The following is a 57671-nucleotide window of genomic DNA, read 5'->3' as shown; positions in this document are numbered from 1 at the left end:
CCTCGGCGTCGCCTTCGTGCAGATCATGGATCACCAGCGAGGCCCACGGGGTGATGGAGGTGTGCGTACCGACGGCACCAAGTACCTGCGCAATCTGGGCGGTCATCAAACCGAACCGTAGGCCAGCGCCCAACGTGACCCTGTGAGAACCTTCCTTCTGCATCCAGCCGATTGGGCGCTCTGGTGGGGTGCCCAGTTCCGGCACGGGGCTTTCAGCGACCGCTGGATGGGCAGCGAGCCATGCGTGGATCGCTTTCACCACATCCGGGGCTTCGTGAGTGCGCCAGTGTTCGCCGCGGGACTGCTGCCATTGTGCGGCGGCCTCGCTGAGGAGTTCGGCGAGCAACGTGGGGTCAGCATCTGTTGCAAGCCCCGTGGGTTTGCCAGCTAGCACAAAGTGGGCACGATGTGTGGGGGAGTCTTGGATAACCACGCCAAAGTCTGGGCGGCGGGCAGCGATGGCGCCATCGCCTGCGTCAAAACCAAACAAGGTTCGCCCGGAGAGACCGGCGGTGTCAGGGCGCGCAAGCAGGGCTCGATCCAGAGCTGTTGCGTATTTGTGAAGCTCGGGGCTGAGCGGGGAGGCCAGGATGTTGCGGATCTTGTCATGTGCCGCGGAGGGCAGAAAGTCCGCTGCTGCGATGGCCTCGCTGAATGCTGGGACGTCTTGGACCCCACGGAACTGCAGGTTGCCCCTGGTGGTGAGGTGGATTACGGAATTGCCCAGTTCATTGGCAATTTGAGCAATTTTGGTCCATTGCTCAGGGGCAATGCGCCCGCCAGGAAAACGCACTCGCCCAATCGCACCGTCTTGTGCTTGGTGCAGGCTTAACGCGCCTGGGCACATGTCTGAACGGCTGCGGTCAGGAGCAGCAATGAGCACTGCAGCCTGGGCAAAGGAAAAGTTTTTGGGGGTGGGTGAGAAGTCTTGGGCGGAACTCATAGGGGCAATCCTAGTGAGACCGCGGTCAAAGGCGCGGTTTTGCCTGTGAGGCATATTCCACATGAGGCATTGGGCACAGCAAAGCCGGAAAGCGGGAATAAGTCTCCTAAGGGCGTGTCCAACCGTGGTGTTAAGGTATCCGATAGTGCCGTGTGCTCTGTGGCGGTGGAACGTCGGTGAAAATCCGGGACGGACGCGCCACTGTGAAAGTCAGACCTGCCTCACAGAAGCAATCGCACACTACCTGCGCAAAAGGTGCAGTACACCGCCTCCCCGGTACCGAGGGGGGATCCAGCCGCCCTGGGGCGCGATGAACCCACGTGAAAGGACGCCGCACACGCGATGATTACCCTACTTTCCACCTCAGATACAGACCTGCTCTCCGCCAAGGCAGCCAACGCCCACGAAGATGTGGCGTTCCAATACGCAAACCCCAACCATTTGAGTACTGCGATGTTGGAGAGCTACCTGGAAAGCACCGATGTATTCGTGGTGCGCCTGCTCGGCGGAAAGCGTGCCTGGGAGGAAGGCCTCGCCACGCTGTTGAAGTCCAACAAGCCGGTGGTAGTTGTTTCCGGTGAGCTGGCCGTGGACGCGGAGCTCACGGACATTTCCACCGTACCCGCAGGTGTGGTGACCACCGCGCACACCTACTTGGCTGAGGGCGGTATGGAGAACTTGGTGAACCTGCACCATTTCCTCTCTGACACGTTGTTGCTCACCGGCTTTGGGTTCTCACCTGTGCAGCACATGCCGCTGTGGGGTGCGCTTTCCGGATACGAGGATCGTCTGAGCCCGGCACCCGCTACCGGAGACGGGCAGGCCAAGCCGCGCGTTGGCGTGGTGTACTACAGAGCGCAGCATTTGGCGGGTAACACCGCCTACGTTGCGGCGCTCGCGAGTGCCCTGGAGGCGCGTGGGGCGGAGGCTGTGCCGATCTTTGCCGCGTCGTTACGCCAAGCTCCGCAGGAACTGCTGGATACGCTGGGCACTCTCGACGTCCTCATTACCACGGTGCTCGCCGCGGGTGGCACCAAACCTGCTGAGGTGGGGGCGGGCGGCCAGGATGAGGCTTGGGATGTGGCGCAACTCGCCGCACTGGACATCCCAATTCTCCAGGGTCTGGCCTTGACGAACTCCCGTGCGCAGTGGGAAGAGAACGACGAAGGCCTTAGCCCCCTGGACGTAGCTACCCAGATTGCGGTGCCGGAGTTCGATGGGCGTCTGATCACCGTGCCGTTTTCCTTCAAGGAATATGATGCTGACGGCCTGATTGCCTACGTTCCGGATGAGGAGCGCTGTGCTCGCCTGGCCGGGATTGCGGTGCGCCATGCGATGCTGCGCCACAAGCGCAATGCGGACAAGAAGCTAGTGCTCATGTTGTCTGCCTACCCAACCAAGCATGCCCGCATTGGTAATGCGGTGGGTCTGGATACCCCGGTTTCCACCCTGCGTGTGCTGGAGGAGCTGCACCGTGCGGGCTATGACCTGGGTGACGTTTCCAAGATCCCAGGGTTTAGGGCTGCTGCGGTTGCTGCACCTGGCGGCGGCTATGGGGACCACGACGGCGATGCGTTCATGCACGCCATCATCGATGCCGGTGGCCACGACCCCGAATGGCTCAACGACGACGTACTGGCCAACAACCCGCACAAGCTCTCCGCGGAACAGTACAAAGAGTTTTTTGCCACCCTGCCCGAAGCCATGCAAGAGGAAATGCGGGAGCACTGGGGCGAGGCCCCAGGTACGCACTATGTGAACTCCCAGACGGGGGAGATTTACATCGCTGGCCTGCGCTTTGGCAACGTGATGGTGATGGTGCAGCCGCCACGCGGTTTTGGTGAAAATCCAGTGGGGATTTACCACGACCCCGACCTACCCGCCAACCACCACTACCTGGGCACTTACTTCTGGCTGCGCGAGGTGTTTGGTGCGGATGCGATTGTGCACATGGGCAAGCACGGCAATATGGAATGGCTGCCCGGCAAAAACGCGGGCCTTTCCGAGGAGTGCTACCCGGACCAGGCGATTTCCGAACTGCCACTGATCTACCCATTCCTGGTGAACGACCCCGGTGAAGGCACCCAAGCGAAGCGCCGAGCGCACGCAACCCTCGTGGACCATATGATCCCGCCGATGGCGCGCGCGGAAAGCTACGGTGATATCACTCGCCTTGAGCAGTTGCTGGATGAGCACGCCACCATCTCCGCGATGGACCCAGCGAAGCTGCCCGCGATCCGCCAAGAGATTTGGACCTTGCTCCAGGCTGCCAAGATGGACCGTGACCTCGGCTGGGACGAGCGCCCCGACGAGGACGCCTTTGATGACAAGATGATGGAAATCGACGGCTGGCTCTGCGAAATCAAAGACGCAGCCATCCGCGGTGGCCTGCACATCCTCGGTGAGGCCGTAGACGGCGAGGTGCGGGTGGAGTTGGTGCTCGCCATGCTGCGCGCCCGCCAGCTTTGGGGTGGGGCACAGGCGGTGCCGGGTCTGCGTGAGGCGCTCGGCCTCAACGAAGCGGGTCAAGAAAGCCGTACGCGGGTGGACACCGTGGAGCACACCGCGCTCGAGCTGCTGCGGGCCCTGGAGGCAAAGGGTTGGGACGTTGCGGCGGTGGACGAGGTGCTCGCGGCGGCAAGCGAGCAGGCAGAGCTCGAATTGCCAGGTGCTGACCTGGAGGCGGTAGCATCCTTGCTCCGCTTTGCCTGCGTGGAGATTGTGCCGCGCCTGGCCGCGTCGGCACGCGAAATCCCGCAGGTGCTGCGCGCGCTCGACGGCAAGTTCATTGAAGCCGGCCCCTCCGGTTCCCCGATGCGCGGCCTGGTGAACGTGCTGCCTACGGGCAGGAATTTCTACTCGGTGGATCCGAAGTCGCTGCCTTCACGCCTGGCGTGGGAGACGGGGCAACTGCTGGCGGACTCGTTGATTGAACGCTACCTCAACGACCACGGCCAATACCCCAAGTCAGTGGGCCTCTCCATCTGGGGTACCTCCGCGATGCGCACTTCTGGAGACGACATCGCCGAGGTCTTTGCCCTGCTCGGCGTGCGCCCCGTGTGGGACGAGGCCTCCCGACGTGTGGTGGATCTGGAGGTGATCTCGCTGGAGGAACTCGGCCGCCCCCGCATTGACACCACCGTGCGTATCTCGGGCTTCTTCCGGGATGCGTTCCCGCACGTCCTGGCACTTATCGACGACGCCGTGCAGCTCGTCGCAGGGCTAGAGGAATCCCCGGAGCAAAACTATGTACGGGCCCATGCGCTTGCCGACGCACCCCAGGCCGCAGGTTCCCAAATGTCGCACGTGCGCCGCATTTTTGGCTCCAAACCGGGCACTTACGGTGCGGGGCTACTTGAGCTCATTGAGTCCGGCAACTGGCGTGATGACCAGGACCTGGCGCAGGTGTACACGAGCTGGGGTGGCTATGCCTACGGACGCGACCTTGCCGGCGTGGAGGCCGCTGAGGACATGCGTTCGGCATACCGACGGATCCAGGTTGCCGCGAAGAACGTGGACTCCAAGGAACACGACATCGCGGATTCTGATGACTACTTCCAGTTCCACGGCGGCATGGTGGCCACCGTTCGCGCGCTCACCGGCGAAGACCCCGAGGCCTACATTGGCGACTCCACCCGCCAAGAAACCGTGAAAACCCGCACCCTGCACGAGGAATCCCGGCGTGTGTTCCGTGCCCGCGTGGTGAACCCCCGTTGGATCGAAGCCATGCGCAACCACGGCTACAAAGGTGCGTTTGAAATGAGCGCCACCGTGGACTACCTCTTTGGCTACGACGCCACCACCGGCCTCATGGAGGACTGGATGTATGAAACCCTCACCGAAACCTATGTGGCGGACCCGGTAAACCGAGAGTTCTTTGCCCAATCCAACCCATGGGCACTGCGTGACATCGCCGAGCGCCTATTGGAGGCCGCCGAGCGCAAACTGTGGGAAAACCCCTCCGAGGAGGCCCGAAACGCGCTCACCCAAGCCTTCCTGGACATGGAGGGTGCCGTGGAGGAGCGCGGGCAGGCCTAGCTGTTGGGCTTGGCTGCAGCTGGGATTGGGGCGCGCGACTCTGGGCCCGGGAATCGGGACTCGCGACTCGGGAGTCGGGACTCGGGACGCGCGACGGCGGCGTGTCCCGGTGAAACGGTAGAGTGTTGGGCATGCCAATTCTTGTTGCACTGCCGTACATCTTGATCGAGGCACTCGCCTTTTGGGGCGTGGCCTCGTGGCTCGGTGTAGGCACCGCGTTGCTGCTGTTGCTGGGTTTCTTCTTCGGCGGTCTTATCTTTGCCGCCTGGGAAATGAGCCGGATCTCCAGGAGGCTCATGCAGGGCAATAATCCAGGCAAGGCCGCCGGTGATCTGGGGCTTACCGCAGCTGGCGCCATCTTGATTGCCATGCCGGGGTTTTGCACGAGCATCTTTGGCCTGCTGCTGGTGCTCACGCCCACTCGCGCGCTTTTGCGCAAGGTACTTGCGCGCAAGTTGGCGCTCAAGATTGAGCAGCTTGGCGTGCGCAGCTATGAGCAGGCTGCGGCGTTCCGGCCCACCACCAGCACCTACGGGTCCTTTGGAACCGGCACTGGCAGTGGGGTGGTGCTGGGCGAAGACGGCAAGGTATTCATCCCTGGAGATGCCGGTCTTGGCGGTACCGGTGCAAATGGTGCAACCCCGAGGTCAGACTCAGATCCGAACTTCGAGGCGGAGATTGAGGCTTGGAGCGCCACCATGAAACCAGAAGACTTCACAGTCAATCCACCCAAAGGCGTTGGGTCTGGTGAAGGGGGCAGTGGTGACGTCGGAAGTGGTGACGTCGGAGGTGCCGGTGGCAGCGGAAGCAGCGGCAGTTCCAGCGATGGAGAAGATGGCACAAACCCTGGCCAGCGCCCGAAGCCATGACGCGGAGCCAGCGGTTTCAGTTCTTTGCGCGGCTTCTCCTTGCGGCACTGGGAGGCCTGCTCACCTATGCCTCCTATGAGCCGCTCGGGTGGGCGATCGCAGGCGTGGCAGGTGCGGCGTTCCTCATCGCGGCATTGATGCCTCAGCCGCCGAGGCCGGGGTTGGTCCGTAAAGGTGGGGGAAAAGGAGGCCACGTAGCAGCTCCTACCATTCCCCAAGGCATGGCAATTGCCTTTGTGTACTCCATGGTGCAACTGCTGTTCCTGCTGCCGTGGATCGGGGCCTTTGTGGGGAACTTCCCCTACATTGCCCTCTGCGTGTTTCTTTCCCTCTACTGGCTCGTGCTCGGCGCAGCCGGTGTGAAAGTGCTTGCTTGGCCAAGGTTTGGCCTGCTGGCCTTCGCCGCACTGTACAGTGCGGTGGAATGGGCGCGCTCGAGTTTCCCCTTCGGCGGTTTTGCCTGGGTGCGCCTGGGCTGGGGTCAAATCAATGGCGTGCTCGCGGAGCTCGCGCCCCTCGGCGGGGTGGCACTGGTCAGTTTTGCCACCGTGTTGCTCGCAGGTGCGCTGCTGGGATTGTTTCAGGCTGATACACGGGTGCTTTCAGCGTGCACGATTGCGCTCGTGATGCTCGTTTCGGTGGGAAGCGCTGTAACTGGCGCTGGAGTTGCACATACGCCTGCAGTGGGGGAGGTACGGGTGGCCGCGGTCCAAGGCAACGTGCCGCGCCTGGGCCTAGACTTCAACGCCCAACGCATGGCGGTGCTGCGCAATCATGTTGCAGAAACCGCTGCGATCTCCGGATCCGAACTAGTGGACCTCATTATTTGGCCCGAAAACTCGGCGGATGTGAGTCCTTTCTACGATTACGACGCCGCCCGCGAAGTCACGCAAGCAGTGCAAGCTGCGGGGGCACCGATCCTGGTGGGCACCGTGTCACGGGGGCCCGCCAATGGATTGGTAGACGAAGAAGGCCAACCGAGGCCGTTTAACACCATGGCGGTGTTTTCTCCAGAAAGCATGAGCCAAGCCGGCCAAGCCGTGATCAGTGCGACGGAAGTCCACAACAAGAAGTACCTGCAGCCATTTGGGGAGTACATGCCGTTCCGGGATTTCTTGAAGAACTTTTCTTCAATGGTGGACTATGCGGGCAACTTCCAACCGGGATCCGGCGACGGCGTAGTGCGGATGACAGCAGCGACCACCGGTAGGGAAGTGTTAGTGGGCGTGAGCACCTGTTATGAGGTGGCCTTTGATGCCGCTGGGCGAGACGCCATCAAAGCGGGCGCACAGATTCTCACCACTCCCACCAACAACGCCACTTTTGGATTCTCTGACATGACCTACCAACAATTGGCCATGAGCCGCATGCGGGCCAAGGAATTGGACCGGGCTGTGGTGGTAGCGGCGACGTCGGGAGTCAGTGCCATCGTGCTCCCGGACGGCAGTGTTACCCAGCACACTGAGATCTTTGAGGCCGCGCACCTGGTGGAAACGTTGCCGCTGAGGGATACAATCACGGCTTCTGTGCGGGCAGGTTCTGCAATTGAAACCTCCTTGGTTATCATTGGAGGCGTTCTTGGGCTGTTGGCATTGGCAACCCGTCCGCAAAGCACAAAGCGCAAGGGCACACGAACAACCGCACCGCGGCGAAAAGCCGCAGGAAAGGCTTCACCCAAAAAGACTGGTGGAAGCACGCGGAAAGCTCGCTGAGTTCGTGGAGCAACTGCCAACACCCAGTGATTCAAGTTTTTGAGGAGTAACACGTTATGGCCAAGCCAAGCGACAAAACTTTGGTGATCATCCCCACCTACAACGAGCTGGAAAACCTCCCGCTGATCACCAGCCGCGTGCGCGTGGCAGCACCCGAGGTAGAAATCCTCATTGTGGATGACAACTCCCCAGACGGCACCGGTGAAGCCGCAGATAATCTGGCGGCAGAAGACGCAAACCTGCACGTGCTCCACCGCGAAGGCAAAGGCGGCCTGTGCGGTGCCTACGTTGCAGGTTTCCGCTGGGGCCTGGAGCGCGGCTACACCGTGCTCTGTGAGATGGACGCAGATGGCTCCCACGCTCCCGAACAACTTCACCTCCTGCTCGAGCAGGTGGACGCAGGCGCTGACTTGGTGATTGGCTCCCGCTATGTGCCTGGCGGCGAGGTAGTGAACTGGCCAAAGAACCGCTGGATTCTCTCCAAGGGCGGCAACCTTTATATCTCCATGGCGCTCGGTGCCGGACTTTCCGACATGACCGCTGGCTACCGCGCTTTCCGCCGCGAGGTCCTGGAGGCTGTTGACCTGGACCAGCTCTCCAACGCTGGCTACATCTTCCAGGTGGACATGGCATGGCGCGTTGTGCAGGCAGGTTTTGACGTCCGCGAGGTGCCCATCACCTTCACCGAACGCGAAATTGGCGAATCCAAGCTGGATGGTTCCTTTGTGAAGGACTCCCTCCTGGAGGTCACCAAGTGGGGCGTTGCGCACCGCAGCCAGCAGGCCCGTGCGCTGTTCGACGAGACCGTGCGCCTCGGGCGCCGCTCCGTGGAAAACTTCCGCAAGAAGCACCTGATCTAAGGCGCTTGGCCTATGGGGCACTTGGCCTCTGAAAATGTTTATGCCACCGGTACATCACCGGTGGCATTTTGCATGAGCCTTCACGGGGCTCAAGTTGCGTGAAATTTCTGTTTAAGGATTTTGCTTAAGATTCCTCGGAGGCTTCCTGCGCCTCGTTGGCCTCATCCTGCTGCTGCTTGAGCAGGCGGGCTGCATTGCGGCGACGTTTGCGCAGCTGCTCGATGCGTTCCTCCAGCAAGACGTCGAGTTCCTCGATGGAGCGGCGCTCACGCAGCATGTCCCAGTGGGTGCGTGGTGGCTTGGCTGGTTTAGACTCAATGCCTTCACCCTCCATAAGCTGGCCTACCTGGCCGTTCTTGCACAGCCAGGTGCCTGGGATCTCAGCATCGTCGGCAAAAGGAACATCAAAGATCTCGCCGGACTCCGTTTTGTATCGCACCATCTGACGGGGTGCGAGGTCATGGTCACGGTCTGTCTCGTAGCTCACTGCGCCCATGCGGCTGCCGCGCAGAACACGATCTGCCATGTGTGAATCCCTTTCCTTCTGTTGGCCACCCCACCTGAACAACGCGCGCCGCGTGCAAGCAAGCGCGATTGCCAGTGCCGGGCACTACGCCGCGGCAGATGGGTATGGCTTTTGAACCATACAACTATAACGCACTGCTACGCCCTCTTGTTCCCGGCGGTGTTATGCATCGTTATGCATCTTCGGCGTGACCAAAAGACGCACGCCAAAGCTTAGGCTGCACCTTTTCACTCCAAACGGGTGGGTGAGGGTGCTTCGCGTGCCAAAAGCACTGCGCAGGGACTAGAATGAAGCGGATGTCTATTTCAAGGTCCGGCGCAGAGTCCGTATCGGGATCGGAATTGGGATCGGAATTGGGTTTTCGCTCGGGCTCCGGTGCCCGCCCGAATGCTGTATGCGCGTGGTGCCATAAAGAAATTGAGGTCACGCCGCGTGGGCGGCCCCGCAAGTTCTGCTCGCAATCGTGTAGGCAGCGGGCGTATGAGCAGCGCAATGGTGTGAGTGGTAAAGCCATACCGCAAGACGTTGTGATGCTCAGCGCGGTAAAAGCCGAAACCCTGTGGGACGGCCTCTATGCATTGCGATGTGCGGCAGAAGATGTTGCCACCGCTGCGGCAGAGGGTGCGGACGCACAGGAGATTGGTGAGCTGTGTGAAGAACTCGTAGACCTTGCCCGCAAACTTGAGCAGCTTAGATAGGGAAGTACGCGGCAATTGTAGGGTGTATAGCAAAAGGGGAGTGGACCCCGATGCTTTCCCTTCCAGGTCTGGGAATCTGGGAATTCGTTAGCTTGAAGAAAGATGTGTAAATGAACCGGAAGCAAAAGCCCCTGGTCGTCGCCGTGGCGGCTGTTGTAGTTATTTTGGCGCTCGTTGCGTTGACCATCGTGCTCATTCCATTGTTCCGCGGCCCCGGAGTAAAGACAGGGGTCATTGATACCACCAATTCCCAGCCAGCAAGCACCGATCTGGACGGGGAATGGGAGGTTGTGTACGGAGACGCTCCAAACATTTCCTCAGTGGGCTTCACCTTCAACGAGGTGCTTCCGGGCGAACGGCTCACCACCTCGGGTTCCACGCGCACGGTAAGCGGTCAGGCCACAATCTCCGGGTCCGTCCTGGAATCCGGCTTGGTTGTAGTTGATATGACAACAATAAACAGTGATAGGGAAAAGCGGGACGTGAGCGTCCGCACGCGCATCTTTGAGACGGACCGCTACCCAGAGGCTACGTTCGAGGCGGCGCCTGATGCTGGCGTGGACCTCAGCGGGCTGCCTACCGACGGCACGCCTGGGACCGTCGAGCTCCCGGGAACCCTGACCATCAAGGGTGTATCCCAGGAGGTCAACGCAACCTTTGACGTGGTTCGTGATGGTGAGAAGCTCTCCATGAGCTCCACGATCCCAATCAACCGTCTGGATTACGGCGTGGAGGCGCCAGAGTTCGTTGCGGCGAGCATTGACGAAGAAGGCGAACTCAACGTACTGATCACTTTGGAAAAGGTCCAATGATTGCCGCCAGGGCCATCCCGGTGATCTGGTTCCGGATCCTGGTGATCGTGGCGTTCGGGACATACATGGCGTTCAGCGGATCGTGGATGATTGCGGCGGCGGCCTTGGTTTTGCTCATCATCTCAGCCTTCCAACTCAAGAGCGCGTACAAGGCTCGAGCGGAGCTAGAAACCGAGTAGCGCCTCAAGAAGTGACCAACCTGTAAGACATAGGCTTTTTGTCAGTGTGACGTTATTAAGCAATAAGGTCCCACGGTAATAAAAGGCCGATAATGTACATTATGTCATTTAGGATCTGTGGGAGCTCCGAGTCCGAGTCCGAGCCATCACCCACCATCTAGCGCCGCCGCGCCGCTCTCCTCACCCGCGTGGTTCCGCTGAATTGCACCGCGTCCAGAATCCCCGCACGGAACAACGCCTCATGCATGGCGAGTTGGAAAATCCATAGCCGGCGGTACACGGCATCGAATCCCTCTGCGGCCGCCTCGCGCAGCTTGCCCTCAAAGGTTTCGCGCTGTAGCCGCAAGCCCACCGCGTAATGATTGCCAAAATGCGTTTGCGCCGTGAGCCGGATGTTACTGTGAGCGTCGAAGAGCTGATGCACCTGTTCCGCCGTGACGATTTCAAACGCCGGCCACAGATACGCATTGCACACCGCCAGCGCGTCACGGGCTTTCGCCGACCCCGCGGGATCACTCGCAATCACGGTTTGCAGCCCGACGGTTCCACCTAGGCTCAACTGCGCATTGATTGACTTGACATAATGTTTCCGCCCCCGGGCCCCGAGCTTGTCAAGCTTTTCCACGCTCACCACGGCGTCATACATACTCCGCGCATGTGTGTGCTTCGGCAGCGGCTCCTCAAACACTTCCACATGCACACCGCCGTCTACCTGCGCCAATGCGAGCATCTGCCGCATGGCCTGGGCCTGTTCAACGCTGGAGGTTATGGCGTCGATCGTTGCCCTCCTCCTGCTTGCGGCAATCGGCAACGTGGCACCTGCGCTTGGAAAGTCCAAGACGTGAGTGCCGGAGGTGATTTTCGCCTGGTCAAGGAGGTTGGACACCGCCCTCATCTGGGCATCTTTGAGGTCAGCACGCTCTACAAATGCGGGGCTGGAATAGGTGGTCACGTCCACAAAGTGGCTGGCAGGTTCCCCGTTGCGTCCTGCGGAAGCGGTAAAGGATTTTACTGAGACTCGTTCCCTGGTGGGAACGCCGGAGGCAAAAATGGTTCCGTGGGCGCTCATGCCGTCGCCACTAAAATGTCGGACCAGCTCGGGTGGGATTTCGGTGCCGTCGTAAGGGCCGTAGATGTGCCTAGGGCCTGACTTTGGCGAGTAGCCTGCTTCCACAAGGCGCGTGAGGACGTCGGAAATGCTCTCCGCGCTCCAGTCCCCTGCCATGAAGCCTTCAGCCAGGCCAAGCCAACCGTCTTGGGCGATGCGCAGGAAGAGGTCGGCTTCCATGACTTTGAGGTCGGCCCCAGGGCCTTCGAGCATAAGCTGTGCTTTCTCGCAGGCTTGGGCGAACTCCGCTTCGGCTTTGCGGGCGCGCATGCGGGCACGAACGGAGTCTGGAACCGCTGCAACGTGTGGCCAGAATTCGGGGTCTATGAATCCCCTGGCTGCTGCCATATCCGCTCCTTAGTTGGTTAAATCACTCCAAAACCGTACGCCCCGCAGGCCTTACTGAAGTTTCATGCTAACTGCGGCAGAGGTGCTGTTGGCTTAGCCACGCGGGACCTCTCGTCGCCGCCATTCCTGCCGATGCTGGCCTAGCGCGATGTGCGGCAAAGTGCAAGTGCTATCCGTGGTGACATTTGACTCAGAGGTAGCTAAAATTGGCGGAGTTGCCGCAAAGAAGCGGCGAGTTCTCACTTAAACAAACAGAGACAAACATCCTCCAAAAGGTGCTGTAGAAAGAAGACCCTTTATTTATGTCTGACACTCCATTTCGTCCTGATGGCGGCCGCCACCACGTAGTAATCATCGGATCCGGCTTCGGTGGTCTTTTCGCCGCGAAAGAACTCAAGGGCGCCAACGTGGACGTCACTTTGATTGACCGCACCAATCACCACCTCTTCCAGCCGCTGTTGTACCAGGTGGCAACCGGTATCCTCTCCTCCGGTGAAATCGCACCATCCACTCGCCAGGTGTTGGCAGGCCAGGAAAACCTCAACATCATTAAGGGTGAAGTTACGGACATTAATGTTGAGTCCAAGGTAGTAACCGCTGCCTTGGGCGGCATTGAGAAGCGTGTGGCCTACGATTCCTTGATCATCGCCGCAGGCGCAGGCCAGTCCTACTTTGGCAACGATCACTTTGCCCAATTCGCCCCAGGCATGAAGACCATCGATGACGCCTTGGAGCTGCGTGCCCGCATCATCGGCGCCTTCGAGCGCGCTGAGATTACCGAGGATCCAGCTGAGCGCGAGCGCCTGCTCACCTTCGTGGTGGTTGGTGCCGGCCCAACCGGTGTGGAACTCGCAGGCCAGTTGGCCGAAATGGCACACCGCACCCTCGCTGGTTCCTACACCCGCGCGAACCCCGCCAACGCAAAGATCGTGCTGTTGGACGGCGCCCCACAGGTGCTGCCACCCTTTGGCAAGCGTCTGGGCCGCAACGCGCAGCGTTCCCTGGAGAAGATCGGTGTGACCGTACACCTCAACGCCATGGTGACCAACGTGGACGAGGAAGCGGTGACCTACAAGGACGCCAACACCGGCGAAGAGCACGTGATCCCCTCCTACTGCAAGATCTGGTCTGCAGGTGTGTCTGCTTCCCCACTGGGCAAGCTGGTTGCAGAACAACTTGGCGCAGAACTCGACCGTGCGGGCCGTGTGTTGGTGAACCCAGACCTCTCCGTTGGCGATGACCGCAACGTCTTCGTGATCGGTGACATGATGAACCTGGACAACCTGCCAGGCGTGGCTCAGGTGGCCATCCAGGGTGGCGAATTTGTTGCCGAGCAGATCGCAGCAGAAGCCGAGGGCCGCCCGGTGGAAGAGCGTGAGGCCTTTGAATACTTTGACAAGGGTTCCATGGCCACCGTGTCTCGCTTCAACGCCGTGGTGAAGATGGGCAAGGTGGAGATCACCGGCTTCATCGGCTGGCTCATCTGGCTCGCCGTCCACTTGCTGTTCCTGGTGGGCTTCCGCAACCGCGCCACCGCCGCGTTCTCCTGGGGCATCAACGCCCTGTCGCGTAAGCGTTGGAACTTGGCAACCACCCGCCAGCAGCTCCACGCCCGTAACGGCCTGCATAAGCTCGCTGAACGCATCGAGGAAGAAGGCACCGACTTGCCAATCGAGCTCAGCGACACAGCGAAGTACGGAAAGTAACCCCGAAACGCGCGATCCCCTCCCCCTTCACGTGCAGCGAAGGTGGGAGGGGCTTTCGTTTCCGACGTCACCCTCAAGGCAATGCGCCTCGCGGAAGCTAATCAAGGCGGCGTGCGATTGCCACCAGGAAGTCTGCATCGGGAGTCCATGGATCCAACGTCCAGGTGGCGTACTTCCCTTCCAGCTTTAGGCCAGCTTGGCTGAGGTGTTCAAAGAACTGCCCAAATGGGTACCCGCGGCCAGCACCAAAACCAATCACCGCGCGCCCTTGGGGTTTCAGTGTGGCCGCGATGTTCGCTACCGCCTGCCCACGGTGCTGAGGTTCGATAAAGGTCAGTACGTTGCCTGCGCTGAAGGTGATATCGAACTGCCCGCTCAGCTCGAGTTCTTTTGGCATCGGTTGACTCAAATCTGCTACTGCCCACGTTGCCTCCGGGTATTTCTGTGAGGCCAGCTCGATGAGGTAAGGATCCAAGTCAATGCCGGTGACCCTGTGGCCCTGCTGGGATAAGTAGCCACCCAAGCGCCCTTGGCCGCAACCCGCATCCAAAATTGAGCTGCTGCGGGCGCTGAGCGCGTCGATAAGCCTGGCCTCGCCCACGATGTCTTCACCGCGGGAAAGGAAGTCCTCCCAGCGCTGCGCGTACCGCTGGGAATGGCCGGGGTTGGCTTTGATGAGGTCGTTCCAAGTGGGCATGTTTTAGCCCTCGAAGTCTTCGAACTTGTCCTTCTTGGGTGCTGGCGCTGGGCGGTTGAGCACCATGGTGCGCAGGGTGGACCGAGCCACGAGCTTGCCGCGGTGGTACATCTTGATTTTGATCAATTGGGTGCTGGATCCGGCGTGGATAATTTTTGTTTCTAGATCAATCACACCGGCAGACACTGGTGCCAGGAAGTCCGTGTTGCAGTTCATTCCAACAACAACCTGGCCTTTTGCCGCGATCAGGCCGGCAACGGAACCTGCGGTTTCCGCCAGGGAGGAGTACACGCCGCCATTGACAATGCCGGTGATTTGCAGGTGGCCGTCAGAAACATGCAGCTCAGCGCGGACCGTCTCAGGGGTGAGCTGGGTAAAGCGCATTCCCAGGGTCTTGGAGAAACCGGTGGTTGATTCGTTGACGGTGGCCAGATCTTCAATGCTCAAGCCTTCGGCCGGAAGGTTGGCCAGTACGTTTAGGAATTCGGATTGGTTTTGCATACGCCTTAATCTAGCGGTTTCGGGCCTGCAGTGCTGTGCCCGGTGTGCTGGTGGTGCGGTGGGAGTGCCTGGGCAACGCCGTGCTGCATGTGCGAGGTCTGAGCACTGCCTTGCCCTACCTGTGGATTGGAGGTGCTGCTCACGCGGATTTTGGTGCTGAATGAGTTCACTGGGTTGCGCATCGCAGGCTTTCATTCATTGGGTTTTGGGCCTTCGTACCGCCGCAACCTGCGAGAGATTTCCCACACTAAACCCACATGTATACAACCAAACCCACGTTTTTCGAGTGTGCGCGCGGGTACGTTGTGCCGCCGGGTGAGATTCCTTCGGCTTCTCTAGGTTCCTGGGGCGGGCATCACAAGCGGGAGCGGGTAAGCTGTGTGCTTATGACTGACCAAGCAACTTCCGCACAGATCGGCGTAGTTGGACTCGCAGTGATGGGTTCCAACCTTGCCCGCAACTTTGCCCGGAACGGCAACACCGTGGCTGTGTACAACCGCAGCGCCGCAAAGACCCATGACCTTATTGAACAGCACGGGCACGAGGGTAACTTCGTCCCCTCTGAGACCATCGAAGACTTTGTGGCCTCCCTGGAGAAGCCACGCCGCGCGATCATCATGGTGCAGGCCGGTGCCGCGACGGACGCTGTGATCAACCAGCTCGCTGATGCGATGGAAGAAGGCGATATCATCATCGACGGCGGCAACGCCCTTTACACGGACACGATTCGCCGCGAAAAGGAAATTGCAGCACGCGGTCTCAACTTTGTTGGCGCCGGCATTTCCGGTGGTGAGGAAGGTGCTTTGAATGGCCCTTCCATCATGCCTGGCGGCCCGGAGGCGAGCTGGGAGGCGCTTGGTCCGCTGCTGGAGTCCATCGCAGCCGTGGTGGATGGCACCCCTTGCGTGACCCACATCGGCCCCGACGGTGCCGGCCACTTTGTGAAGATGGTGCACAACGGCATCGAATACGCAGACATGCAGGTAATTGGTGAGGCCTACCAACTGCTGCGCTACGGCGCGGGCCTGAGCCCACAGGAGATCTCTGAGATCTTCTCCACCTGGAACCAGGGTGACCTTGATTCCTACCTCATCGAGATCACCGCAGAGGTGCTCAAGCAGGTGGATGCTGAGACCGGCACGCCGTTGGTGGACCTCATCGTGGACGCCGCTGGCCAGAAGGGCACCGGCCGCTGGACCGTAAAGGCCGCGTTGGATCTGGGCATCCCAGTCACCGGCATTGGCGAGGCCGTGTTCGCCCGCGCACTTTCCTCCGCCACCGCACAGCGCGAAGCAGCCCAGGGCGAGCTCCCTGCTGGTGAGCTGCACACCCTTGAGGCTCTCGGCGTGGACCGCGAGACCTTCATTGAGGACGTGCGCCGCGCACTCTACGCATCCAAGCTGGTTGCCTACGCTCAGGGCTTTGATGAGATCAAGGCAGGATCCACCGAACACAATTGGAACGTGGACCCACGCGACCTGGCCACCATTTGGCGCGGCGGGTGCATCATCCGCGCGAAGTTCCTGAACCGCATCGTTGAGGCTTACGACGCCAACCCAGAGCTGCCAACCTTGTTGCTGGATCCATACTTCAAGGGCGAGCTTTCCAACCTGGTGGATTCTTGGCGCCGCGTGGTGGTTGCCGCCACCCAGATCGGCCAGCCGATTCCCGTGTTCGCCTCCAGCCTTTCCTACTACGACTCCCTGCGTGCACAGCGCCTCCCAGCGGCCCTCATCCAGGGTCAGCGTGACTTCTTTGGTGCGCACACCTACAAGCGCGTGGACAAGGAAGGCACCTTCCATACCCTGTGGTCCGGTGATCGCACGGAGATCAGCACTGACTAGTTGCTGCCTAATTTCCGCCTGACTTCCATCCAGACACCGCGCTTCCGCGCTTTTCAAGCAGGAGCGAGGCCGTACGAACTGCTAGGATAGTCCGAATGACTACCTTCGCCGATCTCGGCCTCGCCCCTGCTGTTGTCCATGTACTCCAGCGCCAGGGCATCACTGAACCCTTCCCCATCCAAGCCGCCGCAATCCCTGATGCATTGGCTGGCAAGGATGTGCTTGGGCGTGGCCCCACCGGCTCCGGCAAAACCTTCACCTTTGGCCTACCCATCATCAGCCGCCTGTTTCGCACCGGCGCCAGCACCCCAGGCAAGCCCCGAGCCTTGATTCTCGTGCCCACCCGTGAGTTGGCGGCGCAGGTCCGCGAGCGCCTTGACGAGCCAGCAGCGGTCTGTGGGTTGCGCATCATCGATGTTGTGGGTGGCGTGAACATCCGCAACCACATCCGTCAGCTCGCCGCCCCGGTGGATATTCTGGTGGCCACCCCAGGGCGCGCCCAGGACCTCATCAACCAGAAGTACCTGGACCTTTCCAAGGTGGAAATCACCGCTTTAGATGAAGCGGACCAAATGGCGGACATGGGTTTTCTCCCCCAGGTCACCAAGCTTCTTGAACGAACCCCGGCCGGCGGTCAGCGGTTGCTCTTTTCCGCCACCTTGGACGGCGATGTGCAAAAGCTCGTGGACCGCTTCATGCAAGAACCCGCTGTCCATTCCACCGCCCCGGTTGAGGCAGCCGTGGAAACCATGACGCACTACGTGTTCCACGTAGGTCAAAAGGCTGACCGTCCGGACATTGTGGCTCGCATCGCCGGGCGCGAGGGCAAAACCATTATGTTCATGCGCACCAAACACGCGGTGGACCGGCAGGTCAAGAAATTGCGCCGGATCGGCATCAACGCCGTGGGGCTCCACGGGGACAAAGGCCAGGGCTCGCGCACCGCGTCTATCGCGGGATTTACCGACGGTTCCGTTCCGGTGCTCGTGGCCACGGACATCGCCGCACGCGGCATCGACATCGCCGACGTAGACCTGGTTGTCCACATCGACCCACCCGCCGAGCACAAGGCTTACCTGCACCGGGCGGGTCGCACCGCCCGTGCTGGAGCCGTCGGTGCCGTTGTCACGCTCGTCACCGATGAGCAGCGTCAAGAGGTGGCAAAACTCCTGGAAAAGGCTGGCGTAGACGCCCAGGAGGCGCACGTCACCGCGGACTCGGAGGAACTCGCCCGCATCACTGGCGCCCGCAAGGTGAATGGCAGTCCCCTGCCGCCCTTCGGCCAAATGCTCCAGCAGCGCCCCAGCAAGGATTCCGACGCACCCAAGACTCCAGGCACCCGGAGTCGCGGGAGTCGACGTCGGACGGGTGGGAACAAGGCTCGAAATGGGAACAAGGCTCGAGGCGAGTCCCAAAACACGTCTGCTCAGCCTTTCCGTGAGCGTAGCGGCAAAGGAAATGCAGGCCGCAACGCACAGCCACGTTCCAGCAGGCAGCGAGGAAACCGCTAGTATAGGGCAACGATGGACATCCTCATAAGCATTCTTTCTCTTATTGGCTTTGTGCTGCTCACCGCAAGCACGGGCCTTTTCGTGGCTATTGAGTTTGCGCTCACCGGCCTCGAGCGCTCCACGATTGATAACCACGTCCAATCCAAAGGCGACGGCCGTGCAAAGGCCGTGCGCAGGGACTACCAAAACCTCTCCTTCGTCCTGTCCGGCGCGCAGCTCGGCATCACCATCACCACGCTGGCCACGGGCTTTTTGGCTGAACCGATCTTGGCGCAATTCTTTACCCCCGTGCTGGAAGCAGTGGGTCTGAGCGCTTCCTCCTCCACCACGGTGGCCCTGATACTCGCGCTGCTCGTGGCAACATTTTTGTCCATGGTGTTTGGCGAGCTTGTGCCCAAGAACATCGCCATCACGCACCCGCTGGAGACCGCCCGCTTTGTAGTGGGCCCGGTGGGCATTTTCAATACCGTGTTCAAGGGTTTCATTAACGTGCTCAACCGGGCGGCAAACTTCACGGTGCGCCGCATGGGCATCGAACCCGCGGATGAGCTGGCCTCCGCCCGTTCTACGCAGGAACTCACCGCGCTGGTGCGCAACTCCGCTGAGTCGGGTGGCCTTGATGAAAACACCGCCCTGGTGCTTGACCGATCCCTGAAGTTCGGCGAGACCACCGCGGCAGAACTGATGACGCCTCGCTCCACCATCGAGACATTGCATGCCGACGACACCGTCCCAGACCTCATCGCCTTGGCAATCGAATCGGGTCACTCCCGCTTCCCCGTGATCCAGTCCGACCTCGACGACACCCTCGGTGTAGTCCACTTCAAGGACGCCTTCTCTATCCCCCAGGAGCAGCGCGCAACCACCACAATGCGATCCTTGGCCCGCCCAATTCCGGTGGTCCCGGAGAGCCTGGATGGCGACTCGGTGCTCAACGCGGTGCGCTCGGCGGGTTCCCAGGTGATCCTGGTGGCTGATGAATACGGCGGCACCGCGGGCATCATCACCATTGAAGACGTGGTGGAAGAAATCCTGGGCGAGGTCTACGACGAGCACGATGACCAAGAAGCAGAGCGCGACTTCCAGCGCTTCGGCACCTCCTGGGAAGTAGCCGGTTTGGTTCGCCTGGATGAACTCACGGAAAAGGTGGGCTACCACAGCCCCGAGGGCCCCTATGAAACCCTCGGCGGGTTGGTGATGGCGCAGCTCGGCCGGATTCCGCAGGTGGATGACCAATTGCTGCTGCCGGAATCGGACAACCCGTTTTTGGCAGAGTTTGAGTCTGGCTACACCGGGCGCTGGCTCGCCAAGGTCACGGTGATGGAGGACCGCCGCGTGGAGAAAGTAATCCTCTCCCCTGTCAGCGATGAGGAGGCGGAGGCTTTCCAAAACGCCGACGCTGCTTCAACGGCACAAAGGGCGCCCCACCGTATCACCCAGAGTAAGGAGGCCTAAGCGATGAGCCTTCTCACTACGATTTTCCTCATCATTGGCCTGCTGCTGGCCAACGCCTACTTTGTGGCCGCGGAGTTCGCGCTCATTTCCTCGCGTAAAGACCGCCTGGAAAACATGATTGCGCAGGGCCGCCGCGGCGCCCGCACGGTCCTCTACGCAACAGAGCACCTGTCCATCATGCTTGCGGTTTGCCAATTCGGTATCACGGTGTGCTCGCTGCTGCTTGGTAAGGTTGCTGAACCGGCGATCGCTCACTTCATTGAGGAGCCCTTCCAAAACTGGGGTGTGCCGGACCATCTCCTACACCCAATCAGCTTTGTGATCGCGCTCGGCCTGATCACCTTCCTCCATATCCTCTTCGGCGAGATGGTGCCAAAGAACATCGCATTGGCGGGCCCCGAAACCTTGGCGATGTGGCTGAGCCCCGCCCTGTTGTGGATCATGCGCATTACGAGGCCATTGATCATCTTCATGAACTGGATCGCGCGAATCACGTTGCGTGCCGTGGGCATCGAACAAAAAGACGAGCTAGATTCCACAGTTGACCAGGAACAATTGGCCACGATGATCTCCGAGTCCCGCTCCGAAGGTCTGCTCGACGCCGAGGAGCACGCCCGCCTCAACAAGGCGCTGCGTGTAGAAGATCGCTCCATCAAGGAGGTGCTGATTCCGCTTTCCGACGTCCGCACGCTCGCATTCGGTCAGCGCGGCCCGCTGCTCACGGAGCTGGAGCAAGCTGTTGCTGAAACCGGGTTTAGCCGCTTCCCAGTCACAGGCAAAGACGGTTCCTTTATTGGATATGTGCACGTGAAGGACATCCTGGACCGCCTCGGCGAGAACAACCCGGACATGATTATTCACCGCTCGGAAATCAGGCCGCTGACCATCGTGGATGGCACTGGCACCATGGATGAGGCGCTGCAGGCGATGCACAAGAAGTCTGCCCATATGGCGCAGGTCCGCGACCGCGGCGAACTCCTTGGCGTGGTCACTTTGGAGGACCTGATCGAAGAATACGTGGGCACCTTCTCTGACTGGACCCACGAGCAGTAGCAATGGGCACGTCCACCACAACCGTGCTCGCCCCCGAAAAGTGGCGGGCACTGGCCGCAGAACACGACGCACGCGCGGAGACGTTTACCGCTGCGCACGTTGCGCGTCGGAAAGCTGGGCAGCGCCACCCAGTGTTCGACTTCCTGTTTGAGTACTACCCGATTCGGGCCTCCCACCTCCACCGATGGCACCCTGGCGTCGGAAACGCACTGGCACATGATCCTGATTCGGATGACCCGCCGGTGCAGGCAGGCTGGAAGTGGTACAGCACCGCCGATGGGATCACGCAGGTAGATCTGAGCGCGTTTTGCACCGCAAAGCAACAGACGCTGGGCTATATCCGTGAGCTGCTGGCGAACACCGAGGTGAACCCAGCGCACTTTGACTGCTTTGGCCTGCATGAATGGGCAATGGTGTTTGAAACGCCGCAGCCTCGCCACGATCTCCCCTTGCGCCTCGGCCCAGAAGGCACCGACGCCGTGGTGCGCCGCGAGCAACTGCGCTGCACACATTTTGATGCCTTTCGGTTTTTCACGGAGCCAGCGAGGCCGCTCAATCTCACCGTGCTGGACAGGGAAAGCCAGCCACAAAAAGAACAACGGGGCTGCCTGCACGCGAACATGGACCTGTATAAGTGGGCCACCAAGCTGGGGCCCCTGGTGCCCGGTGAGCTCTTGCTGGACGCCTTTACCCTGGCGTGGGACGCGCGGATCTTGGACATGGAGGCCTCACCTTATGACTGCCGCGAGCTCGGGTTCGGGGTGGTGGCTATTGAAACGCCGGAGGGTAAGGCGGAATACGTACACCGCCAGCGAGAACTTGCCGCGCGAGGCAGTTCGGTGCGCGCACGGCTTGTCGCTGTGATCGACGCAGCCCGCGCGCTTACACTGTAAACGCTCGAGCACAACAGAACCCACCTGCACGTGTGCACCGTGGTTGGAGAAAGGCGTGACAATTGGGTAGGCATTCCGATGGTAAAAGCAACTACGCGGTATCAAAGGGTTTCATCCTGAGCGTGGTCGCGCTCATCCTCGCGGTGGTCGCGGTGAGCGTGTGGTACACCCAAACCCGCCAAGACACCTCCGCTAGCGGCGAATGCATCAACGGCGAGCTGATTCTTCCGGTGGCATCATCGCAGCCCGACGCCGCCCGGGATGTCATTGACGCCTACAACAGCGCAGACCGGGTAGTTCGTGACTACTGCGTCACAGCGTCTTTGGCGGATAACGTTGCCGATGCCGGCGTGTACCTTGCCGCCGAATCCGACCAAGAAATCCAGGCTGTGCTCGCCCAGGCTGGGCGCTCCGCTGCAACGCTGGAGTGGCCGGTGGTGGCAACCGAAAAAGTGGGCTTTGCCACCCAGGATGCAGGAGCGGAATGGGCCGAGGAGGCGCAAGTGCGCTACCCCACCGCCAGCGATCCCCTAGCCGCGGCACTGGTGGCCACCGCCCAGCTCGGCGAGGACGCAAACGCAGTGGCGCAGGCTCTCAGTCAGGACACCAATCTGAGCGTGGAGCAAGCAGTGACGGAGGGCGCAGCATTTGCGGTGTCTGCTTCCAAGGTTCCCGATGGCTGGACGTTCGTGGAAGCCCCGGATACTTTCAAGCCGCTGCGTGCGGTGGCGTTGAACGCCACCGATGCTGTTGATGAGGAGAAGATCCGGGCTGGCGCTGACTTTGGACAGGCCATCGCACTCAATGGCGGTACCGAGCTGCCCCAAGGATTCGCAACCGCCGCAGAGGCCCTGGCTGCCTTGAGCAGTGAGGGGACGCTGGGCGAGTCGGTAGCAACCGAACAAACCCAGCCGCAGGACGTCCTCTTCCTCATGGACACCTCGCAGGGGGTTGCCGGTGAGTGGTTCAATGCTGAGGTCGCCGCAATTTCCCGAGTTGCCGCCGAGGTTGGCGAGGGGCGGGCGCTGGGCTTGTGGAACTACTCTTCCCCGCTGTCTGAAGGTGTGACGGCCGGCTGGCGCAACAACGTGGCGTTGGGCGTGGGCAACAGCGCGGACTCGCTGAGCGGCATTGCCCAGGCCTTTGGTACTGGTGGGCAGCCGCAGACGCGCTCCGCAGTGGCCGCGGCGTTGCTGCACGCTGCCGATTACGCGGTGCAGACCGGAAACGGGCAGCCGGTGACAGTGCTGGCCTTTACCTCCGGCACCGCCGATGAGATGAACGTGATGGACGTTGTGCCGGTGGCCCAGCAAGCGCAGGTGCGCCTGGTAGTGCTTTCCCTCGGTGCGATCGAGCCGGATGAAAACCTCGCGGAGGCCGCGGCGGCCACCGGTGGCAAGCTCACCCAGGTGACTGATGTGGAGCGGCTGCCAGAGATCGCCGCAGAAGCACTAGCTACTCAGTAAGCCGCTAGATCCGCTCGATGAGGCTGAGCACCTCTTTGGGGGTGCTTGCCTGCAGGGCCACCTTAGGCAACGGAGGGCGCTGCACCATGATCACGGGAATACCGAGCTGGTTCGCGGCCTGGAGTTTGGCCTCCGTGAGTGTGCCGCCTGAGTTTTTGGTGACCAAGACGTCAATTTGGTTGCCGATCATCAGCGCCTTCTCATCCTCCAGGGCAAATGGCCCGCGGGAGGTGATCACGCGGTGGCGTGGTGGCAGCGGGGCGCTTGGGGGTTCCACAGTGCGGATCACGTAGAGGTTGTGGGGATCATTGGCAAAAGCAGCGAGCTGCTGGCGGCCAATGGTGAGCAGCACGTGAGCAAAACGCGAAGCCTGCTCGGCTGCTTCCTGCATGGAGCCCACCTCAATCCACTTGTCCCCTTTTTGCTTCACCCAAGCTGGGCGGTGCAGGGCGATCAGCGGAATGCCGGTGGCCCTGGCAGCTTCCGCAGCAGATTGGCTGATCCGTTCCGCAAAGGGATGAGTGGCATCAATGACCACTTCCACGCCTTGGTTAAGCAGCCAGGAGGTAAGCCCCGCCGGGCCGCCAAAGCCGCCGATGCGAACCTCGCCCACAGGCAACTTGGGAGCGGAAACTCGGCCTGCAAGTGAGCTGGTCACGTGCCAGCCTCGCTCTACCAACAGCCGGGCAACTTCGCGGCCTTCCCCGGTGCCACCCAGGATTAATGCCCGCATGCAATGGTCCTTCCGTGTTCGTCGCGCGGACGGTCGTCGGAATAGAGGAAGGAATCAGGGAAGCCCTCCGCGCCGAGCACCCTTCCCACCACGATCACCGCGGTGCGCTGGATGTTGGCCTCACGTACTTTCTGAGCGATGTCGCCGAGGGTACCGCGCACGATCTGCTCGTTTTCCCTGGAGGCGTATGCCACCACCGCGGCCGGGCAGTCTTCGCCGTAGTTCGGGGTGAGCTCCGCAACCACGCGCTCGATGTCATGGGCAGCAAGGTGGATGCACAGGGTGGCTTTGCTCGCGCCGAGGGTTGCCAGGTCTTCGCCTTCAGGCATCGCAGACGCCCTGCCCTGGACGCGGGTGAGGATCACCGTTTGGCCCACCGTGGGCACCGTGAGCTCGTGGCCAAGGCTTGCCGCAACCGCAGCGAAGGCGGGCACACCTGGGACGATTTGGTAGGCGATCCCCAGCTCCGTCAACCTGCGCGCCTGCTCCGCCACCGCGCTGTAGATGGAGGGGTCCCCGGAATGCAGCCGGGCTACGTCCTTGCCCTCTCGGTCCGCCTGGGCGATGGTGTTGATGATCTCCTCAAGCGGCATGCGCGCCGTGTTCACTACGGTGGCGTCCTGTGCAAGGGACTCCAACACCTCCTCGGGCACAATACTGCCCGCGTACAGCACCACCGGTGCTTCGGAGAGAATGCGGTGTGCACGCAAGGTGAGCAGGTCCGCGGCCCCTGGGCCTGCGCCGATGAAATAGACGGTCATTCGTTGCTCCTTAACTGGTTCCGGTGATGGTCCGGGTTGTTGCTCCGGGCGAGGCTAGTTCTTTTCCACATACCACTGGTGCACCCCGAGTGCTGGGCGCAGAGCGGTGAAGCTGCCAATTGCATGTTCGTGGCTGATTGCAAAGTGGTGCAGCTCCCCACCGAAATGTTTGCGCAGCTCAAACAGCCGTGCTTGGGTCTCAATGGTCACCGCATTGGCCACCAGGCGCCCGCCGGGGCGCAGCCGCTCCCAAGCCTGCTCAAACACACCGGGGATGGTGAGCCCACCACCGATGAACACCGCTGTTGGGGATTCCAGGGCTTTGGCAAAGGCCTCTGGTGCCGCACTCTGCACGCTCAACAGAGTGGATACACCCAGCGTTGCTGCGTTGGCCTGAATACGCTCGGCGCGCTCAGGGTTGCGTTCGAACACCACCGCGCGGCACTGATGTGGCGACTGCGCAGCCATGCTCACCGCCTGCGCACCCACGCGCAGAAACTCAATCGCCACCGAACCCGAGCCACCGCCGATGTCCCAGAGCACATCCCCGGTCATGGGTCGCAGCGCAGCGATTGCCAGCGCCCGAACGTGGGACTTGGTGAGCTGGCCGTCGTGCTCATAGCAATCATCTGGCAAACCGGGCGCCAACGACGCCGCCGGTGGGCGTTCAGCAAAGGTTCGGTTGGCTTGCGGCGTGACGGCCAAAATGTTCAAGCCGGGCATCGGCTCCACCGGCGCACCTGGGGCAAGCACCACTCGGCGTTCATCCTCCGCACCGAGGTTGTGCAGGACCTCCACCGCTGTCTCCTCCGGCACGAAGCGGCGCACCTCGCTGGGAGTGTGCTCGTCGCGCCCCAGCACCAAAAACGGCATGCCCTTGGCCACGGGGATCGCCAAAGAGTCAACGGGGGCAGTGACCAAGCTATAGATTTCCGTGTGCTGCAACGCCCATCCGAGGCGGGCACAGGCAAGGCTTGCCGACGACGGCACAGGCAGCACCAAAGGGGCGTAGCCCAGCCGCCTCACCGTGGCTCCAATCCCATAAAACATTGGGTCGCCGGAGGCCAGCACTACAACACTCGCCATGGGTTGCGCAGTGTGGGTGGCCAGAAGCATGTCCAGGCCCGGGAGCAGCGGCCGCGGGAGTTCTACGAGGTCTGCGGGAGTCCACTCAGCAACCAGGTCTAGTTGGCGCTTCGCGCCGATTACTATGGTTGCGCTCGCGAGCACCTTTTGGGCTTGCGTGGTGAAGGTATCCTGCGCGGAGGCACCTGAGGAGGCATTGATGCCCACCACGGTGATGTTTGATGAAGTCATTGCTTTCTTTTCAATTCATCCTTAGCGCGGCAATTTGCGCCAAATCGGGCGTGGAACTAGCCGCATCACCCACGCGAGTATTTGCAGTTTGGCGGGAATCCACAGGGTGCGCGACTTCCCGCGAGCTATCTGGGCAACCACCGCCTGAGCAACGTCCGTGGCGTACACAGACATCGGGGCTGGCTTCATCCCCTCGGTCATGGACCCGATCACAAAACCGGGACGCGCCGTGATCACCTGCACCCCGCTACCGTGGAGCGCGTCGCTAAGCCCCTGGCAGAAGGCGTCCAGCCCAGCTTTGGTTGAGCCGTACACATAGTTCGCGCGCCTCGCCCGGAACCCTGCGATGGAGGAAAAGGCCACGATCGTGCCGCTGCCCTGTTGCCGCATGTGCGCTGCGAGCGCGGTCAGCGCCACGATTTGGGCGGTGTAGTCGGTGTTCGCGATTAGCGCTGCGTGCTCGGGGTCGGCCTCAGCCTGGGCTTGATCGCCGAGGATGCCGAAGGAAACCACAGCCACATCCAGATGCCCGATCTGGGCAAGCAGCGGCTCAATGCGCGTGACATCCAGGGCGTCAAACTCGTGGAGCTGGACCTGGCGCGCGCCTAGGCGCTCAAGCTGGCTTTGGAGAGGGGCGAGAGCTTCCAGGCGGCGTGCGGCCAGGTGAAACGTATTTCCTGCAGCCAGCAGCTTTGCTATTTCACCACCAATTTCACTGGTTGCGCCCAGGATGAGGACCGTGCTCATGGCTTGGATCCTTGCAGCTCACGCGGTTGTGTGTTGAGCACTTCCACGCCTTGGGCGGTGACCACCACGATGTCCTCGATCCGCGCCCCGGCCACACCGGGCAGGTAGATTCCTGGCTCCACGGAAAAGGCCATGCCTTCTTCCAACACCAGGGTGTTGCCGGCCATGATGTTCGGCTCCTCATGGGTGGAAAGTCCAATGCCGTGGCCGGTGCGGTGGATGAAGTACTCGCCAAAGCCGGCTTGGGTGATGATCTCCCTACCGAAGGCGTCAATGTGCTCCGCGGTGACGCCTGGGCGAATCGCCTCAAGCTGAGCGGCTTGGGCACGGTAGAGGACCTCATACATTTCTCTGATTTCTGGCTCCGCCTGCTGCGGATCCCCCACCACGTAGGTGCGGGTGCAGTCCGAGTGATAGCCGTATGCGGTAGTGCCGCCGATGTCCACCACAACCACGTCCCCGGTTTCGAGCTCACGAGAGGAAAACTCGTGGTGCGGATTGGCACCGTTTGGGCCGGAGCCCACGATGGTGAAATCCACCGCCACATGTTCCTGCAGGATTAACTCACGGATCTGGGCAGCCACGCTGGCCTCAGTCACGCCCGCTTGTAGGAGCGCTGGGACGGCGGCATGAACGCGGTCAATCGCTTGCGCTGCCTGGCGCAACTGGGCAATCTCCGCTTGATCCTTGGCCACAAAGAGCGCAGCGAGTACCTCAGTGCCCAACACGGTCCGCGAACCTGGGCCCAGGAGTTCTTGGATCTTCAAAAGGTGCGCAGCGCTGAGATCGGGGCTGATGCCGACGTTCACCGGTTGCGCGAGCGCCCGGTTTGTTACCCCACCGCTAGACCCTAGCAGCGCCGCCACCGCGTATTCGTGGGCTGGTTCGCCGTCCGTCCAGGAATGCACAGTGACTTCCAGTTCAGGTACGGCGGAAAGAGCTAGGTCACCTGCGTCTACTGCGGGCACGATCATCGTCGGTGTGCCGTTGGCAGGGATGATCAACGCAGTCAGGCGCTCAAAGGTGGAAAGCCAACTACCCGTGAAATAGGCCAGGTGCGGTCCGGTCCCAATCACCACCCCATGAAGGCCTGCACGCTGCAGGTGCTCCTGGGCTGCCGTGAGGCGGCCCGCGTACACCTGGGCAGGAAACAACGAGGGATTGTGTGCTGCACTCATGCAGGCCATCTTAACCCCTGTGCCCCCAACACCGACATTGCGCCAGCAGCCAACATGCTTAACACCTGATCTACACTCAAAAAGGTGACAGCTCACCTTGATCAACAGGCCACACCCGAAGACGCCGTGGTGACCCTACGCAGCGGCACTACCTATTGTTTTGGCGTGCTGATCAGCCCCACCAAAGTGCTCACAGTCCGGCACTTCCTCAGGGAGCTGCCCCCTGCGCTACCTATCCTGGTGGGGAAACAACGGATCCGTGCCACGCCGATCCCCGGCACAGAGGTATCGGACCTCGTAGTGCTCCGGCTGAGCCGGCCCATCCAATTGCGCCGCTACCCATATGTGTCCACGCGCTGGCTTTTGCCCGGCATGCGGATCTCCATGGTGTCCCCAAAAGGCCTGTTACGCGGTATCGCTGTGCTCATGTGGCCACTGCAACTCAGCCGAAACTGGCGCACCAGGACCTATCCCTCCGTGAGCGTGGTGCATAACCGGAAAGCCATCAAAGGTGATTCCGGAAGCCCCATGCTCCAAGGCTGGGAGATCCTCGGACTCCAGTCAATGATCCTGGACCCGGCAGGCATCAACATCGGGCTAGCCACCTGCGCGCTCGTTGCACCGCACCGAGGCAAACTCCTCGGCCACTAGCCCTGACCCAACCACGAGCGCTCGATAGCTGCTTAGGCGCCGATGGCCACTACGCCACGTCGGATTGCGTCAATGGCACGGCGGGCCACTTTCTGGGTGTCCGCGCTGTAGCCGGTGTTGCGGACCTGCTCGAGGAGGTCGATTACCTGGCGGCATTGGCGCACAAAGTCACCCGGGGTGAGTTCCGCACCGGACTGTGCGGCCGCGGCTAAGCAGTAGCCCAACGGAGCGCCCGCGGTCCACTGGTGCATCGCCAGGGCAAAGCCGGGCTCGGGAGTCTTGGTGATCGGAAGGTTGTGGCGGCGTTCGTCTACGCTGAGCTCATCCCACAGGCGCATGGTGGCGTTCATTGCCTTGGCCATCGGTTCAGTGGCGGCATCCGCTGAGCCACGGGTTTCTTTGCGGTTTTCAAAACTCAGCATGCTCACCACGCCCGCGAGCTCGGCCGGGTCCAGGCCATCCCAAATGCCCCGCTTGAGGCACTGGGCCACCAGGAGGTCGGACTCGTTGTGGATGAGCGCCAGGCGCTCGCCCTCCTCGGTGATGTAGGGTACGCCCTCGCGGAACTCCACGTAGTCCAGCTCGGCGAGCAGTCCCAGGATGCGGTCAAAGGTATGACCCAAGGTGTCCGTGGCCTTACTGACCGTGGATTCCAAGCGGGCAACCTCGCGGCGGGTGCGCTGGAGTGCTTCCGCAATGCGGGCCAGCTCCTCGCGGCCTTCCACGCGGTGAGCCTGATGGTCGCGGATGGCCAGGCGTAGGGCATTGACCTTGGCGTTGTTCTTAGTGCGTGCCTCATGGCGCAGCTTCCGGGGGCGCCTGAATGAGTGCTTCCGGAACAGTCGCTGCACCACATGGACCTGGGAGCCCGGCTTGGCAATGACGCCACGAGGCAGTCGCATCACGCCAATGTGCACCGGGGGCACGCCAAATTGGGATACGTCAATGCGCCCAGACCACCCGGATTCCATGATGATCCACGGTTTTGGATCATGCGGGTTGTTGGCCGGCTGCACCACCACCGCCAGCTCAGGTGACTTCCGCGAAGGCAGCGCGATCACCTCCCCAAGCTGGAGCCGTGCGAGCACCTTAGTGATCTCAGCTTGGCGCTGCTGGATCGCGTACTTCTTTTGCTCACGTTCCGCTTGGCTGAGTTCCGTGCGCAACTCCATGTAGTCAAGGAAAGAGTCCATGAGGGCGCTGGCGGCATCCGGCTCAAGCCCGCGCGCCTCAATGGCCTCATGAAACTCCCTCAGAGCCTTTTTTTCCCGGCGTTTGGCCACCTGGATCGCGCGGACCTCGTCCACCACGGAGCCGTCGGCCTGATATTGCGCAAAGCTCATCTCCAGAAGTTGGTGAGCTTGGCTAAAGCCGATGGTCTTGAGCAGATTCACGCTCATGTTGTAGCCGGGGGCAAAGGTGGAGTTCAGTGGGTAGGTGCGGGTGGAGGCCAGCCCGGCCACCTGGGCGGGATCCATCGCTGGCTGCCACTGGACCACCGCGTGGCCGATGTGGTCAATGCCGCGGCGCCCAGCACGCCCGGTGAGCTGGGTGTATTGGCCTGGGGTGAGGTCCACGTGGGCTTCACCGTTGTACTTCACTAGCTTCTCCAGCACCACGGTGCGCGCCGGCATGTTAATCCCCAATGCCAGGGTCTCTGTGGCAAAGACCGCGCGCACGAGCCCCTTGGTAAACAAGTCTTCCACGATGTGGCGAAACGCCGGCAGCATCCCGGCGTGGTGTGCTGCGAAGCCGCGCATCAGTGCGGAACGCCACTGGCGGAAGCCCAACACTTTGAGATCTTCCTCGGGGATCTCCGCCACGCCCTGATCCACGATCTCCGCGATCTCCTGGGCCTCCTGCTGGGTAGTAAGCACCAAGGAGGAGCGCTGGCATTGGTACAGGGCGGCGTCGCAACCCGCGCGGGAAAAAATGAACGTGATAGCCGGCATCATGTCATGGCCTTGCAGGATCTCCAGGACGTCCGGCCGGGAAAGCGGGCGGAAACGGTCCTGCGCCCTGGTGCGCCCGCTCCGGCCCGAGCCGCCAGAACGGCCCCCGCTGCTGTCCCATTGAGCCCCATCTCCCTGCGACCGTGAGCGGAAGCCCGCCTGTGACGAGACCTGGTGGCGTCGGCCTGCGTAGCGATCTGCCTCGGTGCCTTCGAGGCGGGCGATGTGCGCCGCGAGCTGCTCGTTGAGTTCACCGGTGGTGCCGGGAGCGAACAAGGGGTGGACCCGCCTGCCCACGAGCATCCACTGGTGCAGCGGCACAGGGCGGTGTTCGGACACAATGACCTCGGTGTGGCCGCGCACGGTGTTGAGCCAGGCACCGAACTCCTCAGAGTTGCTCACCGTGGCGGAAAGTCCCACGAGGCAGACGTGTTCGTCAAGGCCCAGGATGGCCTCCTCCCACACCGCGCCGCGCGCCTTATCCGAAAGAAAGTGGATCTCATCCATCACCACATGGCTCAGCGCCAGCAGCGTTTCTGATTGCGCGTAGATCATGTTGCGGAGCACTTCGGTGGTCATCACGATCACATCGGCGTCATGATTGATGGACACATCCCCCGTGAGCAGGCCGACGTTTTCCTCACCATGCTTGGCCACGAGCTCGTGGTACTTCTGGTTGGAGAGCGCTTTGATCGGAGTGGTGTAAAAGCATTTTGTGCCCTGGTGCAGCGCGAACGCTACAGCGAACTCCCCCACGATGGTCTTGCCGGCACCCGTGGGTGCACACACCAACACCCCGCTTCCCTGCTCAATCGCGCGGCACCCTTGAATCTGGAAATCATCCAACGGGAATCCGAGGGTGCGTGCAAAGGTGTCAAAGAAGGGGGTGTTCATTGCTCCATTAGACCATGAAGGCCGGACTACAACACGTCGTCAAAGTTCCGAGACTGGTCAAGCGGGGCTGGGTCAGACAGGGAATCCGGGGTATGGAGCGGGCTTGGGGCTTCGCTTGCCGACGCAGCCACCGCCGCCTCGCCCGCAAGCGGTGCCGCGGGGGCAATGTCATCCGGGGTCTGGTCGAGCTGGCTGGCCGTTTCGTCGTCTCCATCGAGCCAGTCAGGGCGCTCGGTGACACGGCGCTTGTCATTGATCCGCGCGAATTGGATGGCCAGTTCCGCCAGCAAGCTCAACGCAAAGGCGAGCATCACCATGGAGAACGGGTCCTGGCCTGGGGTCATCACTGCGGCGAACACGAACAGCCCCACGATGATGAGGCGGCGCTTGTCTTTCAACGACTCGTAGGACACCAAACCCACGATGTTGAGCATCACCAACAACAACGGCAGCTCGAAGCTCACGCCGAAAATGATGAGTAGGGCAAGCAGGAAGTTGAAGTATTGGATACCGGAGAGGGCTGCCACCTGGAACTCATCACCCATGGACATGAGGAACTCCAGGCCGTAAGAGACCACGAAGTACGCCAAGATGGCGCCGAGCACAAACAATGTGACGGCGGAGCTGACAAAGCTAAACGTCCACCGGCGTTCATTCTTGTGCAATCCAGGGGTGATGAAGCCCCAGATTTGCGCGAGCCAGACAGGTGAGGCCAGCACCAAACCGGCAAGCGCACCCACCTTAAGGCGCAAAATGAACATCTCAAAGGGGCTGGTTGCAATCAGACGGCACTCACCATCATTGGTGAAGTCCGCGCGCTTTTCCGGCGGCAGGTTGCAGTAAGGGCCACGCAGAATATCACCCAAAGAATCAATCGGCCCAACGCGGTACTGATACCAAATGAACCCCAGGATGGTGCCGATCACCACGGCGATCAGCGCGATGATCACACGCCGACGCAACTCCTGGATGTGGTCCACCAGGGACATCTCACCGGTGGCGTTTTCCCGCCGCCGGCCTACCGATACCTTGTTCTTCACCACACGCAGTTTGGCGGCGAAGCTACTCCCACTCTTCCCATCCTTGCGCGGCACGCGGCCACCGGTACCCCGCCGTGAGCGAGGAACCTTGGTGGCCCCATTATTGGCAGATGAAGCGGAAGCCGGGGTGGATTGATTCTGGGTCATGTCCGCTTAGTTTTACTGCTGGTTGTATGGCTGCTGGAGCGGCTGCTGAATTGGTTGTTCTACAGGCTGCTGAATTGGCTGCTGCAACGGCGCAACGTTTGGCTGAGCGGTGCCTGCTGGGTTCTGCTGGTTTGCTGCGTTGATTTGACGCTGCTGCTCAAAGCGCTCGTCGTCATTCTTCATTTCCTTGACTTCGGACTTGAAGATACGCATGGAACGGCCCAGGGAACGAGCTGCGTCCGGCAGCTTCTTGGCGCCGAAGAGCAGTACCACGAGCAGTACAACGATGCCGATTTCGAGTGGTCCAATGCTCATGAGAGTCCTTTCAGAACAGGGAAACTTGCAGTATGGAGCAAGGTTCTGCGGTGGCGCGAGCACCACCTTTTCCGGTTGATGTGCAAGAAGACTTGCTATACACCCTGCCAAGTGTAGTGCCCAACGCTCAAATGCTCACCCAAACACTCGGTTTTTGCAGACTTGGCAGGTCAGCAGCGGATCCGGCTACACCTGCGCTGGGGTGCCATAGGCCTGCGCGGCTCGCTGGGCACGTTCTCGGACCTCCTCAGCGGCCTCCGCGGGTGCGATCACCCGTACCCGGTCAGCATTGCGCAACGCGAACTCCACCAGCCAGGCCTGGGCAACCAGAGGCGCGCTGCACTCCACCCAACCGTGTTGGTCCGAGGCGCCCAGAACTTCAATGGCTGTACCCTCAGCCAGCCACAACGCATCCTGGCGAATGAGGAAGTGTGCCTTCGCCGTAACGTGCGCGAATCCAAAAGGGTCTTCTGGGTCTTGGGTAAGCCGGTGCAGGTGGGGCCTGGAGTCCTGGTTGTGGAGCTCCACTGCACTCATGCGGTCCAGCCGGAACGTCCGGTGGTCCCCCTTGGCTTCCTCCCAAGCAGTGAGGTAGGAATGCCCTTGGGCTGTGAACAACCTCGCTGCGCTCACTGTCCTTGTGCTGGGCTCCTGCTCCCCCTGGCCAAGATAGCTAAAGCGAAGCTGCTGCCTTTGTGCCATTGCCTGGCGAATCGTTTCCAGCACCTCGGCGGGTGCTAACGCAACCGCGGTGCTATCCACAACAGCGGCAGCTTCCTGGGCCATGATCCCGCGGATCTTCGCTGCCGCAGACTCCACCGCTGCTGTGGACACCAAGCCCGGTACCTGTTCCAGGGATTCCAGGGCCAACAACAAGGCGCCGGCCTCGGTCCGGGTGAGCCGCAAGGCGGTATCCATTCCTTGGGCATCGATCACATGCACAGCCTTGAGGTTGGGGTCCAGGTCCACTAGCTCATCAGGCAAGCTACCGGGGCCACAGCAAAACAACCGGTTGAGGTCATCCCGAATTTGCTCAGGTGTGGTGCCCAAGTCAGCCGCTGCCTCCAGCATGGAGCGCCCCGGGTGCGCCTTGAAGTAAGGCAAGAGGTTCAACATGCGGACAAGGTCATGCAAGCGCTGCAGTTTGTGGCTCATTCGCGCTCCTTTGCTTGTGCTGCGCCTTCAGCTGGTGCTGTGCCTTCGTTACGACCCGTCTGAACCCCGGCCAACTGGGCAATCCGCGCGCGTAGCGGCGCTGGGCCCAGCACCTCCACGGCGGGATACGCCACTAGGGCGTTTCGGGCGAGATCGTCTTCCACAGCACCACGAACTTCAATCACCTGCAGGTCTTGGGCAGCGCCATTCAGGGGGTGCTCGTCCACGACGTGCGGATTCAGTTCGCGGAGCCAGGCTGGAAGTGCGCCGGCAACGCTCAGGGTGGCGTCGGTAAGCGTGGTTCCTTGGGCGAGCTGCTCCAGCACCATTTCTTTGAGATCCCTGGTGCCAGGGCCGTGAAAGTCGGGCGCGGTGGAGGTGGGTTGGATGGTGACGTGGGCGATGCGGGTCATGCGGAAGGTGCGTGGGGCGTTGCGGGTGCGGTCAAATCCCGTGAGGTAGAGGCGATCTTTGTGGGTAACCAGGCCCCATGGGTCGATTTCGCGGCGCACGGGTTCGCTGGTTTTGGTGCGGCGGTAGTCGAAGGTGACGGTGCGGGTGGTGGCAACGGCTCGAAGGATGGCGTCGAGGTCCTGAGCACCAATTTCGGTGAGGTCGTTGTACGCGCGCAGTTGCGGGGCTGTCTGGAGGTCACGCTGCAGCCCCGTTGCGGCGAGCTTGGTCCACCCGGACCGCTGGAATCCGGAAAGCTCTGAGCCTTGCCCAAGCTGGCTGGCCACTGCCAGGGCGGTTGCCTCCTCCGGGGTGAAGTGCAGCTCGGGGAGGGTGTAGTCATCGGATTGGAGCCGGTAGCCGGTGCCATCACTGGTGGCGATCGCCTCAATGGGCACACCAGCGGCGAGGAGCACTTGGCGGTCACGGTGGAACAGCCGCTTTGCCGCATCTGCGGCGCGTTTCTCCCCCTCCGGCGTGCGCGCGTAGCCTTCCACGTTTGCGATCACCCACTCGGCAGTGAGCATGGAGCGGCCTAAACGCTCAGCATTCAGGAACGCAAAAGTAAGGTTGGTCTGCCGTTCAATCGCATAGTTGCGCGGTGCCGGTGCGCTCATGGCTTAGGTCCCCTGCTCGGAAGTATCGGCGTTGTGGTGCGCGAGCATGTACTCGATGAGGGCATCCACCTGCGGTTCTTCGGTGAGGAAAGGGTCGCCGAGTTCAACAATTTGCGGTTCCGGGCGGGCAACCATCATTCGGAGCCAATCGACGCTCACCGGCGCCTGCGTCTGCCGGGCTGCCTGGAGGAAACGGCCGCGGAGTGTGGCTCGGGTGGTGCTTGGGGCGTGATCGACAGCGTGCAGGATGTCCGCATCACTGAGGATGCGGCGCACCAGGCCCTTGGCTTCAAGGGCGCTGAACAGGCCACGGCCTGGGCGGATGTCGTGGTAAGCCAGATCCACTTGCCGTAGCTTCGGGTGGCTGAAATCCTCAGGTGATAAGCCGAGGCGCTGCTGGTAGGAACGCAGCAGGTTCAGCTTGATTGCCCAATCCACATCCTGGGCGAGCGCAGCAAGATCACCCCGCTCCAAGGCGCTGACCACCTTCTCCCAGAGGTCGACCACGCGCTCCAGCTCGGCATGGAGCTCAGTTTCATGCTGGGCCAGCGTTTGCTTGCGCAACCCCAGCCACTGCTGAGCAGCATCCAGGTATGCGCGCTGAATCTCCACAGCGCTACACTGCTGCCCGGAGACAAGCTGCACTGGAGTAGCACCCGGTGCAAATTCAGGTGCGGATTCCGGTGCTGGCGGCAGTCCGCGAGAAACATCCCTAATGGCCTGCATTTCATTGGCCAGCTCCAAGCCTTTGGGCTCGTACCCGGACTCGATCATTTCCAACACCAGGAAGGTGCTTCCCACCTTGAGCCAGGTGGAGGGCTCCGCCATGTTGGAGTCTCCCACAATCACGTGCAGCCTGCGGAAACGGTGAGAGTCTGCGTGTGGTTCGTCCCTGGTGTTGATGATCGGGCGCGACCTCGTGGTGGCGCTCGATACCCCCTCCCAGACGTGGTCGGCGCGCTGCGAAAGCTGGAACACACCGTCCTGGATGGAGCCGGCGCCGCAGAGCAGTTGGCGGGTAATCAGAAACGGCAGCAAGCTCTTGCCCAGGGTTTTCAGGACCGCGGAGCGGCTTACCAGGTAGTTCTCGTGGCAGCCGTAGGAATTGCCAAAACTATCCAGGTTGTTCTTGAACAAGTACACCTGGCCCCCAATGCCCTCCTTGGCAAGGGCGCGCTCGGCTTCCTCAGCCAGTCGGTTCACAATCACATCGCCGGCCTTTTCATAGGCCAGCAGTTGGGTGGGGCTATCGCATTCCGCCGTAGCGTATTCCGGGTGGGAGCCGACGTCCAGGTACAACCGTGAGGCATTGGAAACAAAGATGTTTGAGCTTTGAAACTCCTCCACGATGGGGCGGAACATGTAGCGAGCGATAGCATCTGCACCCAATTTGCGCTCCCCTGCTTCCGCAACGCAAGTGATGCCGTACTCCGTTTCCACGCCCACGATGCGCCGTGTGAGCGCCCGAGCGGCGTCTGGCTCCAACGCTTCTGCCTCGCCCCACAATTGCCCGACCACGTGACTACTGGCCTCCCTTTTGCACGTAGGAGCGAACAAACTCTTCCGCGTTGTGCTCAAGCAGTCCATCAATCTCATCGAGCAGGTCATCCACACCCGCGGTGTTCACCTGCACCTGTGCGGCCTGTTGGGCCAACTCGGTGGCGTCGTTATCCTTGCCACCTGAATGCACTTGTTGCGTTCCCATGGTTGCCTCCTTGAAAATGTCTGCCTAATTCTAGTACTGCGTCGCAGGCAGCAGTATTGTCTCCACGCCGGGCGCCTGCTCAAGACCTGAAAGGAGCGTACCGACGTCACCACGGAGCAGCGGCTCGGCGTCGGCCTTGCCCATCGCAAGCGGGTCGCTCAGCACCACCCGCCACAGCTTTTCCTCCTGCTCGCCTGCGGCGAGGGTGAAGGACTCCCAACTGGAGGCCACCACCGCCGAATCGAAGCGGCGAATCACCTCACCGCGCAAGTAGGCGCGAGTATCTGTTGGTGGGACGAGAGCCGCCTGTGCGATTTCCTCAGCGCTAAACAACGTGCGCATTTTCCCCTGGCGTACCAAAGCGTGATAGAGGCTTTTTGCGGGATCGATGTCCGCGTACTGGAGGTCGATCAACTGCATCTTGGCGTCAGCAATGTCCACGCCGCGGGCCTGGAAGGAGGTGATGAGGGAGTATTTGGCACACCAATCCAGGTGCTGTGCAGCAGCCAGCGGCCCCTGAGCCAGCAGGGTGTCTACCTCGCGGTAGGTGGCCAACACGTGTTCGTCGGTAGGCGTGCGCGGCTGCACCCGTGCAAGATACTCCGCGATCAGTTCGCGTGCGGTGAGCTCCTGGCCATCTTTGAGGGTGAGGCGGTGGGTGAGGCTGAGGTCGCGGCTCACTCGCTGCACTTCTGTGACTGGGTGTTGCAGCGCGAGGTCACTGAAGGTTTCCCCGGCGATGACTGCCTCCAGTACCAGTGAGGTGAGGCCGAATTTCAGCAGGTTGGAGGTGTGCGAGAGATTGGCATCACCGATGATGACGTGCAGGCGGCCGAAGCTGTCTGCCTGGGCGTGGGGCTCATCGCGGGTGTTGATGATGCCCCTGTTGAGCGTGGTTTCCAGGGAGATCTCGGTTTCAATGAAGTCTGCGCGCTGGGAAATTTGGAAGCCGGGCTGTTCCCCATGTTGGCCCAGGCCCACGCGGCCGGCACCGATAAACACCTGGCGAGCCACAAAGAACGGGATCAAAGCCTGTGCGAGCACCTGAAAGTCAAGGTCCCGGGGGTAAAGGTAGTTTTCGTGCGCGCCGTAGCTCGCACCTTTGCCGTCAGTGTTGTTTTTGTAGATTCTCAACGCCGGTGCCGGCTCGTGGTGCTCCAGCACAGAATGCCCCTGCGCGGTGTGCTCCGCCACGAGTGCTGCGGCTTTGAGCAGGATGTGGTCCCCGGCAGCGTCATAGAGCACCGCATCCAGGGCGTTCGTGACCTCCGGCGAGGAATACTCAGGGTGGGCGTGGTCCACGTAGAAGCGCCCACCATTGCCAAGCACCGTGTTCGCCACGCCAATTGCGTGGGGGTCTACCACCGGGACCGTGTCATAGCGGCGCAGGTCAAACCCCCGGCGGTCACGCAGAGGGTGCTCGGAGCCGAAGTCCCAACGGACGTTAGTGGCGCAGCGCTGATCCAGGGAGTACGCGACCACCGCGTGGGTGGAGGTGGAAATTGGGCTCAGCGTTGGATTGTCCGGCGTGGAAATGCCGTACTCAGTTTCGCTACCAATCACAATCATGCAGAGTCCTCCTGTTGTGGTGCCGTACTGGTTGCGGCGGCAAAAATTCGAGCTTGCACCACCTTGGCTCCCTGGCGCCCAATGATCCTGGACCACTCGTCTGGGTTGGCGGTGTTAGGCAGATCCTCGTTTTCTCTGTTTTCGGCGTCAATCGCAGCGCGCAGGTGCGCTGCGGCAATGCCCACCTTCCGTTGCGCACTCTCCGGCTCGAGGTGGTTGTGCGTTGCAATTTGCTCTTTGATCGCCAGCTTCTTGGCGCGGTCCACCACGTTGGCGATCATCGCGCCGGAGGCGAAGTCGCGGTAGTGCCACAGCTCAGTGGTGCCGTCGAACAGGGTGAGTTCCACAAAGGGGTTCTCGCGGTACATGTACTCCACCGCCTGCTCAATGAGCCTGGCAACCGGCTCCTGGGTGGGCACTGAAGGGGTGAGATAGCGGGCAAAGATCTCCAGTGCGTCTTGTGCGTTGGGCCGCTCCACCTTGATTTTTACGTCCAAGCGGCCTGGGCGAAGGATGGCGGGATCGATGAGTTCTTCGCGGTTGGTTGCACCAATGACGATGACGTTGCTCAAGCCCTCTACGCCGTCGAGTTCCGTGAGCAACTGCGGCACCACGGTGGTTTCCATATCCGAACTCACGCCAGAACCGCGGGTGCGGAAAATAGACTCCATCTCATCAAAAAATACGATCACCGGGCGGCCCTCTTCAGCGAGCTCGCGGGCACGCTCAAAGATCAACCTGATCCTGCGTTCGGTTTCACCCACAAACTTGTTGAGCAGCTCAGGGCCCTTCACGTTAATAAAGTAGCTTTGGGAGCCGTTGCCGATGCGCTGGGCCAAGGAGTTGGCCACGGCCTTTGCAATCAGCGTCTTGCCGCAACCCGGTGGGCCGTACAGCAGTACACCCTTGGGCGGCTTGAGGTCGTATTCGCGGTAGAGATCAGGGTGGGCGAACGGCAGTTCCACCGCATCTTGGATTTGTTCGATTTGCCGGTCCAAACCACCAATGTCCTGGTAGGTCACGTCTGGCACTTCCTCCAGTGCCAACTTTGCTACCTCAGTCTTGGGGATGACCTCAAAGATGTACCCCGCTTTGGCATCCACCAGCACGGTGTCTCCCGCCCGGGGCCGGCGGCAGAACTGCTCGGTGAGCGGCTGGGCCAGGCGCAGCACCTGCTCCTCCCCGTTGGGCTCAGCAACCAGCGCGCGCTCGGTGCCCACCATCTCAACCAGGGTGGCAAGTGAACCGGTGGTATCAAACCCGCAGGTCTCAACAATCTGGCTTGCCTCCCCGAGGCGAACCATGACACCCGGTACCAGCTCCGAGGTGTCCACCCGCGGGCTGATGGCCAGCCGCATCCTGCGTCCAGCCGTAAACACTTCCGCGTATTTCAGGGAGGCCGCATCTATAGCGTTGCTGTTGCTGGAGCTGAACTCCAAGAAGGTGCCGTAGGTGGATGGCGGCACCGCCAGCTCCTCGAGTTGGGCGGTGAGGCGCGCCATTTTGTCCCGAGTAGCTTTGAGGAGCTCGGCAAGTTTTTGGTTGCGAGCCCCAAGGGCCGCGTTTGCGCGGCGCAGTTCGTGCGGGTCCGTTACAGCGTGGGATGCTTCTTGCATAGGTACACCTTACCTACCAAACCTACGAAACCTACAGATCCGCCGCGGCTTCACCCACTGCTTTGGAAACTAGTTCCAGCGACCCCGCGCGGCGCTATTTGCGCGCTTTGCGTTGGGGACGTGGCGGCGTGACGCCGTCGGCAAGGCGCCTGGTCCAGACCAAGAATGCGGTGTGCGCATTCATGCGGTGTTCGGGGCGGGTGGCCAGGCCCTCCACGCGCCAATCGCGGACCAGGGATTCCCAGGCGCGGGGTTCGGTAAAGCATTGCTGCTCGCGGATGCCCTCCATCACCTTCATGAGTTGTGGGACGGTGGCAACGTAGGTCATGAACACACCACCGGGCAAGAGCAGCTCACGAACTGCATCGAGGCATTCCCAGGGAGCGAGCATGTCCAAAATGATGCGGTCTACCGGGCCGCCGATGTCTTCAGGGGTGACCTCTTTGAGGTCGCCAAGGCGTGGGGTCCAGTTCTGTGGGCGCCCGCCGAAGAACTCATCCACATTGTGCTCGGCGAACTCCAGGTGGTCCTCGCGGATCTCATAGGAGATCACCTCGCCCTGCTCACCGACGGCGCGCAGCAGCGTCATGGACAGTGCCCCGGAGCCTGCGCCGGCCTCCAGCACACGTGCGCCTGGGAAGATGTCCCCCTCCACGAGGATTTGGGCGGAGTCCTTGGGGTAGATCACCGCCGCGCCGCGGGGCATGGACAGGACATGATCTACCAGCAGGTGGCGGAAGCAGAGGTATTCGTAGCCCTGCTCGGACTTCACTACAGTGCCCTCATCTTTTCCGATGATGTCATCGTGGGCGATCCTGCCCTTGTGGGTGTGGTAGTGCTCCCCTGGGACGAGCACGATGGTTGCGTGCCGGCGCTTGGGGTCGGTGAGCTGGACGCGGTCACCGGCTTGGAAAGGTCCTGAGTATGCCATGTGGGAAAAACTTACCAGAGCCTCAAGGTGAAGCCGCGCCGCCTCCCGTGCCGAAAACTTTCAGCCTCACAGCCTCTCAGCCCCTCGCGGCCCCTGCGGGCTCAGCGGTCTACGCCGCCGCCAGGAATGCCGCAAGTGCTCGGTAGAAGGCGTGGAGGTCTTCGATGTGCGCTAGTTCCCGAACCGAGTGCATGGCCAGCAACGGAATGCCTACGTCCACGGTGTCAATCCCTAGGCGGGTGGCACTCAGCGGACCGATGGTGGTGCCACCTGGCACAGCGTTGTTGTTCGCAAAGGACTGTGATGCAACGCCCGCACGCTCTACAGCCTGCACCCACGCCGCAGTAGCCCTGGTGGAGCTCGCATAACGCTGGTTCGCACTGAGCTTGAGCACGGGGCCTGCCCCCATCACCGGGGCGTTCGTGAGATCGTACCTCGAGGCATAATTCGGGTGCACGGAGTGCGCAGCATCCGCGGAAAGCATGGTAGACCTGGCGAACATCCGCGCCTTTTGCTCCACGTCTCCTCCCAGGGCATGAACGACGCGCCCCAGGGTCTCCTCCAAAAGCGGTCCCTCCGCGCCCGTCACGCTGCCGGAACCCACTTCCTCATGGTCAAAGCAAGCAACTACCGCGATGTCTTTCCCGGTTTCCAAATCATCGGCGGCATCAGCAAGCGCCCTGAGCGCGGGGAACACGCTGGAGAGGTTGTCCAAGCGTGGTGACGCCAATAGCCCAGAAGTCAGCACGCGCGATGGCTCCGCAGGGGAGGTAATGAGGTCATGGGCAACGATATCTGCCTCTGTGACCCCCAATACCTCCGCAACCTGAGCCAATACGCCGGTGTTTCCGGCATCGCCACCGAGGAGCCCCACCACAGGTTGCGTGTGTGCCTGGCGGTCAATTTCCACCGAAGTGCGTGGCTGGGGGCTCAAGTGGATAGCCAGGGAGGCGATGGTGAGCATCGGGGGCGTGTGCACCAGCCGGGTGGTGCCATCACGCAACGTCACCTGCCCGGCCAGCGTGAGATCTCGGTCAAACCATGAGTGCACGATGGGTCCACCGTAGACCTCAACGTTTGCCTGCAGCCAGCCGTGACTCTCGGTTGCAGACTGGTGCTTCAACTTGAACCCTGGTGAATCCGTGTGCGCGCCGATAATACGAAACGCCGATTCCTCCACATTTGCGCCCTTGGGGATCACCCAAGCAATCAGGGCTCCATCAACCACGAGCGCGAAGCGCCTTGGCCCTGCGTGCTCCAAGGCATCCTTAGTAGGGAATGCATCTGCCCTCTGCAACACCTCAAACCCCGCCTCTTGCAACAACTGCGCGCCCAAGGCCGCGGCGTGGAATGAGGAAGGCGACCCCGAAACATATTCGGTGAATCCATCTGCAAACGTTCGTGCTGTATCAACCATGCACACGAGTGTAATAGCCCCTCAGGACATGCGCCCTGAACAGGGAAAACAGCACCCTATTGGTGGGTGGCTCACGGGCGTGTCCGGCTGATTGATTAAGGTTGAACCCATGGAATCACCCGCCAAACCGCTTGCCCTCTCCCCTTCACGCGCCGGGGACTACGAGCAATGCCCCTTGCTCTACCGCTTTCGGGCAATTGACAAGCTGCCCGAACCAAAAACCACGGCGCAAGTGAAAGGCACCTTGGTCCATGCAGTGTTGGAAGAGATGTACGGCTGGCCGCGCGAGCAGCGCAGCTATCCAGCGGCAGTGAAGCGGCTCAAACCAAACTGGGCAACCATGTGTGAAAAGGACGCCGAGCTGCTGGAATTGGTTCCAGAAGAACACACTTTGGATTTCCTCGTGGAATGCCGCAGCCTCCTACGCGGCTACTTTGAAATGGAAGACCCCACGGGTTTTGACGCACATGCGGTGGAAATGTACGTGGACACCACCTTGCCCAACGGCGTACCGGTGCGTGGATTTATTGACCGTGTAGACATTGCCCCAACCGGGGAGGTCCGAGTTGTGGACTACAAAACGGGCAAAAAGCCCCTTCCCCAATACTCCGCACAGGCAAAGTTCCAGATGCGCTTCTACGCACTGGTGTACTGGCGCCTCTTCGGCACCATTCCGCAGCAACTTCGCTTGATGTACCTCAAGGTCATTGACTCCATGTTCCTCGCCCCCTCGAAAGAGGAGCTGGAGTACTTTGAGCATGACCTCAAGCGCCTCTGGGACCAGATAGAGCAGGATGGTCAAAGCGGCCAATTTGCGCCAAAGACCAGCAAGCTGTGCGGCTGGTGCGCACACCAATCGCTCTGTCCAGCTTTCGGCGGCACTCCACCTGCATACCCAGGTTGGCCGGGAAGCGCCGCCACCAGCTAAGTAAAGGCCGCCTTAGAACAGGCCCTTGATCTGGCCATCTACAACATTGATTCCATTTGCAGCAGGAGTCTTGGGGAGCCCAGGCATGGCGATAACATTGCCGGTCATGGCCACCACGAACCCGGCGCCAATGCGCGGCAGGAGCTCCCGAACATGGAGCACATGTCCGGTTGCCGCGCCGAGGGCGGTGGGGTCATCGCTGAAGGAATACTGCGTTTTGGAGATGCATACCGGCAGCGTGTCCCACCCATTTGCCTCCAAGTAAGCCAGGTCTTTGCGTGCCTTGGCGGAAAACTCCACTTCTGCTGCACCGTAGATTTCTTTGGCAATCGTTTCGATGGAAGCCTCCACGCCGCGCGCCGGATCATACAAAGGGTGATATTGCTCGCCGAAGCTCTGTTGAACAAGCTCAGCGAGTTCCTCGGCGCCGGCTCCGCCGCGTGCCCACACATCCGCGCTGGCTAGCGCCACGCCAAAACCTTCAGCCCATTCGCGCATGAACTGTTCCTCAGCAGGGGTGTCCGCGCTGAACCGGTTGAGGGCCACCACGGGGCTGATTCCGAACTTGCGGATGTTGCTCACGTGGCGCTCCAAGTTCACCACGCCCGCCGCGAGGGCCTCCAGGTTTTCCTGATTGAGCTCAGCGCGCGCAACGCCGCCGTTGTACTTCAAGGAGCGAATGGTGGCCACGATCACCACGGCATTCGGCTGCAAATGGCCGGCTCGAGCCTTGATGTCCAGAAACTTCTCCGCGCCCAAGTCTGAACCGAAGCCTGCTTCCGTAACCACCACGTCTGCCAACTGCAAAGCGGTGCGGGTAGCAATGAGGGAGTTGCAGCCATGGGCAATGTTGGCAAACGGCCCGCCGTGAACAAATGCTGGAGTACCACCCAGGGTTTGCACCAGGTTGGGGTGCAGCGCATCCTTCAACAGCGCCACCAGCGCGCCAGTTACCCCGAGCTGCCCCACCGTGACTGGCTCTCCTTGGAAGGTCTGGGCCACCACTACCTTTCCGATGCGCGTAGCAAGATCATCCAGATCCAAGGCAAGGCACAGGATTGCCATGAACTCGCTGGCAGCGGTGATGGTGAAGCCGGTTTCCTGCGGGTTGCCGTCGGCAAAGGCACCAAGGCCGGTAACGACGTGGCGCAGTGAGCGGTCATTCACATCCATACACCGCTGCCAGGTGATGCGACGAGGATCGATACCAAGCTCGTTGCCCTGGTGGATGTGGTTATCAATGAGTGCGGCGAGCGTGTTGGTGGCTGAGGTGATGGCATGGAAATCACCAGTGAAGTGCAGATTGATGTCCTCCATCGGCACCACCTGGGAGTAACCCCCGCCTGCAGCGCCGCCTTTAATGCCCATCACCGGCCCGAGTGAAGGCTCCCGCAACGCCACCATGGTCTTGAGCCCTGCCGCCTTGAGGGCGTCGGCAAGCCCAATCAACACGGTGGACTTGCCCTCCCCCGCTGGCGTTGGAGAAATTCCGGTGACCAAGATGAGTTTGCCGGGTTCAGACTGCGGGACGTGCGTGATATCTACTTTCGCCTTGGTGAAGCCGAATGGCACGAGAGCCTCCGGGGCGATGCCTGCGCGCTCGGCGATTGTGGTGATGGGTTCCAACGTGTGGGCTTGGGCGATTTCAACATCACTGAGCATGGTGTTTCCTTTCACGGTGTGCGCAAAAACGATGCGCGCCCACCCTCACAGAATCTGTGGAGACTGGACGCGCACGGGTGTTTCATTCTTGGGTCAAGGCACGATCATGGCCTTGGATTTCCCATTTTTAGTCGTCGAGGTACAGCGTACCCCGAAACACTGGGTGCATGAGGTTTTCCTTGCTCAGCACCTGGTTGAGGGTTTCCTCATCCATAAGGCCTTTTTCCAGCACGAGTTCGCGCACGGAACGGCCCGTGGCGGCGGCCTCCTTACCGATCATGTCACCATTGTGGTGCCCAATGAAGGGGTTGAGGTAGGTCACGATACCAATGGAGTTTTCCACGTACGCGCGGCAGACCTCTGGGTTTGCGGTAATACCCACCACGCACTTTTCGCGCAGGGCATCCGCTGCGTTGCCGAGGATGCGGATGGACTGGAACAAGGCCTCGCCGATCACGGGCTCCATCACGTTGAGTTGGAGCTGGCCTGCCTCCGCGGCCATGGTGACGGTGAGGTCGTTGCCAAAGACTTTGAAGCACACCTGGTTGACCACTTCTGGGATCACGGGATTCACCTTTGCCGGCATGATGGAGGAACCTGCCTGGCGTGGTGGCAGATTGATCTCGTGCAGGCCAGCGGTTGGACCGGAGGACAGCAAGCGGAGGTCATTGGAGATCTTGGAGAGCTTCATCGCTGCACGCTTCACAGCGGAGTGAGCGAGGACGTAGGCGCCAGTATCGCTGGTGGCCTCAATCAGGTCCCGTGCAGACTTCATCTCCAAACCGGTGACCTCCGAGAGCGAGGCCGTGACCTGATGGCGGTAGCCGGATGGGGTGTTCAAACCGGTGCCGATTGCGGTGGCGCCCAGGTTGATCTCCAGGAGGCGGTCCGCGGCGGTGCGCAGAATCGCCTGCTCTTCGGCCAGGTTGTGGGCGAAGGCCTGGAACTCCTCACCCAAGGTCATTGGCACAGCATCCTGGAGTTGAGTGCGGCCCATCTTCAAAATGTCGGCAAACTCCGCACCCTTTGCAGCGAAGGCCTTTTGAAGCTGGTCCACCTGGTCAATCAGGCGGGTCATGCACATGTACACACCCAAGCGGAAGCCGGTTGGGTAGGCGTCATTAGTGGACTGAGACATGTTCACGTCATCGTTGGGGTTGATGATGTGGTAGGAACCCTTGGGCTCCCCGAGGTACTCCAGCGCGAGGTTTGCCACTACCTCGTTAGTGTTCATGTTCAAAGAAGTGCCGGCGCCGCCCTGGAATACGTCAATTGGGAACTGGTCCATGCAGCGGCCGTGGTCCAGGATCTGATCACAGGCCCACACAATTGCCTCCGCCTTCTTGCGTGGCAAAGTGTGCAGGCGGCGGTTAGCAAGGGCAGCGGCCTTCTTCACGTACACCATGCCCTGAATGAACTCGGGCACATGGTTGATGGTGGTGCGGCTGATCTGGAAGTTATCAATAGCGCGCATCGTATGGATGCCGTAGTAGAACTCGTTGGACACCTCCATGGTGCCCAAAAGGTCTTCCTCCACGCGGGTGCCCTTGGAGAAGTCCTGCTCCTCAGACTTGCCTTCAGCCTTCGTGGTCTTCTTTGCCTTTGCAGCCTTTGCGCTCACTGCGCTCTCCTTTTCTACCTGTTCAGTTCGGTGTTCGGTTGGGATGTTTTCGAGGTTTTGGTCGGGGTCGCCCTTGGTGGCTTGGGCTTTCGCCTCCAGGACCTTGGCGGTTTGTTGTTTCTGCACGTCCGGTGCCGGTTGCACCTGAGGCGTTGAATCTTGCTCGGACTTACTCATATGGGGTGAATACTCCTTCTGGGATTCTTGTGGATTTGGCAGCGTCGGTACTGGCGGCAGTACCAGCGCCTGCATTCGCCTGGGTCAAACTCCGGGCTCTGCTGCTTGCCCAAAGCGCACCCCCGACGCCACGTGTTTGTGGAATGAGTGGGGAAACTCTGTGAAGTTGTGGGGGTGCCGTGCGCAGTTGCGTTTTCCAACCAAGGCCCGAGCCTTGCCGCCCTCTCCGCCCACTCCACGCTACTGGAGCATGGCCGCCTTGTGGCCGGAGTAAACTCGCGAGTTTTCAAACCCCAAAAATGTACTTTTACCTGCCTTTTGACAGTTAAAATTGTTGCTGCAGGATAGCAAAGGCTCGCTTTGGAACCCGCGGCCCAGAAGGCAAGATTTCAGCTTGCAAAGTTTTTTCTCTTGCCCTCCGATCCTCCTACCCCCGTTAGGGGTAAAAAGGCGAAATGATGGGAGCGCTGGGGGTGAGAGACGTGCCGTAACCATGCTCCTCAAAACGCATCAGAATCGGCTCGATCAGTTAGATCAACACGCCGCCGATCAAGTAACCGAGCAGCACCGAAAGCACAATCTGCAGCGTTCCGGGAATGAAGAATGGGTGATTGAACACGGCCTTGCCAATCCGGGTGGAGCCCGTATCATCCATTTCCACTGCAGCGAGCAGCGTTGGGTAGGTAGGAAGGATAAACAGTGCCGATACCGCGGGGAAAGCAGCCACCGCGGTTAATGGGCTTACACCCATCGCGAGTGCCGCCGGCATGAGCGCTTTCGCGGTTGCTGCCTGTGAGTACAGCAATGCCGCCGCGAAGAAGAGCACCACCGCGAGCAACCATGGGTATGCGTTGAGCAGATCCCCGGAAAAGTCTTGAATTTCTTCAATGTAGTGGTTCACCAGCGTGGTGCCTAGCCAGGCAACGCCAAGCACACACACGGAGGCAGACATGCCGGAACGGAACACTTGGGTGTTGAGGATGTCACCCGCGGGGAACTTGCACACCAGCACGATGATGGTTGCGGCGGTGAGCATCATCGCCATGATCGCCTCATTGCGCGGCAGCGTCGGTTCGCTGATCAGTCCCACTTGGTCAGAGATCGCGGTGGCGTACACCATCACAGCAAGGATGGCCACCAGGAAGATCACCACGGATGCCTTGGCTCCACGCACCGGCTCGTAGTGGGCCGCGCCCTTTGGAGGGCTTACCAACCCACGGTTAAGGCGATCTTGGTACTCAGCATCCGCCTCCAACTCCTTGCCCAAGCGGTTAGCCAACCAAGCGGTGGGGAAAATGGCCAGGAAGGTAGCTGGAATCAGGATGGCCAGCAGCGTGAGGTAGCCAACCCCAAGCGGCTCCATGATGCTCGCCATGAACACAACCGCTGCGGAAATGGGCGAGGCAGTGATGGCCATCTGAGACGCTGGCACGGCAACGGACAGCGGGCGGGAAGGCCGCACACCGGATTCCTTGGAAACTTCCACGATCACCGGCAGCGTACTAAACGCGGTATGGCCGGTGCCCGCGAACAACGTCATGAAGTAGGTGACCACCGGCGCAACATAGGTGATGTATTTCGGGTTCTTCCGCAATGCACGTTCTGCCAGGTGAACCAGATAATCCAGGCCACCTGCACGTTGCATCGCGGCGATAGCGGCGATCACGGCCATGATGATGCCAATGACGTCAAAAGGAATGTCATCGCGCGTCACGGCCACGCCGCTAAAGCCCAGCAGCATCACACCGGCGCCGCCGGCAAGACCAATAGCAATTGAGCCAAGGCGCGCGCCTAAAACGATTGCACAGAGCACTATCAGGATATGGACTACAGCCATACTTCTACACCTTTTCTGTGAAATAAGGAGGTGGTTGGGTGGAGAAAAATGCCTTCAAGGGCAAATACGCATGCCGCGCACAATACCGACGCAACCAGCATGCCGGGCACGGAGAATCCAATAACGGGAATCTGCTTCCCAAACACCAACGTGAGCTCAACGCGCCTATGGAATTTTCAAAAGCGTTGAGCTGAAGTGCTGCGTGTCTTTTGTTTCCTGGTGACGTTTCCCTGTTTCCCTGTCTCCCAGGCTGTTATCAGAACCTCACGCTCTGCTTCCCCCAGTGTGCGTGACAAACGGCAAAACCACAACCAAAAACCACAGAAACCAACAAAACGGGCGTTGTATAGGTATTAAATCGAGCTATATGCAGTGACGATTACCCTACCCAACGCCCATTGTGATTGTGCACTCACTATCGCCCTATAGGTAGGGGTACTGCGGCGCACATGAGGCTACTTTGGTGCCTTAGATTCGGGCGATGCGAATTTCCGAGGCCAAAATCGCCTCTGCTCCAAGTGCTGCGAGATCATCCATCACCTTGTTGGCATCGCGTCGCGGCACCATTGCGCGCACGGCAACCCATTCCTCGCGTGCAAGCGGGGAAACCGTCGGACCGGACAGACCAGGAGTGACCTCCGTTGCCGCAGGCAAAGCGGCACGAGAGACGTTGTAATCCAGCATTAAGTAGTTCTGGGCGTGCAAGATACCCTCAATACGGCGGAGGAACACGCGCTCCTGCTCGGAGACCTCACGGCCCTGCTGCCCCACCACCACCGCTTCAGAGGTGCAGATTACGGGGCCAAACGGCTCTAGGCCCTGCTTGCGCAGCGTGCGGCCAGTGGACACAACATCGGCGATGACGTCCGCGACCCCCAGCTTGATAGAGATCTCCACAGCGCCGTCGAGGCGGATCACTGATGCCTCCACGGATTGGGATGCCAGGTAGTCGCGCACCAGGTTCGGATAGGACGTGGCAATTCGCTTGCCCGCAAGATCGGAAACCTCCAGGTTCAACCCCTGAGGAGCTGCAAAGCGGAAGGTGGAGCTACCAAAGCCCAAGGCCATGACCTCGGAAACCTCCGCGCGAGAATCCGCAGCCAAATCACGGCCGGTGATGCCTAGATCAAGTTGCCCGCCAGCCACGTAGATCGCGATGTCCTTTGGGCGCAGGAAGAAGAACTCTACATCGTTCCTCTTGTCAATCACGTTGAGCTGCTTGGATTCCCCGCGGCCGGTGTACCCTGCCTCCTTGAGGATTTCCACAGCGGCCTCAGACAAAGACCCCTTATTCGGGATCGCAACTTTCAACATCGAGCTTCCTTCACATTCCAGCGCAAGTAGGGACACAAAAGGGGTACACACCCAGTGCGCCTCGGCCGCAAGCCGGGGAGCGCACAACAGGTGCGTGCAAGGGGTATTTACTAGGGGTGTTTAGAGGTATTTGTAAAGGTCCTCCGGGGTCAGGCCCCGGGCAATCATGATGGTTTGCAACCAGTACAGAAGCTGCGACATCTCCTCAGCCAGCTCTTCGTCGGACTGGTACTCAGCGGCAATCCACACCTCGCCGGCTTCCTCAATTACCTTTTTGCCCAGATGATGCACGCCTTTCTCAATGGCAGCTACTGTGCCAGACCCTTCCGGGCGGTCCTGCATCTTCTGGGTGAGCTCTGCAAAAAGGGAATCAAAATTCTTCACGCTGGCAATTGTTCCACACATCCTCCAGATCCCCCACCTCAACACCACAGTAGGAACCCTGTGGAAAATCTTGCACCCCATCCGGGCGTATTTGGGTAGCAAGCGGGGAAGCAAGCACAAGGCAACCCGCACCAACCGCGGCTGTCATCCCAGTGGTGGAATCCTCCACAGCCAAGCACTCCCCTGGTGCCATCCCGAGGGCGGCCGCTGCGCGCTCATAAATCATGGGGTCAGGCTTGCCTTGGGGCACATCATCACCGCACATGAACACGGAAAAGTACTGTGTACCCAAATGCTCCAGCACCGGCATTGCCAGTTCACGCGGGGTGTTGGTGACCACCGCATTCGGGACCCCCGCCTCCTGCAATTTGCGCAGCAATTGCTCCACGCCGGGCACAAACTCTCCCCGAGTGATTAAAAGATCCTGGACGCGGGCGAACATGGTGCGTCGGTAGTGCTCAAGCAACTCATCGTTGAGCGTAATCCCCGCGTGCTCTGCGCAGATGGTGGCGGTATTCAGAAAGGAACCGCCTACCGTGCGCTCGCGGAGTTCCGGGGTGATGCGCCGGCCCATCGCCTCGCTCATCTCATAGGTAGCGATCTCCCAGAGTGGCTCTGAGTCAATCAGCGTCCCGTCCATGTCCCACAGCACGGCGCGAAAACCGTTGCTTGTAGGATCCTTGGGAAGGTGTGAGTCAGTGTCCATGCAGCCAACAATGCCAGCACACCCAGCGCGAGGCAATTCAGGGATCTTGACGCTCTACGCGCCCTAGACGTTGAAGTACTTGGCCTCCGGGTGGTAGAGCACAAAGGCATCCGTGGATTGCTCAGGGTGCAATTGCAGTTCCTCAGACAAGCTCACGCCCAGGCGCTCCGGCTTCAGAAGCTCGACCAGGGTGCGGCGATCTTCCAAATCCGGGCAGGAACCGTAGCCAAAGGAGTAGCGGGCTCCGCGGTATTCCAAATCAAAGAAGCGCTCAAGGTCTTGAGAATCTTGATCGGCCGCGGTGGTGCCGTCGTTCAGCTTCAGCTCCGAGCGAACTCGCGCGTGCCAGTATTCAGCAAGCGCCTCGGTGAGTTGCACGCCGATGCCGTGCACTTCCAGGTAGTCGCGGTAGTTGTCTGCCTGGAAGAGTTCATTGGCAAAATCGGCGATTGGCGCGCCCATGGTGACCAACTGCATTGGGAACACGTCCACCTGTCCGGTTTCCTGCGCGAGCTCCTTGGATCGGATGAAGTCCGCGATGCACAAGAACTTCCCGCGCTGCTGGCGGGGGAAGTGGAACTGCGCGATCACCTCAGCGTTCGGGTCTGGCTCAGCGAGCAGCATCACAGTGTCCCCGCTGGATACCGCCGGGAAGTAGCCGTAAACCACTGCCGCGTGGTCCAGGATTCCCTCCGACTTCAGACGATCAATCCATGCGCGCAGGCGTGGGCGGCCCTCGGTTTCCACCAGCTCCTCGTAGCTTGGGCCTTCACCGCCGCGGGTGGCTTTGAGTCCCCAACGGCCCATGAACAGGGCGCGCTCATCCACCATAGGGAGGTACTCGGCCAGTGGGATGCCCTTGACAACCTTCGTTCCCCAGAACGGCGGGGTGGCCACCGGGACGTTGGTGGCAACATCGGAGCGGGCTGGCACCTCCACGGGCTGCGCTTCGGCCTTGCGCCGCGCTGCGATGGCTTTGGAGCGTTCCTTGCGCGCGCGTCGTTCCTCCCGCTTACGAGCGGCGGCCACGGCCTCCGGTGAGTTGGGGTCAAGCCCCTCCCCACGCACTCGTGCCATGAACTCCTGCATGAGGCGCAAGGACTCAAAGGCGTCCTTGGCGTAGTAGACATCGCCTTCATATACCTCAGTGAGGTCATCTTCCACATATGCGCGGGTGAGCGCGGCACCGCCGAGGATCACCGGGTAGTTGGCATCGCCAGAAGCATTCATCTCCTGGAGATTTTCCTTCATGATCACCGTGGACTTCACCAGCAACCCGGACATGCCAATGGCGTCTGCATTGTGCTCCTTTGCAGCATCCAGGATGTTCGAAATTGGCTGTTTAATGCCGATATTCACCACGTTGAAGCCATTGTTGGACAAGATGATATCCACCAGGTTTTTGCCAATATCGTGCACGTCACCCTTCACGGTAGCGATCACGATTGTGCCGTTGCTTCCGGAATCATCGCTTGCCTCCATGAACTGCTCCAGGTAGGCAACGGCGTGCTTCATGGTTTCGGCGGACTGCAGCACGAAGGGCAACTGCATCTGCCCGGAGCCGAAGAGCTCACCCACGGTCTTCATACCCGCGAGCAGGTCATCGTTCACGATGTCCAGCGGGGACTTCTCTTGCATTGCGGCATCGAGGTCCGCCTCCATGCCGGCCTTCTCACCGTCGATCACACGCTGGGCAATGCGCTCCAGCAGCGGCATCGCTGCTAGGGCTTCGGCGCGTGCATCCTTTGCCGACGCAGCCGAAACGCCTTCGAAGAGTGCCATGAAGGTTTGCAGTGGGTCGTAGTCTTCTGTGCGGCGGTCGTAGATCATGTCCAGCGCAACCTTGCGCTGCTGCTCATCGATCCGATTCATCGGCAGCAGCTTGGAGCTGTGCGCGATCGCGGAATCCAGGCCGGCCTCAATGCACTCGTTGAGGAACACGGAGTTCAGCACCTGGCGCGCCGCAGGGTTCAGGCCAAAGGAGATATTGGAAAGGCCCAGCGTGAGGTGGATGTCCGGGTAAAGCTGGCGCAGGGTGCGGATGGCCTCGATGGTTTCAATGCCATCGCGGCGGGTTTCTTCCTGTCCCGTGGAGATTGGGAAGGTGAGCGTATCCACAATGATGTCGCGCACATGCAGACCCCACGTTTGGGTAATGTCCTGGATGAGGCGCTGCGCGATCTCCACCTTCTTTTCCGCAGTGCGGGCCTGGCCCTCCTCATCAATGGTGAGCGCCACCACCGCTGCACCGTGCTTGACCACCTCTCGCATGATGCGCTGGTAGCGGGAGTCCGGACCGTCGCCATCTTCAAAGTTCACGGAGTTCACCGCGCAACGTCCGCCGAGGTGCTCAAGGCCCACCTTGATCACTTCCGGCTCGGTGGAGTCGATCATGATCGGCAGCGTAGAGCTGGTGGCCAGAAGGCTTGCCAGCGCGGCCATGTCCTCGCGGCCGTCACGGCCCACGTAGTCCACGCAGAGGTCGAGCATGTGGGCGCCGTCGCGGGTCTGCTGCTTGGCGATGTCTACGCAGGTTTCCAAGTCTCCGGCGAGCATAGCCTCGCGGAATGCCTTGGAGCCATTGGCGTTGGTGCGCTCACCGATCAGCGTGATGCCAGTGTCTTGGGTGAGATTCACCGAGGTATAGAGTGAGGCCACCGCATCTTGGGTAACGGGGTGGCGCTCCGCCTGCTCTGCGTTGCCCACCACCGCGTCACGCACTGCGGAAATGTGCTCAGGGGTAGTGCCACAGCAGCCGCCGACCATGGCCAGGCCGTACTCCTCCACGAATCCCTTCAATGCCACGCCCAGCTCTGCGGCAGTGAGCGGATACTCCGCACCGTTTTTACCCAGCACTGGTAGACCCGCGTTCGGCATTACGGAAACCGGGATGCTGGCGTTGTGGGAGAGGTAGCGCAGGTGCTCACTCATTTCCTCAGGGCCGGTGGCGCAGTTGAGGCCGATCATGTCAATCCCCAAAGGCTCTAGCGCGGTGAGTGCTGCGCCGATCTCAGAGCCAAGCAGCATGGTGCCGGTGGTCTCTACCGTCACGTGCACCACCAGCGGCAGGCGGTACCCCACCTGAGCGAAGGCTTCCTGGCAACCCAAGACCGCGGCCTTGACCTGTAGGAGGTCCTGTGCAGTCTCGATGAGGATGGCGTCAGCGCCGGCCTTTGCCATACCCAGCGCGGCCTCGGTGTAGTACTCCTTCAAGTCATTGAAGGGCGCGTGCCCCAGGGAAGGCAACTTGGTTCCGGGGCCCATGGAGCCCAGGACGAAGCGCGGCATTCCATCACGCCCAGGCCCCATTTCATCGGCAACCTCGCGGGCAATCGCCACACCCTTGTAGGCCAGTTCTTGGCAGCGATCCGCGATGTCATAGTCGGCCAAGTTCGGTAGGTTGCAGCCAAAGGTGTTGGTCTCAACCAGGTCGGCGCCCGCCGCAAAGTAGTTGCGGTGGATTTGCGCCACCACGTCCGGCCGGGTGTGGTTGAGGATCTCATTGCAGCCCTCAAGCCCAAGGAAGTCTGCATCTACGTCAAGGTCAAAGCCTTGCAATTGGGTGCCCATGGCGCCGTCGCCAATCAGCACGGTGGAGTTGAGGGCATCCAGAAAGGCTGTGGACTTCAAGGGGAGGTGCGCTGCGGTTTCCATAGAGTAGACAGCTTAGTACGCAATAACTCCGCCTGCAATGAACCTCCACCCGCACGCCCCGCCTCCGCACCGCCAAGCACCGGGGCCGCGAGCGCGCTCCGCAAACACCCCTCCCCGATCTGCTCCTAGTTGGTTTTACCTGCGCGGACGGTACGCAGCACCACTTGGGTGGCTTGGGAGATGAACTCAGCTTCCTGCGCTCGGTGCTTCGGGAACAGCATGAGGTTTTCCGCCATAGACCCGGCGGTGATGTTCCCGGCCTCGCGCTGAGGATCAAAGTAATGCGCGTGAATATTAATCCGCCCTAGGTCCACCGGTATCAGCCCACTGAGCCCCATTTGGCATACATAATCCCCGGCGAAGCATAGACGCAGGTGCGAAATCCGCTGGTCCGGCAGGTAGAGCGGAATCGGAAGGTATCCGTGCAGGTTGGGCAACGTAGCCGTCTCGGCCAGAATGCCGGAAACCGGCTGGAAAGGATCGCCCAACGTCATGGCAGTCACTGTGTTCCCTCGCGCCGTCACCCGCTCATAGAGCCAAGGTTCCACGGCATTGTTCACCAATACGCCCTGGCTGTAGCCAGCCAGCAGATAGTTTGGCTTACACCCAGTGTCCCGCTCATAGGCCTCGATCGCCGCCTTGGTGTGGGCGATCCCCATGTCCATGCTCGTGTTGAAGCCCTGCGCAACTTCACGAGCCACCCCGCGTGGCCCCTTTTCCCGCAGGTCAACGCGCGCCTCCGAGGACCCCGAAAGGCTTAAGTGTTCCAGGTACTCCGGAAAAGGAATCTCCGCCGGGTACTGGCTCGGCGGTAGCGCGATCACTGGCAGCGGCGCCAACGCGCGGGCCTCCGCATCTGGATGCGCGGCCAGCGCCGCATTGAGTGAATTGAGGAAGCCGCGGAGGTTGGGAGAAAGGTTGTCCGTTCCCAACTGCTCCGGCTTGTTCTGGTTGCTTCCGCGGCTCGCCACCACCACCAGCGGCGCGCATTCCTGAGGCTGGGTTGCTTGGACATGGGCAGCTGTGTCAGCTTGGGCGGCTTGGGCGCCGCTTCCCGACGCCAGCACGGCGCCTGCGCAGCTCACCGCGGCTAGGCCGATTGCGGCGAGACGGCGGACAAGAGGGCGAAGTTGAGGCTTGTGTGTTCCCATTGTGAGCTCCTTTGAGGGAAAGGTGCAGACTTAGGAACTATTGAACACTATTTGAAACTGAATATCTCACTCAGTGAGCTTCAGTGAGCTTTAGTGAGCTACAGCACCCCCACAAATGGTGCTGAAACTTGGAGACACGGCCACTAGTCCTCTGTGGCTTCATCCCCGCCGAAGGCCGGCAGCTCACCGATGTCTCCGTAGCCCGCATCCTGCCAAGCAACCTCGATGAATTGGTGAAGCTCCACCTCCTCTTCGTTATCGATGACCATCCAGAAGTAGCGTTCATTGAACGCATCCAGGGTTTCGATGAGCGCTGCGGTGGTTTGCGAAGGATCCACCCCCACCTCATAGGTTTGTTTGAGAAAACCGCGCAGGATGGCCTCAAGTTCACCCACGGCATTAGCCGGAAATGGCTGTTCCCAGTATTCGCGCTCCTCTGGGCGCAGGTAGGAGCCGGTTGCAACGGCTTCGAGCGTGGCAAGCAGGTCATCCAACAGCTCAGGGGCAAGCGGGCGGTTCTGCGTCATAGCTTCACTCCAAGCAATGCATCCAGGGCTTGGGCAACCACAATGCCCGCTTCCGAATCCCCCTCAGCCTCCGTCCCTGAAACGGTGGCTTGCTCAAGCTGCTCGTGTGCCCACGCGTCTACCGCGGCCAATGCAGCTGGGGTGTTGAGGTCATTGGCCAAAAGGTCGGAGACTTCAAAAATGAGATTGTGGGCCAAGGTGACGTCAGTAGCCGCACTGCATGCCTGTGCCCAGAGTTGCCTGCGTTGCTGCGCGTGCTGGAGGAGTTCCTCGCTCCAACTGCGGTCCGTCCGGTAGTGCCCGGCGAACAGCCCCAGGCGGATTTCGCTAGGGTGTACTCCCCTCGCGCGCAGCCGAGAGACGAACTCAAGGTTGCCCAGGGATTTGCTCATTTTTTCGCCGTCGAGCTCAATCATTCCGGTGTGCACATAGTGGTTGGCCATCCTCGGCACCCCGTGCGCCGCCTCTGCGTGGGCCGCAGAGAACTCGTGGTGCGGGAACAGCAGGTCGCTGCCGCCGCCCTGAATGGCAAAGTGCGCACCCAGGCGGTTGGTGGCGATCGCGGAACACTCCACATGCCAGCCAGGGCGACCCGCACCAAACGGCGCCTGCCACGCTGGTTCACCAGGGCGTTCGGCGCGCCACAAGAGGGCGTCGAGCGGATCACGCTTGCCAGGGCGCTCGGGGTCCCCACCGCGTTGGGAGAACAACTCCAGCATCTGTGCGCGGTCCAGGCGAGATTCATAACCGAACTGGCTCGTGGCAGAAATACTCGCGTAGATGTCTGGGTATTCATCACCTACAAGCTGGTACGCCGCCCCAACCTCGAGCAGACGCTGCACCATTGCCACGACCTCGTCCACGCTCTCCATGGCGCCGACGTAATCGCGCGGCGGGAGCACGCTGAGTGCCTCCATGTCACTGCGGAACAGGTCAATCTGGGAGCTGCCAAGTTCACGCCAATCCACTCCGTCGCGCTCAGCGCGCTCAAAGAGTGGATCGTCAACGTCGGTGATGTTTTGCACGTAATGCACCTTGTGTCCGCGGGCCAACAACTGGCGGTACACGAGGTCAAAGGCCAAGTACGTGGCCGCATGGCCCAGGTGCGTGGAGTCATAAGGGGTGATACCGCACACGTACATCCCCACCTCTGGCCCACTCACGTCCACGGGGGTCACAGCCCGGTGCGAGCTGTCATACAACTCCAGCACCGAGGTTGGCACCAACTCCTTCGGGAGAACTGGAACGGTAGGTTCAGGCCATGAATGCATGATTCACACCTTAGCGTGCCAC

The 57671-nt window shown here is 60.9% G+C and carries 46 protein-coding genes and 1 pseudogene (1 of these 47 only partly in view); 16 read left to right on the top strand and 31 right to left on the bottom strand.

Translation table 11 applies throughout. The annotated features are described in order from the left end of the window. A protein-coding gene (locus tag NQ050_RS04790) for a precorrin-3B synthase (RefSeq protein WP_257038145.1) crosses the window boundary here: on the bottom strand, positions 1-943 show its 5' portion. Its footprint begins 266 nt before the window's first position; only the first 943 of its 1209 coding nucleotides appear in the window; the start codon lies at positions 941-943; its stop codon lies beyond the left edge, outside the window. A 342-nt stretch (positions 944-1285) separates the two neighbouring features. Here NQ050_RS04790 and cobN point away from each other — a divergent pair, with 342 nt between their 5' ends. From cobN to NQ050_RS04770, 4 genes and pseudogenes are all read left to right on the top strand, one after another. Further along, positions 1286-4981 (top strand): cobaltochelatase subunit CobN, encoded by a 3696-nt coding sequence (gene cobN, locus NQ050_RS04785; protein WP_257038144.1) that lies wholly within the window; start codon positions 1286-1288, stop codon positions 4979-4981. A 131-nt stretch (positions 4982-5112) separates the two neighbouring features. Then, a pseudogene (locus NQ050_RS04780) lies at positions 5113-5736 on the top strand (FxsA family protein); the annotation flags it as partial. 110 nt (positions 5737-5846) lie between these two features. Then, entirely contained in the window at positions 5847-7562 is a 1716-nt protein-coding gene (gene lnt / locus NQ050_RS04775; RefSeq protein ID WP_257038143.1) for an apolipoprotein N-acyltransferase, read from the top strand. 56 nt (positions 7563-7618) lie between these two features. Then, complete coding sequence (locus tag NQ050_RS04770) at positions 7619-8422, top strand: polyprenol monophosphomannose synthase (protein ID WP_257038142.1); 804 nt, start codon at positions 7619-7621, stop codon at positions 8420-8422. A gap of 124 nt (positions 8423-8546) precedes the next feature. Here the strand turns inward: NQ050_RS04770 and NQ050_RS04765 are convergent, their stop codons facing one another. Then, on the bottom strand, positions 8547-8948 hold the full coding sequence (locus NQ050_RS04765) for an RNA polymerase-binding protein RbpA (protein ID WP_257038141.1): 402 nt from the start codon (positions 8946-8948) through the stop codon (positions 8547-8549). Between the two features lie 296 nt (positions 8949-9244). On the opposite strand from NQ050_RS04765, the gene NQ050_RS04760 reads away from it, so the two are divergent. The 3 genes from NQ050_RS04760 (at position 9245) to NQ050_RS04750 (ending at position 10637) form a co-directional block, all read left to right on the top strand. Beyond that, entirely contained in the window at positions 9245-9646 is a 402-nt protein-coding gene (locus NQ050_RS04760; RefSeq protein ID WP_257038140.1) for a hypothetical protein, read from the top strand. A gap of 110 nt (positions 9647-9756) precedes the next feature. Continuing rightward, the gene (locus NQ050_RS04755) at positions 9757-10458 is read left to right on the top strand and encodes a YceI family protein (protein ID WP_257038139.1); all 702 of its coding nucleotides are present in this window, start codon (positions 9757-9759) and stop codon (positions 10456-10458) included. Further along, the gene (locus NQ050_RS04750) at positions 10455-10637 is read left to right on the top strand and encodes a hypothetical protein (RefSeq protein WP_257038138.1); all 183 of its coding nucleotides are present in this window, start codon (positions 10455-10457) and stop codon (positions 10635-10637) included. The genes NQ050_RS04755 and NQ050_RS04750 overlap by 4 nt, the downstream gene beginning before the upstream one ends. Before the next feature lie 157 nt (positions 10638-10794). Here the strand turns inward: NQ050_RS04750 and NQ050_RS04745 are convergent, their stop codons facing one another. Continuing rightward, a complete protein-coding gene (locus NQ050_RS04745) occupies positions 10795-12093 on the bottom strand; it encodes a class I SAM-dependent methyltransferase (RefSeq protein ID WP_257038136.1) in 1299 nt (432 codons plus the stop codon). Between the two features lie 302 nt (positions 12094-12395). Between NQ050_RS04745 and NQ050_RS04740 the strand changes: the two genes are divergently transcribed. Further along, positions 12396-13799, top strand: a complete 1404-nt coding sequence (locus NQ050_RS04740) for an NAD(P)/FAD-dependent oxidoreductase (RefSeq protein WP_257038135.1) — start codon at positions 12396-12398, stop codon at positions 13797-13799. A gap of 97 nt (positions 13800-13896) precedes the next feature. Here NQ050_RS04740 and NQ050_RS04735 read toward each other — a convergent pair whose 3' ends face one another. Beyond that, positions 13897-14496 carry a bifunctional 2-polyprenyl-6-hydroxyphenol methylase/3-demethylubiquinol 3-O-methyltransferase UbiG gene (locus tag NQ050_RS04735; protein WP_257038134.1) on the bottom strand — a complete coding sequence of 200 codons (600 nt, stop codon included), beginning with the start codon at positions 14494-14496 and terminating at the stop codon, positions 13897-13899. Between the two features lie 3 nt (positions 14497-14499). Next, positions 14500-14997 carry a PaaI family thioesterase gene (locus NQ050_RS04730; protein ID WP_257038133.1) on the bottom strand — a complete coding sequence of 166 codons (498 nt, stop codon included), beginning with the start codon at positions 14995-14997 and terminating at the stop codon, positions 14500-14502. A gap of 386 nt (positions 14998-15383) precedes the next feature. On the opposite strand from NQ050_RS04730, the gene gndA reads away from it, so the two are divergent. The 6 genes from gndA to NQ050_RS04700 all read left to right on the top strand — a co-directional run bounded on the left by gndA (position 15384) and on the right by NQ050_RS04700 (position 23219). After that, positions 15384-16841, top strand: coding sequence for an NADP-dependent phosphogluconate dehydrogenase (gene gndA / locus NQ050_RS04725; protein ID WP_257038132.1), 1458 nt, complete (start codon positions 15384-15386; stop codon positions 16839-16841). A gap of 95 nt (positions 16842-16936) precedes the next feature. After that, positions 16937-18352, top strand: coding sequence for a DEAD/DEAH box helicase (locus NQ050_RS04720; RefSeq protein WP_257038131.1), 1416 nt, complete (start codon positions 16937-16939; stop codon positions 18350-18352). Positions 18353-18364: 12 nt separating this feature from the next. After that, positions 18365-19807, top strand: coding sequence for a hemolysin family protein (locus NQ050_RS04715; RefSeq protein WP_257038130.1), 1443 nt, complete (start codon positions 18365-18367; stop codon positions 19805-19807). Positions 19808-19810: 3 nt separating this feature from the next. Beyond that, on the top strand, positions 19811-20860 hold the full coding sequence (locus tag NQ050_RS04710; RefSeq protein ID WP_257038129.1) for a hemolysin family protein: 1050 nt from the start codon (positions 19811-19813) through the stop codon (positions 20858-20860). A gap of 2 nt (positions 20861-20862) precedes the next feature. Further along, positions 20863-21753 (top strand): hypothetical protein, encoded by an 891-nt coding sequence (locus tag NQ050_RS04705; protein ID WP_257038128.1) that lies wholly within the window; start codon positions 20863-20865, stop codon positions 21751-21753. 122 nt (positions 21754-21875) lie between these two features. Then, positions 21876-23219: a VWA domain-containing protein gene (locus tag NQ050_RS04700; protein ID WP_257038127.1), complete on the top strand. Its 1344-nt coding sequence runs from the start codon at positions 21876-21878 to the stop codon at positions 23217-23219. 4 nt (positions 23220-23223) lie between these two features. Here NQ050_RS04700 and NQ050_RS04695 read toward each other — a convergent pair whose 3' ends face one another. From NQ050_RS04695 to NQ050_RS04675, 5 genes are read right to left on the bottom strand one after another with little or no spacing between them, the layout of a single operon-like run. Then, complete coding sequence (locus tag NQ050_RS04695; protein ID WP_257038126.1) at positions 23224-23952, bottom strand: cobalt-precorrin-6A reductase; 729 nt, start codon at positions 23950-23952, stop codon at positions 23224-23226. Beyond that, the gene (cobM, locus tag NQ050_RS04690) at positions 23940-24713 is read right to left on the bottom strand and encodes a precorrin-4 C(11)-methyltransferase (RefSeq protein WP_257038125.1); all 774 of its coding nucleotides are present in this window, start codon (positions 24711-24713) and stop codon (positions 23940-23942) included. The genes NQ050_RS04695 and cobM overlap by 13 nt, the downstream gene beginning before the upstream one ends. Positions 24714-24767: 54 nt before the next feature. Next, positions 24768-26030 carry a precorrin-6y C5,15-methyltransferase (decarboxylating) subunit CbiE gene (cbiE, locus tag NQ050_RS04685; protein ID WP_257038124.1) on the bottom strand — a complete coding sequence of 421 codons (1263 nt, stop codon included), beginning with the start codon at positions 26028-26030 and terminating at the stop codon, positions 24768-24770. A gap of 21 nt (positions 26031-26051) precedes the next feature. After that, complete coding sequence (locus NQ050_RS04680; protein WP_257038123.1) at positions 26052-26777, bottom strand: SDR family NAD(P)-dependent oxidoreductase; 726 nt, start codon at positions 26775-26777, stop codon at positions 26052-26054. After that, on the bottom strand, positions 26774-27955 hold the full coding sequence (locus NQ050_RS04675; protein ID WP_257038122.1) for a Xaa-Pro peptidase family protein: 1182 nt from the start codon (positions 27953-27955) through the stop codon (positions 26774-26776). The genes NQ050_RS04680 and NQ050_RS04675 overlap by 4 nt, the downstream gene beginning before the upstream one ends. A gap of 84 nt (positions 27956-28039) precedes the next feature. On the opposite strand from NQ050_RS04675, the gene NQ050_RS04670 reads away from it, so the two are divergent. Continuing rightward, the gene (locus NQ050_RS04670) at positions 28040-28606 is read left to right on the top strand and encodes a hypothetical protein (RefSeq protein ID WP_257038121.1); all 567 of its coding nucleotides are present in this window, start codon (positions 28040-28042) and stop codon (positions 28604-28606) included. 32 nt (positions 28607-28638) lie between these two features. On the opposite strand, the gene NQ050_RS04665 is transcribed toward NQ050_RS04670, so the two are convergent. From NQ050_RS04665 to NQ050_RS04615, 11 genes are all read right to left on the bottom strand, one after another. After that, entirely contained in the window at positions 28639-31452 is a 2814-nt protein-coding gene (locus NQ050_RS04665; RefSeq protein WP_257038120.1) for an RNA helicase, read from the bottom strand. A 26-nt stretch (positions 31453-31478) separates the two neighbouring features. Beyond that, the gene (gene tatC, locus NQ050_RS04660) at positions 31479-32441 is read right to left on the bottom strand and encodes a twin-arginine translocase subunit TatC (RefSeq protein ID WP_257038171.1); all 963 of its coding nucleotides are present in this window, start codon (positions 32439-32441) and stop codon (positions 31479-31481) included. A 210-nt stretch (positions 32442-32651) separates the two neighbouring features. Beyond that, positions 32652-32954: a Sec-independent protein translocase subunit TatA gene (tatA, locus tag NQ050_RS04655; RefSeq protein ID WP_257038119.1), complete on the bottom strand. Its 303-nt coding sequence runs from the start codon at positions 32952-32954 to the stop codon at positions 32652-32654. Between the two features lie 186 nt (positions 32955-33140). Further along, the gene (locus tag NQ050_RS04650; RefSeq protein WP_257038118.1) at positions 33141-34109 is read right to left on the bottom strand and encodes a YafY family protein; all 969 of its coding nucleotides are present in this window, start codon (positions 34107-34109) and stop codon (positions 33141-33143) included. Then, a complete protein-coding gene (locus NQ050_RS04645) occupies positions 34106-35179 on the bottom strand; it encodes a YafY family protein (RefSeq protein WP_257038117.1) in 1074 nt (357 codons plus the stop codon). Before NQ050_RS04645 ends, NQ050_RS04650 begins: the two co-directional genes overlap by 4 nt. Before the next feature lie 3 nt (positions 35180-35182). Beyond that, on the bottom strand, positions 35183-36766 hold the full coding sequence (gene pafA, locus NQ050_RS04640) for a Pup--protein ligase (RefSeq protein WP_257038116.1): 1584 nt from the start codon (positions 36764-36766) through the stop codon (positions 35183-35185). After that, positions 36702-36884, bottom strand: coding sequence for a ubiquitin-like protein Pup (locus NQ050_RS04635; protein WP_257038115.1), 183 nt, complete (start codon positions 36882-36884; stop codon positions 36702-36704). The genes pafA and NQ050_RS04635 overlap by 65 nt, the downstream gene beginning before the upstream one ends. A gap of 30 nt (positions 36885-36914) precedes the next feature. Further along, the gene (gene dop, locus NQ050_RS04630) at positions 36915-38453 is read right to left on the bottom strand and encodes a depupylase/deamidase Dop (RefSeq protein WP_257038114.1); all 1539 of its coding nucleotides are present in this window, start codon (positions 38451-38453) and stop codon (positions 36915-36917) included. Beyond that, positions 38450-40069 (bottom strand): proteasome ATPase, encoded by a 1620-nt coding sequence (gene arc, locus NQ050_RS04625; RefSeq protein ID WP_257038113.1) that lies wholly within the window; start codon positions 40067-40069, stop codon positions 38450-38452. Before arc ends, dop begins: the two co-directional genes overlap by 4 nt. 94 nt (positions 40070-40163) lie before the next feature. After that, the gene (locus NQ050_RS04620; RefSeq protein ID WP_257038112.1) at positions 40164-41000 is read right to left on the bottom strand and encodes a tRNA (adenine-N1)-methyltransferase; all 837 of its coding nucleotides are present in this window, start codon (positions 40998-41000) and stop codon (positions 40164-40166) included. A 109-nt stretch (positions 41001-41109) separates the two neighbouring features. Next, a complete protein-coding gene (locus tag NQ050_RS04615; protein WP_257038111.1) occupies positions 41110-42417 on the bottom strand; it encodes a M18 family aminopeptidase in 1308 nt (435 codons plus the stop codon). A gap of 109 nt (positions 42418-42526) precedes the next feature. Here NQ050_RS04615 and NQ050_RS04610 point away from each other — a divergent pair, with 109 nt between their 5' ends. After that, on the top strand, positions 42527-43345 hold the full coding sequence (locus NQ050_RS04610; protein WP_257038110.1) for a RecB family exonuclease: 819 nt from the start codon (positions 42527-42529) through the stop codon (positions 43343-43345). A gap of 12 nt (positions 43346-43357) precedes the next feature. Here the strand turns inward: NQ050_RS04610 and NQ050_RS04605 are convergent, their stop codons facing one another. The 10 genes from NQ050_RS04605 to mshC form a co-directional block, all read right to left on the bottom strand. Further along, positions 43358-45007: a formate--tetrahydrofolate ligase gene (locus NQ050_RS04605; RefSeq protein ID WP_257038109.1), complete on the bottom strand. Its 1650-nt coding sequence runs from the start codon at positions 45005-45007 to the stop codon at positions 43358-43360. Between the two features lie 127 nt (positions 45008-45134). Continuing rightward, a complete protein-coding gene (gene aspA / locus NQ050_RS04600) occupies positions 45135-46805 on the bottom strand; it encodes an aspartate ammonia-lyase (protein ID WP_257038108.1) in 1671 nt (556 codons plus the stop codon). Between the two features lie 529 nt (positions 46806-47334). Beyond that, complete coding sequence (locus NQ050_RS04595; protein WP_257038107.1) at positions 47335-48642, bottom strand: anaerobic C4-dicarboxylate transporter; 1308 nt, start codon at positions 48640-48642, stop codon at positions 47335-47337. A gap of 468 nt (positions 48643-49110) precedes the next feature. After that, complete coding sequence (hisG, locus tag NQ050_RS04590; RefSeq protein WP_257038106.1) at positions 49111-49956, bottom strand: ATP phosphoribosyltransferase; 846 nt, start codon at positions 49954-49956, stop codon at positions 49111-49113. 120 nt (positions 49957-50076) lie between these two features. Further along, complete coding sequence (locus tag NQ050_RS04585) at positions 50077-50361, bottom strand: phosphoribosyl-ATP diphosphatase (RefSeq protein WP_257038105.1); 285 nt, start codon at positions 50359-50361, stop codon at positions 50077-50079. Continuing rightward, positions 50327-51046 (bottom strand): HAD family phosphatase, encoded by a 720-nt coding sequence (locus NQ050_RS04580; RefSeq protein ID WP_257038104.1) that lies wholly within the window; start codon positions 51044-51046, stop codon positions 50327-50329. The genes NQ050_RS04585 and NQ050_RS04580 overlap by 35 nt, the downstream gene beginning before the upstream one ends. A 63-nt stretch (positions 51047-51109) precedes the next feature. Next, the gene (metH, locus tag NQ050_RS04575) at positions 51110-54700 is read right to left on the bottom strand and encodes a methionine synthase (RefSeq protein ID WP_257038103.1); all 3591 of its coding nucleotides are present in this window, start codon (positions 54698-54700) and stop codon (positions 51110-51112) included. A 125-nt stretch (positions 54701-54825) separates the two neighbouring features. Then, positions 54826-55851, bottom strand: a complete 1026-nt coding sequence (locus tag NQ050_RS04570; protein WP_257038102.1) for a PE-PPE domain-containing protein — start codon at positions 55849-55851, stop codon at positions 54826-54828. Between the two features lie 143 nt (positions 55852-55994). Further along, complete coding sequence (locus tag NQ050_RS04565; RefSeq protein WP_257038101.1) at positions 55995-56378, bottom strand: hypothetical protein; 384 nt, start codon at positions 56376-56378, stop codon at positions 55995-55997. Then, a complete protein-coding gene (gene mshC / locus NQ050_RS04560; protein ID WP_257038100.1) occupies positions 56375-57649 on the bottom strand; it encodes a cysteine--1-D-myo-inosityl 2-amino-2-deoxy-alpha-D-glucopyranoside ligase in 1275 nt (424 codons plus the stop codon). Before mshC ends, NQ050_RS04565 begins: the two co-directional genes overlap by 4 nt. Between the last annotated feature and the right edge of the window lie 22 nt (positions 57650-57671).

This window comes from Corynebacterium sp. 122RC1, from assembly GCF_024580955.1.
Lineage (GTDB): Bacteria > Actinomycetota > Actinomycetes > Mycobacteriales > Mycobacteriaceae > Corynebacterium > Corynebacterium kozikiae.
Note: the sequence above shows the minus strand (reverse complement) of the source record. Positions and strands in the feature narration are given on the sequence as shown.

What these genes read in the sequence shown, in the direction of transcription:
- metH (WP_257038103.1), bottom strand. Translation starts at nt 54,700, where the DNA reads ATGGAAACCGCAGCGCACCTCCCCTTGAAGTCCACAGCCTTTCTGGAT.
- NQ050_RS04680 (WP_257038123.1), bottom strand. Translation starts at nt 26,777, where the DNA reads ATGAGCACGGTCCTCATCCTGGGCGCAACCAGTGAAATTGGTGGTGAA.
- NQ050_RS04615 (WP_257038111.1), bottom strand. Translation starts at nt 42,417, where the DNA reads ATGGTTGATACAGCACGAACGTTTGCAGATGGATTCACCGAATATGTT.
- NQ050_RS04620 (WP_257038112.1), bottom strand. Translation starts at nt 41,000, where the DNA reads ATGGCATACTCAGGACCTTTCCAAGCCGGTGACCGCGTCCAGCTCACC.
- NQ050_RS04765 (WP_257038141.1), bottom strand. Translation starts at nt 8,948, where the DNA reads ATGGCAGATCGTGTTCTGCGCGGCAGCCGCATGGGCGCAGTGAGCTAC.
- NQ050_RS04610 (WP_257038110.1), top strand. Translation starts at nt 42,527, where the DNA reads ATGGAATCACCCGCCAAACCGCTTGCCCTCTCCCCTTCACGCGCCGGG.
- tatC (WP_257038171.1), bottom strand. Translation starts at nt 32,441, where the DNA reads ATGTCCCTGGTGGACCACATCCAGGAGTTGCGTCGGCGTGTGATCATC.
- NQ050_RS04645 (WP_257038117.1), bottom strand. Translation starts at nt 35,179, where the DNA reads ATGAGCGCACCGGCACCGCGCAACTATGCGATTGAACGGCAGACCAAC.
- cobM (WP_257038125.1), bottom strand. Translation starts at nt 24,713, where the DNA reads ATGACCGTCTATTTCATCGGCGCAGGCCCAGGGGCCGCGGACCTGCTC.
- NQ050_RS04665 (WP_257038120.1), bottom strand. Translation starts at nt 31,452, where the DNA reads ATGAACACCCCCTTCTTTGACACCTTTGCACGCACCCTCGGATTCCCG.
- NQ050_RS04740 (WP_257038135.1), top strand. Translation starts at nt 12,396, where the DNA reads ATGTCTGACACTCCATTTCGTCCTGATGGCGGCCGCCACCACGTAGTA.
- NQ050_RS04745 (WP_257038136.1), bottom strand. Translation starts at nt 12,093, where the DNA reads ATGGCAGCAGCCAGGGGATTCATAGACCCCGAATTCTGGCCACACGTT.
- NQ050_RS04635 (WP_257038115.1), bottom strand. Translation starts at nt 36,884, where the DNA reads ATGGGAACGCAACAAGTGCATTCAGGTGGCAAGGATAACGACGCCACC.
- NQ050_RS04770 (WP_257038142.1), top strand. Translation starts at nt 7,619, where the DNA reads ATGGCCAAGCCAAGCGACAAAACTTTGGTGATCATCCCCACCTACAAC.
- NQ050_RS04580 (WP_257038104.1), bottom strand. Translation starts at nt 51,046, where the DNA reads ATGGACACTGACTCACACCTTCCCAAGGATCCTACAAGCAACGGTTTT.
- NQ050_RS04750 (WP_257038138.1), top strand. Translation starts at nt 10,455, where the DNA reads ATGATTGCCGCCAGGGCCATCCCGGTGATCTGGTTCCGGATCCTGGTG.
- arc (WP_257038113.1), bottom strand. Translation starts at nt 40,069, where the DNA reads ATGCAAGAAGCATCCCACGCTGTAACGGACCCGCACGAACTGCGCCGC.
- NQ050_RS04595 (WP_257038107.1), bottom strand. Translation starts at nt 48,642, where the DNA reads ATGGCTGTAGTCCATATCCTGATAGTGCTCTGTGCAATCGTTTTAGGC.
- NQ050_RS04650 (WP_257038118.1), bottom strand. Translation starts at nt 34,109, where the DNA reads ATGAGCCACAAACTGCAGCGCTTGCATGACCTTGTCCGCATGTTGAAC.
- NQ050_RS04675 (WP_257038122.1), bottom strand. Translation starts at nt 27,955, where the DNA reads ATGAGTGCAGCACACAATCCCTCGTTGTTTCCTGCCCAGGTGTACGCG.
- NQ050_RS04730 (WP_257038133.1), bottom strand. Translation starts at nt 14,997, where the DNA reads ATGCAAAACCAATCCGAATTCCTAAACGTACTGGCCAACCTTCCGGCC.
- NQ050_RS04720 (WP_257038131.1), top strand. Translation starts at nt 16,937, where the DNA reads ATGACTACCTTCGCCGATCTCGGCCTCGCCCCTGCTGTTGTCCATGTA.
- aspA (WP_257038108.1), bottom strand. Translation starts at nt 46,805, where the DNA reads ATGAGTAAGTCCGAGCAAGATTCAACGCCTCAGGTGCAACCGGCACCG.
- gndA (WP_257038132.1), top strand. Translation starts at nt 15,384, where the DNA reads ATGACTGACCAAGCAACTTCCGCACAGATCGGCGTAGTTGGACTCGCA.
- tatA (WP_257038119.1), bottom strand. Translation starts at nt 32,954, where the DNA reads ATGAGCATTGGACCACTCGAAATCGGCATCGTTGTACTGCTCGTGGTA.
- mshC (WP_257038100.1), bottom strand. Translation starts at nt 57,649, where the DNA reads ATGCATTCATGGCCTGAACCTACCGTTCCAGTTCTCCCGAAGGAGTTG.
- dop (WP_257038114.1), bottom strand. Translation starts at nt 38,453, where the DNA reads ATGATTGTGATTGGTAGCGAAACTGAGTACGGCATTTCCACGCCGGAC.
- NQ050_RS04710 (WP_257038129.1), top strand. Translation starts at nt 19,811, where the DNA reads ATGAGCCTTCTCACTACGATTTTCCTCATCATTGGCCTGCTGCTGGCC.
- NQ050_RS04585 (WP_257038105.1), bottom strand. Translation starts at nt 50,361, where the DNA reads ATGTGTGGAACAATTGCCAGCGTGAAGAATTTTGATTCCCTTTTTGCA.
- cbiE (WP_257038124.1), bottom strand. Translation starts at nt 26,030, where the DNA reads ATGACTTCATCAAACATCACCGTGGTGGGCATCAATGCCTCCTCAGGT.
- lnt (WP_257038143.1), top strand. Translation starts at nt 5,847, where the DNA reads ATGACGCGGAGCCAGCGGTTTCAGTTCTTTGCGCGGCTTCTCCTTGCG.
- NQ050_RS04760 (WP_257038140.1), top strand. Translation starts at nt 9,245, where the DNA reads ATGTCTATTTCAAGGTCCGGCGCAGAGTCCGTATCGGGATCGGAATTG.
- NQ050_RS04705 (WP_257038128.1), top strand. Translation starts at nt 20,863, where the DNA reads ATGGGCACGTCCACCACAACCGTGCTCGCCCCCGAAAAGTGGCGGGCA.
- pafA (WP_257038116.1), bottom strand. Translation starts at nt 36,766, where the DNA reads ATGGACTGCTTGAGCACAACGCGGAAGAGTTTGTTCGCTCCTACGTGC.
- NQ050_RS04735 (WP_257038134.1), bottom strand. Translation starts at nt 14,496, where the DNA reads ATGCCCACTTGGAACGACCTCATCAAAGCCAACCCCGGCCATTCCCAG.
- NQ050_RS04570 (WP_257038102.1), bottom strand. Translation starts at nt 55,851, where the DNA reads ATGGGAACACACAAGCCTCAACTTCGCCCTCTTGTCCGCCGTCTCGCC.
- cobN (WP_257038144.1), top strand. Translation starts at nt 1,286, where the DNA reads ATGATTACCCTACTTTCCACCTCAGATACAGACCTGCTCTCCGCCAAG.
- NQ050_RS04695 (WP_257038126.1), bottom strand. Translation starts at nt 23,952, where the DNA reads ATGCGGGCATTAATCCTGGGTGGCACCGGGGAAGGCCGCGAAGTTGCC.
- NQ050_RS04605 (WP_257038109.1), bottom strand. Translation starts at nt 45,007, where the DNA reads ATGCTCAGTGATGTTGAAATCGCCCAAGCCCACACGTTGGAACCCATC.
- NQ050_RS04715 (WP_257038130.1), top strand. Translation starts at nt 18,365, where the DNA reads ATGGACATCCTCATAAGCATTCTTTCTCTTATTGGCTTTGTGCTGCTC.
- hisG (WP_257038106.1), bottom strand. Translation starts at nt 49,956, where the DNA reads ATGTTGAAAGTTGCGATCCCGAATAAGGGGTCTTTGTCTGAGGCCGCT.
- NQ050_RS04565 (WP_257038101.1), bottom strand. Translation starts at nt 56,378, where the DNA reads ATGACGCAGAACCGCCCGCTTGCCCCTGAGCTGTTGGATGACCTGCTT.
- NQ050_RS04755 (WP_257038139.1), top strand. Translation starts at nt 9,757, where the DNA reads ATGAACCGGAAGCAAAAGCCCCTGGTCGTCGCCGTGGCGGCTGTTGTA.